55 protein-coding genes (2 of these 55 running past the window's edge) are annotated in these 55618 nt (G+C 68.6%); 28 read left to right on the top strand and 27 right to left on the bottom strand.

Annotation, left to right across the window (positions count from 1 at the left end):
• A protein-coding gene (locus PV764_RS16630; RefSeq protein ID WP_019185468.1) for an aldo/keto reductase crosses the window boundary here: on the bottom strand, nucleotides 1–546 show its 5' portion. It extends 414 nt beyond the left edge of the window; 546 of the gene's 960 nt are visible here — the first part of the coding sequence; the start codon lies at nucleotides 544–546; the stop codon falls past the left edge of the window.
• A 174-nt stretch (nucleotides 547–720) separates the two neighbouring features.
• Between PV764_RS16630 and PV764_RS16625 the strand changes: the two genes are divergently transcribed.
• The 3 genes from PV764_RS16625 (at nucleotide 721) to PV764_RS16615 (ending at nucleotide 2511) form a co-directional block, all read left to right on the top strand.
• On the top strand, nucleotides 721–1581 hold the full coding sequence (locus tag PV764_RS16625; protein ID WP_046273984.1) for a class I SAM-dependent methyltransferase: 861 nt from the start codon (nucleotides 721–723) through the stop codon (nucleotides 1579–1581).
• 56 nt (nucleotides 1582–1637) lie between these two features.
• On the top strand, nucleotides 1638–1898 hold the full coding sequence (locus PV764_RS16620; protein ID WP_019185466.1) for a hypothetical protein: 261 nt from the start codon (nucleotides 1638–1640) through the stop codon (nucleotides 1896–1898).
• Between the two features lie 70 nt (nucleotides 1899–1968).
• Entirely contained in the window at nucleotides 1969–2511 is a 543-nt protein-coding gene (locus PV764_RS16615; protein WP_070426189.1) for a pseudouridine synthase, read from the top strand.
• Between the two features lie 56 nt (nucleotides 2512–2567).
• On the opposite strand, the gene PV764_RS16610 is transcribed toward PV764_RS16615, so the two are convergent.
• Nucleotides 2568–2957, bottom strand: a complete 390-nt coding sequence (locus PV764_RS16610) for a hypothetical protein (protein ID WP_019185464.1) — start codon at nucleotides 2955–2957, stop codon at nucleotides 2568–2570.
• Between the two features lie 180 nt (nucleotides 2958–3137).
• Nucleotides 3138–5642 carry an ATP-dependent helicase HrpB gene (hrpB, locus tag PV764_RS16605; protein WP_421117115.1) on the bottom strand — a complete coding sequence of 835 codons (2505 nt, stop codon included), beginning with the start codon at nucleotides 5640–5642 and terminating at the stop codon, nucleotides 3138–3140.
• A 104-nt stretch (nucleotides 5643–5746) separates the two neighbouring features.
• Between hrpB and PV764_RS16600 the strand changes: the two genes are divergently transcribed.
• A complete protein-coding gene (locus PV764_RS16600; protein WP_284128627.1) occupies nucleotides 5747–6544 on the top strand; it encodes a TatD family hydrolase in 798 nt (265 codons plus the stop codon).
• An 80-nt stretch (nucleotides 6545–6624) separates the two neighbouring features.
• On the opposite strand, the gene PV764_RS16595 is transcribed toward PV764_RS16600, so the two are convergent.
• Genes PV764_RS16595 through PV764_RS16580 form a run of 4 tightly spaced genes read right to left on the bottom strand, consistent with a single transcriptional unit; the run spans nucleotide 6625 to nucleotide 10221 of the window.
• Nucleotides 6625–7521 carry an epimerase gene (locus PV764_RS16595; protein ID WP_421117114.1) on the bottom strand — a complete coding sequence of 299 codons (897 nt, stop codon included), beginning with the start codon at nucleotides 7519–7521 and terminating at the stop codon, nucleotides 6625–6627.
• 5 nt (nucleotides 7522–7526) lie between these two features.
• On the bottom strand, nucleotides 7527–8465 hold the full coding sequence (gene panE, locus PV764_RS16590; RefSeq protein ID WP_019185460.1) for a 2-dehydropantoate 2-reductase: 939 nt from the start codon (nucleotides 8463–8465) through the stop codon (nucleotides 7527–7529).
• Nucleotides 8465–9265, bottom strand: a complete 801-nt coding sequence (locus PV764_RS16585) for an ABC transporter permease (RefSeq protein ID WP_019185458.1) — start codon at nucleotides 9263–9265, stop codon at nucleotides 8465–8467. The genes panE and PV764_RS16585 overlap by 1 nt, the downstream gene beginning before the upstream one ends.
• Nucleotides 9262–10221, bottom strand: coding sequence for an ABC transporter ATP-binding protein (locus tag PV764_RS16580; protein ID WP_026070140.1), 960 nt, complete (start codon nucleotides 10219–10221; stop codon nucleotides 9262–9264). The genes PV764_RS16585 and PV764_RS16580 overlap by 4 nt, the downstream gene beginning before the upstream one ends.
• A gap of 104 nt (nucleotides 10222–10325) precedes the next feature.
• Here PV764_RS16580 and PV764_RS16575 point away from each other — a divergent pair, with 104 nt between their 5' ends.
• The 5 genes from PV764_RS16575 to PV764_RS16555 all read left to right on the top strand — a co-directional run bounded on the left by PV764_RS16575 (nucleotide 10326) and on the right by PV764_RS16555 (nucleotide 15970).
• Nucleotides 10326–11075, top strand: a complete 750-nt coding sequence (locus PV764_RS16575) for a ferredoxin--NADP reductase (RefSeq protein ID WP_083279823.1) — start codon at nucleotides 10326–10328, stop codon at nucleotides 11073–11075.
• Between the two features lie 129 nt (nucleotides 11076–11204).
• Nucleotides 11205–12374, top strand: a complete 1170-nt coding sequence (locus tag PV764_RS16570; protein WP_399620578.1) for a GGDEF domain-containing protein — start codon at nucleotides 11205–11207, stop codon at nucleotides 12372–12374.
• 116 nt (nucleotides 12375–12490) lie between these two features.
• On the top strand, nucleotides 12491–14008 hold the full coding sequence (locus PV764_RS16565) for an alpha/beta hydrolase (RefSeq protein WP_390330373.1): 1518 nt from the start codon (nucleotides 12491–12493) through the stop codon (nucleotides 14006–14008).
• 34 nt (nucleotides 14009–14042) lie between these two features.
• Nucleotides 14043–14789 (top strand): ATP-binding cassette domain-containing protein, encoded by a 747-nt coding sequence (locus PV764_RS16560; RefSeq protein ID WP_046273991.1) that lies wholly within the window; start codon nucleotides 14043–14045, stop codon nucleotides 14787–14789.
• Nucleotides 14786–15970, top strand: a complete 1185-nt coding sequence (locus PV764_RS16555) for an ABC transporter permease (RefSeq protein WP_019185451.1) — start codon at nucleotides 14786–14788, stop codon at nucleotides 15968–15970. Before PV764_RS16560 ends, PV764_RS16555 begins: the two co-directional genes overlap by 4 nt.
• A 193-nt stretch (nucleotides 15971–16163) precedes the next feature.
• Here PV764_RS16555 and PV764_RS16550 read toward each other — a convergent pair whose 3' ends face one another.
• The 3 genes from PV764_RS16550 to PV764_RS16540 all read right to left on the bottom strand — a co-directional run bounded on the left by PV764_RS16550 (nucleotide 16164) and on the right by PV764_RS16540 (nucleotide 18598).
• Complete coding sequence (locus PV764_RS16550) at nucleotides 16164–16592, bottom strand: hypothetical protein (protein WP_421117113.1); 429 nt, start codon at nucleotides 16590–16592, stop codon at nucleotides 16164–16166.
• A 181-nt stretch (nucleotides 16593–16773) separates the two neighbouring features.
• Nucleotides 16774–17775: an energy transducer TonB gene (locus PV764_RS16545; RefSeq protein ID WP_421117112.1), complete on the bottom strand. Its 1002-nt coding sequence runs from the start codon at nucleotides 17773–17775 to the stop codon at nucleotides 16774–16776.
• Nucleotides 17776–17962: 187 nt separating this feature from the next.
• Nucleotides 17963–18598, bottom strand: a complete 636-nt coding sequence (locus PV764_RS16540) for a TIGR00645 family protein (protein ID WP_019185448.1) — start codon at nucleotides 18596–18598, stop codon at nucleotides 17963–17965.
• A 106-nt stretch (nucleotides 18599–18704) separates the two neighbouring features.
• Between PV764_RS16540 and PV764_RS16535 the strand changes: the two genes are divergently transcribed.
• The 4 genes from PV764_RS16535 to PV764_RS16520 all read left to right on the top strand — a co-directional run bounded on the left by PV764_RS16535 (nucleotide 18705) and on the right by PV764_RS16520 (nucleotide 24222).
• On the top strand, nucleotides 18705–19394 hold the full coding sequence (locus PV764_RS16535; protein WP_421117111.1) for a glutathione S-transferase N-terminal domain-containing protein: 690 nt from the start codon (nucleotides 18705–18707) through the stop codon (nucleotides 19392–19394).
• 159 nt (nucleotides 19395–19553) lie between these two features.
• Entirely contained in the window at nucleotides 19554–21782 is a 2229-nt protein-coding gene (locus PV764_RS16530; RefSeq protein WP_019185446.1) for a S9 family peptidase, read from the top strand.
• Nucleotides 21783–21821: 39 nt separating this feature from the next.
• On the top strand, nucleotides 21822–22331 hold the full coding sequence (locus PV764_RS16525) for a cytochrome c oxidase assembly factor Coa1 family protein (protein ID WP_046273032.1): 510 nt from the start codon (nucleotides 21822–21824) through the stop codon (nucleotides 22329–22331).
• A 79-nt stretch (nucleotides 22332–22410) separates the two neighbouring features.
• Nucleotides 22411–24222, top strand: a complete 1812-nt coding sequence (locus PV764_RS16520) for a DUF885 domain-containing protein (protein WP_019185444.1) — start codon at nucleotides 22411–22413, stop codon at nucleotides 24220–24222.
• A gap of 104 nt (nucleotides 24223–24326) precedes the next feature.
• Here PV764_RS16520 and PV764_RS16515 read toward each other — a convergent pair whose 3' ends face one another.
• Entirely contained in the window at nucleotides 24327–24785 is a 459-nt protein-coding gene (locus PV764_RS16515; protein WP_019185443.1) for a hypothetical protein, read from the bottom strand.
• 181 nt (nucleotides 24786–24966) lie between these two features.
• On the opposite strand from PV764_RS16515, the gene PV764_RS16510 reads away from it, so the two are divergent.
• The 4 genes from PV764_RS16510 (at nucleotide 24967) to PV764_RS16495 (ending at nucleotide 27577) form a co-directional block, all read left to right on the top strand.
• Nucleotides 24967–25215 (top strand): hypothetical protein, encoded by a 249-nt coding sequence (locus tag PV764_RS16510; RefSeq protein WP_070472543.1) that lies wholly within the window; start codon nucleotides 24967–24969, stop codon nucleotides 25213–25215.
• 123 nt (nucleotides 25216–25338) lie between these two features.
• A complete protein-coding gene (locus tag PV764_RS16505; protein ID WP_019185441.1) occupies nucleotides 25339–26256 on the top strand; it encodes a bestrophin family protein in 918 nt (305 codons plus the stop codon).
• A 27-nt stretch (nucleotides 26257–26283) separates the two neighbouring features.
• Entirely contained in the window at nucleotides 26284–27273 is a 990-nt protein-coding gene (gene hemB, locus PV764_RS16500) for a porphobilinogen synthase (RefSeq protein ID WP_046273034.1), read from the top strand.
• Nucleotides 27274–27304: 31 nt separating this feature from the next.
• The gene (locus tag PV764_RS16495; protein WP_019185439.1) at nucleotides 27305–27577 is read left to right on the top strand and encodes an SHOCT domain-containing protein; all 273 of its coding nucleotides are present in this window, start codon (nucleotides 27305–27307) and stop codon (nucleotides 27575–27577) included.
• 66 nt (nucleotides 27578–27643) lie between these two features.
• Here the strand turns inward: PV764_RS16495 and PV764_RS16490 are convergent, their stop codons facing one another.
• Entirely contained in the window at nucleotides 27644–28519 is an 876-nt protein-coding gene (locus PV764_RS16490; RefSeq protein ID WP_421117110.1) for a TolB-like protein, read from the bottom strand.
• Nucleotides 28520–28572: 53 nt separating this feature from the next.
• On the opposite strand from PV764_RS16490, the gene aroE reads away from it, so the two are divergent.
• The 3 genes from aroE to dinG all read left to right on the top strand — a co-directional run bounded on the left by aroE (nucleotide 28573) and on the right by dinG (nucleotide 32035).
• Entirely contained in the window at nucleotides 28573–29418 is an 846-nt protein-coding gene (gene aroE, locus PV764_RS16485; RefSeq protein WP_019185437.1) for a shikimate dehydrogenase, read from the top strand.
• 10 nt (nucleotides 29419–29428) lie between these two features.
• Entirely contained in the window at nucleotides 29429–29791 is a 363-nt protein-coding gene (locus PV764_RS16480; RefSeq protein WP_019185436.1) for a hypothetical protein, read from the top strand.
• 141 nt (nucleotides 29792–29932) lie between these two features.
• Nucleotides 29933–32035, top strand: a complete 2103-nt coding sequence (dinG, locus tag PV764_RS16475; protein WP_019185435.1) for an ATP-dependent DNA helicase DinG — start codon at nucleotides 29933–29935, stop codon at nucleotides 32033–32035.
• 121 nt (nucleotides 32036–32156) lie between these two features.
• Here the strand turns inward: dinG and ilvD are convergent, their stop codons facing one another.
• Complete coding sequence (ilvD, locus tag PV764_RS16470; RefSeq protein WP_266083441.1) at nucleotides 32157–33995, bottom strand: dihydroxy-acid dehydratase; 1839 nt, start codon at nucleotides 33993–33995, stop codon at nucleotides 32157–32159.
• 204 nt (nucleotides 33996–34199) lie between these two features.
• Between ilvD and PV764_RS16465 the strand changes: the two genes are divergently transcribed.
• The 3 genes from PV764_RS16465 to PV764_RS16455 all read left to right on the top strand — a co-directional run bounded on the left by PV764_RS16465 (nucleotide 34200) and on the right by PV764_RS16455 (nucleotide 36604).
• The gene (locus PV764_RS16465) at nucleotides 34200–34763 is read left to right on the top strand and encodes a DUF1190 domain-containing protein (RefSeq protein ID WP_019185432.1); all 564 of its coding nucleotides are present in this window, start codon (nucleotides 34200–34202) and stop codon (nucleotides 34761–34763) included.
• A gap of 3 nt (nucleotides 34764–34766) precedes the next feature.
• Nucleotides 34767–35945 carry a glutathionylspermidine synthase family protein gene (locus PV764_RS16460; protein WP_421117109.1) on the top strand — a complete coding sequence of 393 codons (1179 nt, stop codon included), beginning with the start codon at nucleotides 34767–34769 and terminating at the stop codon, nucleotides 35943–35945.
• 323 nt (nucleotides 35946–36268) lie between these two features.
• Complete coding sequence (locus PV764_RS16455; RefSeq protein WP_421117108.1) at nucleotides 36269–36604, top strand: hypothetical protein; 336 nt, start codon at nucleotides 36269–36271, stop codon at nucleotides 36602–36604.
• Between the two features lie 24 nt (nucleotides 36605–36628).
• On the opposite strand, the gene PV764_RS16450 is transcribed toward PV764_RS16455, so the two are convergent.
• The 9 genes from PV764_RS16450 to PV764_RS16410 form a co-directional block, all read right to left on the bottom strand.
• A complete protein-coding gene (locus tag PV764_RS16450; protein WP_421117107.1) occupies nucleotides 36629–37927 on the bottom strand; it encodes a DUF58 domain-containing protein in 1299 nt (432 codons plus the stop codon).
• A 31-nt stretch (nucleotides 37928–37958) separates the two neighbouring features.
• On the bottom strand, nucleotides 37959–38966 hold the full coding sequence (locus tag PV764_RS16445) for an AAA family ATPase (RefSeq protein ID WP_026070135.1): 1008 nt from the start codon (nucleotides 38964–38966) through the stop codon (nucleotides 37959–37961).
• Entirely contained in the window at nucleotides 38963–40141 is a 1179-nt protein-coding gene (locus tag PV764_RS16440; RefSeq protein ID WP_046273064.1) for a DUF4350 domain-containing protein, read from the bottom strand. The genes PV764_RS16445 and PV764_RS16440 overlap by 4 nt, the downstream gene beginning before the upstream one ends.
• On the bottom strand, nucleotides 40138–41823 hold the full coding sequence (locus PV764_RS16435; RefSeq protein ID WP_019185426.1) for a DUF4129 domain-containing protein: 1686 nt from the start codon (nucleotides 41821–41823) through the stop codon (nucleotides 40138–40140). Before PV764_RS16435 ends, PV764_RS16440 begins: the two co-directional genes overlap by 4 nt.
• The gene (locus PV764_RS16430; RefSeq protein WP_019185425.1) at nucleotides 41813–42805 is read right to left on the bottom strand and encodes a stage II sporulation protein M; all 993 of its coding nucleotides are present in this window, start codon (nucleotides 42803–42805) and stop codon (nucleotides 41813–41815) included. The genes PV764_RS16435 and PV764_RS16430 overlap by 11 nt, the downstream gene beginning before the upstream one ends.
• On the bottom strand, nucleotides 42802–43491 hold the full coding sequence (locus PV764_RS16425; RefSeq protein ID WP_019185424.1) for an RDD family protein: 690 nt from the start codon (nucleotides 43489–43491) through the stop codon (nucleotides 42802–42804). Before PV764_RS16425 ends, PV764_RS16430 begins: the two co-directional genes overlap by 4 nt.
• Before the next feature lie 153 nt (nucleotides 43492–43644).
• Nucleotides 43645–44175, bottom strand: coding sequence for a gamma carbonic anhydrase family protein (locus PV764_RS16420; RefSeq protein WP_019185423.1), 531 nt, complete (start codon nucleotides 44173–44175; stop codon nucleotides 43645–43647).
• 371 nt (nucleotides 44176–44546) lie between these two features.
• Nucleotides 44547–46436 (bottom strand): tRNA uridine-5-carboxymethylaminomethyl(34) synthesis enzyme MnmG, encoded by a 1890-nt coding sequence (gene mnmG / locus PV764_RS16415; RefSeq protein ID WP_421117106.1) that lies wholly within the window; start codon nucleotides 46434–46436, stop codon nucleotides 44547–44549.
• 491 nt (nucleotides 46437–46927) lie between these two features.
• Nucleotides 46928–47464, bottom strand: a complete 537-nt coding sequence (locus PV764_RS16410) for a hypothetical protein (protein ID WP_421117105.1) — start codon at nucleotides 47462–47464, stop codon at nucleotides 46928–46930.
• A gap of 147 nt (nucleotides 47465–47611) precedes the next feature.
• Here PV764_RS16410 and PV764_RS16405 point away from each other — a divergent pair, with 147 nt between their 5' ends.
• Both PV764_RS16405 and PV764_RS16400 read left to right on the top strand, forming a co-directional pair.
• A complete protein-coding gene (locus PV764_RS16405; protein WP_284128641.1) occupies nucleotides 47612–48571 on the top strand; it encodes a pyridoxal-phosphate dependent enzyme in 960 nt (319 codons plus the stop codon).
• Nucleotides 48556–49167 (top strand): YdcF family protein, encoded by a 612-nt coding sequence (locus PV764_RS16400; protein ID WP_284128642.1) that lies wholly within the window; start codon nucleotides 48556–48558, stop codon nucleotides 49165–49167. The genes PV764_RS16405 and PV764_RS16400 overlap by 16 nt, the downstream gene beginning before the upstream one ends.
• A gap of 117 nt (nucleotides 49168–49284) precedes the next feature.
• Here the strand turns inward: PV764_RS16400 and bioC are convergent, their stop codons facing one another.
• The 5 genes from bioC to bioB all read right to left on the bottom strand — a co-directional run bounded on the left by bioC (nucleotide 49285) and on the right by bioB (nucleotide 54135).
• The gene (gene bioC, locus PV764_RS16395) at nucleotides 49285–50169 is read right to left on the bottom strand and encodes a malonyl-ACP O-methyltransferase BioC (RefSeq protein ID WP_421117104.1); all 885 of its coding nucleotides are present in this window, start codon (nucleotides 50167–50169) and stop codon (nucleotides 49285–49287) included.
• A 37-nt stretch (nucleotides 50170–50206) separates the two neighbouring features.
• The gene (locus tag PV764_RS16390) at nucleotides 50207–50989 is read right to left on the bottom strand and encodes an SDR family oxidoreductase (RefSeq protein WP_019185229.1); all 783 of its coding nucleotides are present in this window, start codon (nucleotides 50987–50989) and stop codon (nucleotides 50207–50209) included.
• Nucleotides 50990–51048: 59 nt separating this feature from the next.
• On the bottom strand, nucleotides 51049–51810 hold the full coding sequence (gene bioH / locus PV764_RS16385; protein WP_019185230.1) for a pimeloyl-ACP methyl ester esterase BioH: 762 nt from the start codon (nucleotides 51808–51810) through the stop codon (nucleotides 51049–51051).
• Between the two features lie 16 nt (nucleotides 51811–51826).
• Nucleotides 51827–53038 (bottom strand): 8-amino-7-oxononanoate synthase, encoded by a 1212-nt coding sequence (bioF, locus tag PV764_RS16380; protein ID WP_421117103.1) that lies wholly within the window; start codon nucleotides 53036–53038, stop codon nucleotides 51827–51829.
• Nucleotides 53039–53100: 62 nt separating this feature from the next.
• Nucleotides 53101–54135, bottom strand: coding sequence for a biotin synthase BioB (gene bioB / locus PV764_RS16375; RefSeq protein ID WP_019185232.1), 1035 nt, complete (start codon nucleotides 54133–54135; stop codon nucleotides 53101–53103).
• 70 nt (nucleotides 54136–54205) lie between these two features.
• On the opposite strand from bioB, the gene PV764_RS16370 reads away from it, so the two are divergent.
• The 3 genes from PV764_RS16370 to PV764_RS16360 all read left to right on the top strand — a co-directional run.
• Entirely contained in the window at nucleotides 54206–54919 is a 714-nt protein-coding gene (locus PV764_RS16370; RefSeq protein WP_019185233.1) for a ComF family protein, read from the top strand.
• Between the two features lie 71 nt (nucleotides 54920–54990).
• The gene (locus PV764_RS16365) at nucleotides 54991–55551 is read left to right on the top strand and encodes an HdeD family acid-resistance protein (protein ID WP_421117102.1); all 561 of its coding nucleotides are present in this window, start codon (nucleotides 54991–54993) and stop codon (nucleotides 55549–55551) included.
• A gap of 47 nt (nucleotides 55552–55598) precedes the next feature.
• A protein-coding gene (locus PV764_RS16360) for a SecDF P1 head subdomain-containing protein (RefSeq protein WP_421117100.1) crosses the window boundary here: on the top strand, nucleotides 55599–55618 show its beginning. It continues 481 nt past the right edge of the window; the window shows 20 of its 501 coding nt (coding positions 1–20); it begins with the start codon at nucleotides 55599–55601; its stop codon lies beyond the right edge, outside the window.

The following is a 55618-nucleotide window of genomic DNA, read 5'->3' as shown; positions in this document are numbered from 1 at the left end:
CGGCTGCAGCGTCTCGTAGCGGGGCAGCTTGTAATCGGCCGAGACCTTCAAGGCATCGCGCAGGCGCTCGGCGCTGTAGTTGGACGCACCGATCGCGCGCACCTTGCCCTGTTCGATCAGGCGACCGAAAGCAGCCAGCGTGGATTCGAGCGGGGTGGATTCATCATCTTCGTGCGCCTGGTACAGATCGATCACGTCGGTCTGCAGGCGGCGCAGCGAATCCTCCACGGCGGCGGTGATGTTGTCGGCCGACAGGCCCGGGTGTTCGGACCACTTGGCCACCTTGGTCGCCAGCACCACCTTGTCGCGCTTGCCGCTGTGCTTGAACCAGCGGCCCAGGATGGTTTCCGACTCGCCGCCCTGGTTACCGGGCACCCACGCCGAATAGACATCGGCGGTATCGACCAGGTTGAAGCCGGCCTCGACGAAGGCATCGAGCAGGGCGAAGGAGGTCTTCTCGTCCGCACTCCAGCCGAAGACATTGCCGCCGAAGGCGATGGGGGCGACATGGAGGCCGGAACGACCGAGTTCGCGCGTAGCAGTCATGGGTGATGTTCTCCCTGGGAATCGTTTCCACAGGATACGGCCGGGGTGGTGACAGCGTTGCGGCAGCAGGCACAAAACAGTGTTCTGGATTGCTGCGTCGCACTAACGCTTTGTGAACACCTGTGCACGCTTGGCTGCTAGTCTCGCCGCATCCCGTTACCGGAAGCCCCGCCGATGAAAGCCCGTTCGTTGACCTGTGCCTGCCTGTTCACTGTCTCCACCCTGATGCTTGCCGCGCCCGCGATGGCCATCAAGCCCGCCGGCCCGAACGCGCAGGTCGCGATCACCCCGGCCGTGCAGAAGGCCGTGCAGGACAGCCGCCGCGATCCGGCCAACGTCAAGCGCGATGCCTACCGCCATCCAGCGCAGACCCTGTCGTTCTTCGGTGTCGCGCCGGGCCAGACCGTCATCGAGATCACCCCGGGCAACGGCTGGTACTCGGAAATCCTCGCGCCGCTGCTGCACGACAAGGGCCAGTACGTAGCCGCGGTGGTCGACCCGGCGGCCGTGCCGGAGGGGCGTGGCCGTGATTACCAGCAGCGCAGTCGCGAGGGCCTGGAAAAGAAGTTCGCCGCTGGCGCCAGCGTGTTCGGCAAGAGCCGTGTGGTGGCTTATGACCCGAAGGCCCCGGTGTTCGGTCCGGCCAACTCGGCCGATGTCGTGCTGACCTTCCGCAACGTGCACAACTGGCGCAGCAGCGGCCAGGCTGAAGGCATGTTCAAGGGCTTCTTCTCGGTGCTCAAGCCGGGCGGCGTGCTCGGCGTGGTGGAGCACCGCGCCAAGGCCGATGTGCCGGCCGACGACAAGACCGGTTATGTCGGCCAGCAGCAGGTGATCGCGATGGCCAAGGCCGCCGGTTTCGAACTGGCCGGCAGCAGCGAGATCAACACCAACCCGCGCGACACCAAGGATTATCCGAACGGCGTGTGGACGCTGCCGCCGACCAACCAGCATGACGCGGCAGATGAAGCCAAGTACCAGGCGATCGGCGAAAGCGACCGCATGACGCTGCGCTTCGTGAAGCCGGGCAAGTAACACATCGCGCGCGGGCTATGGCCCGCGCGTTCCAGGGAAGGTAGAGGAAAGCACTTTTGAAGAAGCTGCTGTTGATCGCGTTGGCGGTGGTCACGCTGATCAAGATCGTTGATTTCGTGTTCTATGGCCGCAACGGCTATGACCTGATGGGGGCCGCCGGTTTCGGGCTCCTGCTCGCCGGTGCAGCCCTGGACGGGCGTCGCGCGTTCAATGCGCCCGCCACCGGGTCCCGGGCACGGCAAGCCCGCATCGCCACTGTCTGCGGCGTGGTGCTGGTGCTGGTCTACTTCCTGCTCAAAATGAAGATCATCGGATAACGTTCGCCGCGGATCGCGGCGTCGGCGTGGGGATGGGACAATGGACCACCCCACCGCCGCTGTCGCCCCGATGCTGATCGCCTTCAACAAACCGTTCAATGTGCTGTGCCAGTTCACCGACCGCAGCCAGCCGCCGCGCGCGACGCTGGCCGGCTTCGGTCTGCCACCGGCGGTGTATGCCGCCGGGCGGTTGGATTACGACAGCGAAGGCCTGCTGCTGCTCACCGACGATGGCGGCCTGGCCCACCAGTTGACCGATCCGCGGCACAAGGCCGACAAGACCTACTGGGTGCAGGTGGAAGGTACGGTGACCGATGAGCAGGTCCAGGCGTTGCGCCGAGGCGTGCTGCTCAACGATGGCCCCACATTGCCGGCCGGTGTCGAGCGCTTGGAGCCCGCACCCGAACTGTGGCCACGCACGCCGCCGGTCCGCTTCCGCAAGACGGTGCCCGATGCGTGGCTGGCGATCACGCTGCGCGAGGGCCGTAACCGGCAGGTGCGGCGGATGACCGCAGCGGTCGGCCTGCCGACGCTGCGCCTGGTCCGGGTTTCCATGGGCGCGCATGCGATCGGCGATCTGCAACCCGGGCAATGGCGGGAGATCGGACAATAAAAAACCGCCGGCTGAGGCCGGCGGTTTCCATGCGGATCCGGTGAAGCGTCAGCCGATCAGGCGTCGCTGCCGATATCGCTGGTTTCATCCACCACGGTGTCGTTGCGGCGGTTGCGGGCGCTGATGCGCTGCGCCTGGCCGTTCACCACGCCGCCGTTGGCGAGCTTCTTCTTCTGCTGCTTGCGGTACAGCGCGTAGCCCAGCAGGCCGACGCCGACAGCGGCGGCGGCGATGGTCACGGCCGGATTGCGGCGCACCACCTTGGCGGCGACCTTGCTGCCGGTCTTGACTGCGCCCAGCGCCGCGCCGGTCTTGATCCAGTCGGTGGCCTGCGGGCCGAAGTGGCGCAGGTTGCTGCCGGCATGCTTGAGGCCGTCACCAGCGGTGCTGGCGATGTCCAGGGCGCGCTCGAGGGCGCGGTCGGTAATCACGGTCAATCTGCTCATGGGGGGTCCTTTGCCTCGGTTCTGATCCAGTGTCGCGCGATGGCCGTGTACGCGGTGTTATCCGCCGGAGACGGCCAGGTCATGACTGTAGCGTCTCGGTGCAGCCCGGTCAGCGGGGCGTGTGGTGCCGGTCAGGTAGCAGCCATGAATGGGGGCAACGCGATGGCGGCGGAGGCGCGCTCACGTCCCGCGCGGCTTGGCCCGGTGTGTGGCCGTGGCCGTCCACGGATCATCCGGCCACGGATGCTTGGGATAGCGGCCCTTCATTTCCTTCTTCACTTCGGCATAGGTGTTCGCCCAGAAATTGCGCAGGTCCTGGGTGACCTGCAGCGGCCGGCCGCCTGGGGAAAGCAGATGCAGCGTCAGCGGGATGCGGCCATCGGCGATGCGCGGGGTGTCGCTCAGGCCGAACAGTTCCTGCAGCTTGACCGCCAGCACCGGTGCCTGCGGCGTGACGCCATCGGCATCGAGCGCATAATGGATCGGGCGCTCCATCCCGGAAGGCACGGTGATGCGCGCCGGGGCATGGCGATCGATCAGCTGGCGTTGCGCCCACGGCAGCGGTGATTTCAGCGCTTCACCCAAGGTGGATTCGTCGAGCGCGTCCAGGCGGGTCCTGCCGTTGAATGCGGGGGTCAGCCAGGTCGGCAGCGTCGCCAACAGCGCTGCGTCGGAGACATCCGGCAGTTCCAGCTCCGGCATCCATGCCCGCACCGCCAGTACACGTGCCTGCCACTGGCGCAGCCCCTCGGTCCACGGCAACGCATCCAGCCCAAGTTCGGCAACCGCTTCAGTCAGTGCCTGCGCGGCGTGTGCAGGATCCACGCGGCCGGCCGAGCGGCTGTCCAGCACGATGCGGTCGAAGCGGGTTTCCCGTCGCGCGACCAAGGCACGCTTTTCACCATCCCAGCGCACCACGTCTTCCTGTTTGAAGCGATCGGGAAAATCACGGCGCAGGCGGTTCTCGTCCACCGGCGCGGCGCGCAGCAGCAACGCATCGCGTGCCTCGTAGCGCAGCTCCACGGCGACCAGCCACGGTTCGCCACGCAGATCGCTGGGATCGAACAGGCGCGCGCTGCGGCCATTGGCCAGCAGATAGCGCAGCGGATCGGTCGGATGGCGGGCGGCGATCCGGTCCGGAAATGCATGGGCGAGCAGGTCACCGAGTTGATGCGCTTCGACTGAGGAAGGAGGCGCGGCATCACAGCGCAGGCGTCGCCGCCATTGTTTGCTGGCGGCATCGATCGCCGCCAGGCCGCCGCGGTTGGCGTCGGGTGGCACGCGCCCTTGGCGGAACGCCGCCAGCGCACGCCACCGCGCGGCGAGTGCATCACCCCCTTGCCGCAGCGGATCGCGCGCTTCCACCAGCGCGGCCAGATCGCAGGCCAACGCCTGTTCGATACCCGTGCCGGCCGCCATCAGCATTGCGGCCAGCCGCGGATGCGTGCCGAGCGTCAGCATGCGCCGGCCCAGCGGGGTCAGCGTGCCGCTGTCGCTGAGCGCACCCAGGCGCTGCAGCAGTTCACGGGCGGCGGCCAGGGCACCGGCCGGCGGTGTATCGACGAAGCGCAGGTCGTCGCTGCCCCAGGCGGCCAGTTCCAGTGCCAGCGAGGCCAGTTCCACCTGCGCAATCTCTGGCCGGCGCTGTGCCTCCAACCGCTGCGACTGCGGCCACAACCGCCACGCCCAGCCCTCGGCCACACGGCCTGCGCGGCCGGCACGCTGGTCCGCCGAGGCCTGCGCGATGTTCACCACGTCCAGGCGCGCGAAGCCGCTATTGGGGTCGTAGCGCGGCTCGCGTGCGAGACCGGCATCGATCACCACGCGCACGCCGGGCAGGGTCACCGAGGATTCGGCCACGTTGGTCGCCAGTACCACCCGGCGGCGACCGCCCGGGTCAGGCTGCAGGACCTGCGATTGCTGGTCCACCGGCAGCTCGCCGTGCAGCGGCAGCACCTGCACGGCGGGGTCGAGCACGGCCTGCAGCGCGGTCTGCACGCGCGTGATCTCGCGCTGGCCAGGCAGGAACACCAGCACGTCGCCAGGATGCTCGGCCAAGGCCTGCTCCACCGCGCGCCGTGCCTGCGGCTCCAGCGCCTCGTCGCGACGTGCGGGAAAATGCGCGACCGTCACCGGGAAGCTGCGGCCTTCGCTGCTCAGGCGCGGCGCATCCAGGGCCTGCGCCAGCCGCTCGCCATCCAGCGTGGCCGACATCACCACGATGCGCAGGTCCTCGCGCAGCTGCGACTGCACATCCAGCGCCAGTGCCAGGCCGAGATCGGCGGCCAGATGCCGCTCGTGGAATTCATCGAACAGCAGCGCCCCCACGCCCTCCAGCAGCGGGTCGTCCTGCAGCATCCGGGTCAGGATGCCTTCGGTCACCACCTCGATCCGGGTCCGCGCGGAGATCCTGTTCTCGAAACGGATGCGATAGCCGACGGTCTCTCCGACATCTTCGCCGCGTTGCCGCGCCATGAACTGCGCGGCGCTGCGCGCGGCCACGCGACGCGGCTCCAGCATGATGATCTTCCGGCCTTCCAGCCACGGTGCATCCAGCAGCGCCAACGGCACCTGGGTGGTCTTGCCGGCGCCGGGCGGTGCTTCCAGCACCAGCCGGGGGCCGTGCTCCAGCGTGGTCAGGATCTGCGGCAGCAGTGTGGAAATCGGGAACATCGGGGTGGTCATGCGGCAAGGATACGGGGCCCAGGCAGGAGCGGCGAGACGCGCGCGCCGGGGCATTGCGGGGGAGCACGGTAGAATGCCCGGGGTCACCCGTCCTGTAGCCCCACATGCAACTGATCGATATCGGCGCCAACCTCACCCATGACTCTTTCGATCGCGACCGCGACGCCGTGCTGGCGCGTGCGCGCGAGGCCGGGGTGGTGCAGATGGTGATCACCGGGGCCAGCCGCGAGCATTCGCCGATGGCGCTGGAGCTGGCCCGCCAGCACCCGGGGTTCCTGTACGCGACCGCTGGCGTGCATCCGCACCATGCGGTGGAATACACCGACGAGTGCGACGCGGAAATGCGCGCGCTGCACGCGCATGCCGAGGTGGTGGCGGTAGGTGAGTGCGGGCTGGATTACTTCCGCGATTTCTCGCCGCGCCCGGCGCAGCACCGCGCCTTCGAGCGCCAGCTGCAGCTCGCCGCCGAAAACGGCAAGCCGCTGTTCCTGCACCAGCGCGACGCGCATGCCGATTTCATGGCGCAGATGAAGAATTTCGAGGGCAAGCTCGCCCCGGCAGTGGTGCACTGCTTCACCGGCGAGCGCCAGGAACTGTTCGATTACCTGGACCAGGACTGGTACATCGGCATCACCGGCTGGTTGTGCGATGAACGCCGTGGCGGCCACCTGCGCGAGCTGGTCAAGCATATCCCGGCCGACCGCCTGATGATCGAGACCGACGCGCCCTACCTGCTGCCGCGCACGCTCAAGCCACTGCCGAAAGACCGTCGCAACGAGCCGATGTTCCTGTCGCACATCGTCGAAGAGCTGGCGCGCGACCGCGGGGAGGACGTGGAGATCACGGCCGCACACGCGACGGCGGCTACGCGCACGTTCTTCCGGCTCCCGGACGCGGCTTGAGAAGGTAGGTACCGACCGTTGGTCGGTACGCGCGTCGGACCCCGCATTGGTACGCCGCACCCACGACCAACGGTCGTGGGCTAGCGCAGGGCAGGGCGTCCGTCGCCGTGGGCCCACGCATCGTCCAGTCCTTCGCGGTACGTGGTGAAGCGTGGCTGCCACTGCAATGCCGCGCGCGTGGCGCGGCCGTCGATGCGCTTGTTGCTGGCGTAGAAGCGGCGCAGTGAGGCGGCCACCTCGGGTGCGTCCCACGCCTGCACGACGGGCAGCGGCAGTCCACTCAGCGCCGCGGCGTAGGCCACCACGTCCTGTGGCGGCGCCGGTTCGTCATCGCTCAGCAGATGCAGCGCAGCGCCTGCAGGCCGCTGCATCGCCGCGAGCACGCCGCTGGCCAGGTCCGCCACGTGCAGCCGGTTGAAGACCAGCCCCGGCCGCACCACCTGCCTCGCCTTGCCTTGCGCCAACTGCACCAGCGCATTGCGCCCGCGCCCATACAGGCCCGGCAGCCGGAACACCGCCGAGGCAATGCCACGCGCCTGCGCGAACGCCTGCCACTGCTGTTCCGCGCGCAGGCGCTTCAGGGCGGTCGCATCGGTTGCATCGGCGGCAGACGTCTCGTTGACCCAACCGCCATTGCGGTCGGCGTAGACCGCGGTGGAGGAGAGATAGCCGACCCAGCGTAGTGCAGGGCTGTCGCCCAGCGCATCGATGAGCAGGCGCAAGGCCGGGTCGCCGTCTGCATCCGATGGCACGGAGCAGACGATGGCCTCGGCCGTGCGGATCGCCTCGCGCAGGCCCGCGCTGATCGGTTCGCCTGCAACCAGACGGTGGCGGAGCAGCCCATCCGCCGGCGCACTGGCCGGATCGCGTACGGTGCCGCTGCAGGCCACCCCGTTCGAGTGCAGCAGCGCGGCCAGATGCCGCCCGCTATAGCCCAGGCCCAGCACCAGCACGTGGGACGGCAGCGCGGCAGGCATGGCGCTCAGGCGCTGCGCTGCTGCTGGTAGGCCTGCAGGTGCGCATAGGCCACGGCCAGCAGCGGTGCGGCCTGGCCGGCCGCCCGTGCCCGTACCAGCATGTCGCCGACGATATGCTCGGCCTCGACCTGTTGGCCGGCCTCCAGATCGCGCAGCATCGACGCCTTCAACGCCGAGCCGGACTGGGTGGTCGCGGCCAGCGCGATCTCCCGCGCCTTGGCCGGGATCGGCTCGCCGGCCGCCTCGGCCACCGCCAGGCACTCCTCGTACAGGCCCCGCACGATCGCCGCACCGTCATCGGTGGCCACGATCGTGCCGACATCGGCGCGCATCAGGCAGGTCGCCGCCGCCAGCGTGGTCAGGAAGGTGTATTTGATCCACTGCTCCTGCCCGATCGCATCGGTGGCGACGTGGTCCACGCCCGCCTGCACGCAGGCCGCCGCCAGCGCCAGCACGCGCGCGCTGCTGCCGGTGCCGTCGCGCTCGCCGAAGGTCAGCTTGGCCGCCGGCGCCAGATGCACCACCGCGCCGTCGCTGGCCTTGGTCGCGCTGATGAAGCACAGCCCGCCCAGCACGGCGTCGCGGCCGAAGCGTGCGTCGAGATCGGCGTAATGCCGCAGCCCGTTGAGGATCGGCAGCACCGTGGTACGCGGGCCCATCGCCGGGGCGATCGCCTCGATCGAGCTGGCCAGGTCGTAGGCCTTGCAGCTCAGGATCACCAGGTCGAAGGGCTCAGCGCTCGCCAGCGCAGGCAGCGCCTCGGCGGTGACGTGCTTGACCGGGAAGGTCGCATCGCCCAGCGGGCTGCGGATCACCAGCCCTTCGCCCGCCAGCTGGGCCGCACGCGCCGGGCGGACGAGGAAGGTGACGTCCACGCCGGCCTGGGCCAGGCGACCACCGAAGTAACCGCCGGTCCCGCCGGCGCCGAGGATCAGGATACGCATCAGCTCCGCATCCCCACGCCCCGCTTCAGCAGCCACAGCGCCAGCGCTGTCAGCGCCACCACGAAGCCGATCATCAGCGCATAGGCCACCCACAGCGGCACATCGCTGGTGCCCAGCAGGCCGTAGCGGAACGCGTTGACCATGTAGAAGATCGGATTGGCATGCGTGGCCGCTTCGGCCCAGGTCGGCAGCAGCTTCACCGAATAGAACACGCCGCCCAGGTAGGTCAGCGGGGTCAGGATGAAGGTCGGCACGATCGCCACGTCATCGAACTTCTTGGCGTACACCGCGTTGATGAAGCCGGCCAGTGAGAAGATCGTCGCGCCCAGCAGCACCGTGGTCAGCGTCACCAGCGGATGCGGAATGCGCACCGGGGTGAAGAACATGGCGATGATCAACACGATCACGCCGACCATCAGGCCACGCAGCACCGCGCCTGACACATAGCCCCACAGGATCACCCAGTTGGGCATCGGGCTGACCAGCAGCTCTTCCACGTGGCGGCCGAACTTGGCGCCGAAGAACGACGAGCTGATGTTGCCGTAGCTGTTCTGGATCACGCTCATCATCACCAGGCCCGGCACGATGAACTGCATGTAGCTGTAGCCGCCCATCTCGCCCACGCGCGAGCCGATCAGGCCGCCGAAGATCAGGAAGTACAGGGTCATGGTGATCGCCGGCGGCACCAGGGTCTGGCCCCAGATGCGCAGGATGCGCGCCACTTCGCGGCGCACGATGGTCATCAGTGCGATGCGGTTGCGCTGGCCGTCGGTCAGGACCGGGGTCGGGGTGCTGCTCATGCCACGTTCTCCTGGTTGCCGGTGAGGCGCACGAACAGCTCCTCCAGGCGGTTGCTCTTGGTGCGCATCGAACGCACGCGGATACCGGCGGCGTTCAAGGCGTCAAACACACGGTTGAGGTCCATTGCGCGCGGCATGTCCACGTCCAGCGTGTGGCTGTCGGTGGCGATCAGGATCGCGCCTTCGATCTCCGGCAGCTGGGCCGGCAGGCTGCCGTCGATGTCGAACAGGAAGCCCTCCACGTCCAGCTTGGCCAGCAGTTCGCGCATCGGGCCCTGGGTGACGATCTGGCCGTGGTTGATGATGGCCAGGTTCCGGCACAGGTGCTCGGCTTCTTCCAGGTAATGCGTGGTGAGGATGATCGTGGTGCCGGCGGCGTTGATCTCCTTGAGCACCCGCCACATGTCGCGGCGGATCTCGATGTCCACCCCGGCGGTCGGTTCATCCAGGATCAGCAGCCGCGGGCGGGTCATCATCGCGCGGGCGATCATCAGGCGGCGCTTCATGCCCCCGGACAGGGTGCGGCTCATCACCTGCGCCTTGTCCCACAGGTGGGCGCGCTTGAGCTCCTCTTCGGCCATCTTCTCGGCCTCGGCACGGGCCACGCCATAGAAGCCGGCGTAGTTGACCAGGATGTCGAAGGGCTTTTCGAACAGGTTGAAGTTGATTTCCTGGGGGACCAGGCCGATCAGGCGCATGGTGGCGCTGCGGTGGCGCACCAGGTCGCTGCCGAAGACCTCGACCTGGCCTTCGCTGAGGTTCACCAGCGAGCTGATGATGCCGATCAGGGTCGACTTGCCGGCGCCGTTGGGGCCGAGCAGGGCGAAGAAGTCGCCCGGGGCCACGTCCAGCGAGACGCCCTTCAGCGCCTGGGTGCCGTTGTCATAGGTTTTGCGGAGGTCACGCACCCGCAGGGCGGGCACGGCGGTGGGCGCGGAAGTGTTCTGGGAAGCCAAGCTCTTGCCTTCGCGCCTATGGGCTGGCGCTGGATAGGGGCGGGGAGCGGCTATTATAGAAGACCCCGAGGGCTTGCCCCGGCTACACACTGTCCCGAAAAGTCGTGCCTGCTCAATTCCCCCTCAAACTGGTCGACCGGCGCATGCTGGCCCCGACCGTCGGCCATTACCAGTTCCTGCGTGATGACGGCCAGCCGCTGGATTTCCAGCCCGGTCAGTTCATCCAGGTCCATTTCGAGTACGCCGACGGCACCGCCACCAAGCGCAGCTATTCGCTGGCGACCATTCATGATCACGCCCTCGGCGCGGGCGATGCGGTCGATATCGCGGTCAGCTTCGTCCCCGGCGGTGCCGCCACCTCCCTCTTCGAGGGCCTGGACATCGGCGGCCACGTCAGCGCCAGCGGTCCGTTCGGCCGGTTCTGCCTGCAGCCGGGCGACCACAACGCCCGCTACCTGCTGATCGCCACCGGCACCGGGGTCACCCCGTACCGCTCGATGCTGCCGCTGCTGGCCACCGCCATGGCCGAGCGTGGCGTGGAGGTGGTCCTGCTGCAGGGTGCCCGCACACCGGCCGAACTCCTCTACAGCGAGGACTTCTATGCCTTCGCGGCCGCCCACCCGGGTTTCCGCTACGTGCCGTGCCTGTCCCGCGAGCTGCCGGAGAACCCGCATCCGGACGTGCGTCACGGCTACGTGCAGCAGCACCTGGCCGAGTTCGCCCCGAGCGCGGCCACCGACATCGCCTACCTGTGCGGCAACCCGGACATGGTCGATGCGACCTTCGAGGCGCTGAAAGAGGCCGGCCTGCCGACCCCGCAGGTGCGGCGCGAGAAGTACGTCAGCAGCAAGTAACCCCGCTTTCCGGCGCGCCGCTGGCCGGTGCGCGGCAGGCAGGCGCCGCTGCCCGGTCCCGGACCGGGCAGCGCTGCACCGTGGCGGGCGGTAAGATGCGCCGCGCGCCGCTTCCGCCTGGCTGACTCGATGCCCCTGGATTTCCCCACCATTGCCGTGCTCGGCTTCCTGCTGTGCCTGGGCATCGCCATGGGTTTTTCATTGCTGCTGCTGGTGCTGCGCCGGCAGCCGGCGCTGCGGTTGTGGACGGCCAGCCTGTGGATGCTCTCGGTCAGCCTGACCCTGGTCGCGCTGCGGCCGTACCTGCCCCATGTAGCCGGAATCCTGTCCGGCAACGTCGCGGTCGCACTGTCCGGCGTGCTGATGCTGTACGGCGTGGCGCGTCATCTTGGCCGTCGGCTGCCGGCGTGGCAGCCGGTGGCATTGATGGCCACCTATCTTGGCGCGATCGCATTCTTCCTGGTGGTCCATCCCAGCCTGGTCATCCGGCTGCACGTGTTCAGCGTGTTCGCGGTCCTGCTCAACGGCTGGATGACCTGGCTGCTGCTGCGCCACGCACCGCCGGCGCAGCGCACCAGCTGCCGGCTGGCGGCGGTGGTCTTTGCCGCGCAGACCCTGCTGTACCTGGTCCGCCTGCTCCTGCCGGTGGCCCCGGATGCGGGTGACGACCTCCTGCGCGCGGGTGCGCCGGTCTTTGCCACCTACCTGGTCGGGCTGATCCTGGAGCTGGCGCGGTGCTTCGCGCTGGTGCTGCTGTTGGTGGAACGGATGCTGGTGGACCTGCAGCGACTGGCACGCACCGACGTGCTGACCGGCCTGCTCAACCGCGGGGCGGTGCTTGCCGACGGTGCCAGCCTGCTGGAGCTCAACCGCCGCCCCGGGCGACCCCTGGCGTTGCTGCTGCTGGACGTGGATCACTTCAAGCAGATCAACGATCGCTGGGGACACCTGGCCGGCGATGCGGTTCTGCGGCATGTCGCCGACGTACTGAGCACCTGCGTCGCCGATCGCGAGCACCTGCTGGGCCGCTATGGCGGGGAAGAGTTCGTCCTGCTGCTGCCGGGGGCCGATCAGGCCCAGGCGCGGCAGTGCGCCGATCGCCTGCGCCAGGCGCTGCGTGAGTCGCCCGCGCGGCTCGACGGCGTGCCGGTGCCGGTGACGGCGAGCATCGGCCTGGCGATCGATCAGGGCACAGGCGACATGGCGCGCCTGCTCGGTGAAGCCGATGCCGCGCTGTACCGGGCCAAGGCCGACGGCCGCGACCGCACCATGAGCGCGGTGGCCTTGACAGTGCAGTGAGGTGTACGGCGACGCCGCCGCCTTCCCCGGCACGGGGCCAGCCGTGTAAGTTGGGTCACATCGGCCACGCCCACGCGTCGTGGTGGCATGATCTTCAACAAGGGGAAGTACGGAAGATGTCTACACACCACCTGAGGCTGGCCGGTGCGCTGGTCGCCGCCCTGTGTGCCGGCTGCGCGCCGGTACCGGACGATGCATCCGGCGCGGCTGCCGCTCAACGCCTGTACGGCACGCTCGCGTTCCAGCCCTGCACCCTGACCAGCGCGCAGGCCAGCGCGAACGTGGAGGCACAGTGCGCCACGCTGCAGGTGCCGGAAAATCCGGCCGAACCCGACGGTCGCAGAATCGGCTTGAACATCGCCTGGCTGGAGGCCGGCAATGACGGCGCCGGCAAGGCCGACCCGGTGTTCTTCCTCGCCGGTGGCCCCGGCCAGGCCGCGACCGAGGTCGCCGCACCGGTGAACATGGCGCTGCGCGATGTGCGCAAGCAGCGCGACATCTTCCTGATCGATCAGCGCGGCACCGGCAAATCCAATCCGCTCACCTGCCTGGATGCGCAGGGCAAGGAGCTGCCGCTGGACGAGAACGCCGCGCCGAGCGCGGGCCTGATCGAAGACTATGCCCGTCGCTGCGCGCAGTCCTTGACCGGCCGCGCCGACACCCGGTTCTACACCACCACCGAGGCCATCGGCGACCTGGATGCGGTGCGCAAGGCGCTGGGCGTGGACAAGATCAACGTGATCGGCGGCTCCTACGGTACGCGTGTGGCACAGCAGTATGCCGCGCATTATCCGCAGCACACCCGCACCGTCGTGATCGATGGCGTGGTGCCGAACGACCTGGTGGTCGGCGGCGATTTCGCCAACACCTTCGAAGATGCGATCACCCTGCAGTCGGCACAGTGCCGCCAGGATCCGATCTGCGCCCAGCGCTTCCCGGTCGATACCCGCACCCAGCTGCGCAACGTCATGGCCACGCTGGCCAAGGCACCGGTCGAGGTCGAGTACCGCAATCCGGGCACCGGCCAGGCCGAGCGCGATGTATTGACCGCCGATTCGGTGACCGGACTGGCCTTCATGTTCTCGTACATGCCGGAACTGTCCTCGCTGCTGCCGGTGATGCTCGATGAGGCCGCGCAGGGTCGCTATGCGCCGCTGATGTCGTTGAGCAAGATGGCCAGCCGCACGCTGGGCGTGCAGATGAACCGTGGCATGCAATGGTCGGTGCTGTGCGCCGAGGATGCCGACCGCTATCAGGAAAGTGCGCAGGGTGACCGCGTGCTGGGCCCGGAAGTGGCGCGCATGTTCTTCGCGGCGTGCCCGGCGTGGAACGCCGGTTCGCGGCCGAAGGATTTCACCACGCCGTTCGCTTCGTCGCTGCCGGTGCTGCTGCTGTCGGGCCAGTTCGATCCGGTCACGCCGCCGCGCTATGCCGAGCAGGTCGTCAAGCAGCTGCCGAACGGGCGACACCTGCTGGCCAAGGGCCAGGGCCACGGCACGATCAACGCCGGCTGCATGCCGCGCATCCTCGGTCAGTTCATCGACACCGCCGATGCCAAGTCGCTCGATGCCACCTGCCTGGACACCCTCAGCCCGGTGCCGGCGTTCACCTCGTTCAACGGATGGGCCCCATGAACCGTTCCTCCCACCGCACCGGGGAGGTGCGCGCATGATCGTCGCCGAGAACCTGCATAAAGCGTTCAAGACCAAGACCGGCCTGATCCACGCCGTCCAGAACGTCGGCTTCCAGGCCGAAGACGGCCGCATCACCGGCCTGCTCGGGCCGAACGGTGCCGGCAAGACCACCACCATGCGCATGCTGTACACGCTGATGAAGCCCGACCAGGGCCGCGTGCTGGTGGATGGCATCGACGCGGCGGTAGACCCGATCGCCGTGCGCCGCCAGTTGGCGGTGCTCCCCGATGCCCGTGGGGTCTACAAGCGCCTGACCGCGCGCGAGAACATCGCCTACTTCGGCCAGCTGCACGGCCTGAGTGCCGCGCGGATCCGCGAGCGCACCAAGGTGTTGTCCACGGCGCTGGAGATGGAGGACATCCTCGACCGCCAGACTGAAGGGTTCTCGCAGGGCCAGCGCACCAAGACCGCGATCGCCCGCGCCCTGGTGCACGACCCGCGCAACGTGATCCTGGATGAGCCCACCAACGGGCTGGACGTGATGACCACGCGCGCGCTGCGCGGCTTCCTGCGCGGGCTGCGCGACGAGGGGCGCTGCGTGATCTTCTCCAGCCACATCATGCAGGAGGTGGCCGCGCTGTGTGACCACGTGGTGATCATCGCGCAGGGCACGGTGATGGCCGCCGGCAGCGCCGATGAGCTGCGCGCACAGACCGGGGAAAGCAACCTGGAAGATGCCTTCGTCAAGGCGATCGGTACCGAAGAAGGATTGCACGCATGAGTTCGTTCGCCACGCTGTTGACCGTGATGCGCAAGGAACTGCGCGATCTCTCCCGCGACCGCCGCACCCTCGCGCTGACCCTGCTGCTGGGACCGCTGCTGTACCCGGTACTGATCCTGGGCATGAGCAAACTGGCCGAAAGCCGGGTCAAGACGCAGATCGAGCAGCCGCTGGAAATACCGATGATCGGCGGCGAGCATGCCCCCAATCTGGTGCGTTTCCTGGCATCGCAGGGTCTCAATGCGACCGAGGCACCGAAGGACCTCACCGAAGCGATCCGAAGCCAGCGCATTGATGTGGCGCTGCGCATCAGCCCGGACTTCGGCAAGGACTGGGCCGACGGCCGCCCGGCGCTGGTGGAGATCATCAAGGACAGCACCCGCCGCGCTGCCGATATTCCCAGCAGCCGTCTGGAAGCGGCATTGGGTGGCTACAGCCAGCAGGTCGGTGCCCTGCGCCTGCTGGCGCGCGGGATCGATGCACAGGTAGCGCGCCCACTTGATGTCGCCGCGCAGGACCTGGCGACCGCCGAAGCCAAGCGCGGGATGATGCTCTCGGTGCTGTTGCCGATCCTGCTCACCATCACCTCGTTCCTGGGGGGCGCCTATCTGGTGATGGATACCACGGCCGGCGAACGTGAGCGGCAATCGCTGGAGCCGCTGCTCGCCACCCCCGCACCGCGCAGCGCGATCGTCAGCGGCAAGATCGCTGCGGCCTGCGCCGTGGGTGTCGCATCGCTGCTGCTGACCCTGGCGGCCTTCAAGATCAGCGCGCAGCTATCCTCCGGCGGGGTAGGCCGGCAGCTCAACATGGGCTTCCTGCCGATGCTGCAGATGCTGCTGATCATGCTGCCGATGCTGTTCATCGGCACGTCGCTGCTGACCTTCCTGTCGGCGGCGGCCAAGAGCATGAAAGAAGCCCAGAGCCACATGACCTGGCTGATGCTGCTACCGATGCTGCCGGGTTACGCGCTGATGGTGTACCCGATCAAGAGTGAGCTGTGGCAGTTCGCGGTGCCGTTCCTGGCGCAGAACCAGATGCTGCTCAAGATCATCCGCCACGAAACGATCAGCGCGCAGATGTGGGCGGTGTACCTGGGCGCGGGCTTCGGTCTGGCGGCGCTGTTCTGGTATGCCGCGGTGCGTCGCTACCATCAGGAGCGGTTGGCGATTTCGGGTTGATGGATCGGAGGGATGGCAATGGTGCCATCGCTCCGTCAGCTGTTTTCAGTCCGCATTGCGCAGGCATCGCATACAGAAATTCTCGATCCTTTGGATGTATTCCAACGCTGCTCGATAAGCTCCGCAGGACGCCACGCGTCGCGACTGCGGAGAAGAGGAGCGCTGCAGATAGCCAAGCTCGCTGCGCAGCTCATTAGCCTCGCTTCGAACGCCATTCCATCAAACGTTTTTGGAGTGCCGCTGCCAGCAGATCAAAATTTACCCACGTGTCTTCTACGTGATACAGGCTGGGAAGATCATCCGCCAAGATTGCTTCGTAATCTTCAAGGAACTCGCCGTCGTCGGCGTCGTAGTAGTCAAGCGTAAATGCATTGGCCTCTTCATTGAGCAAGTCATCGACGAGATTTCCGTCAGCGTATTCCAGCAGGAACTGGCCGGGGGTCCAAGTACGGTCGGCGAGAAGCTGGATCTCTGCATCCAACCCTCCGTTCATGGCGCTTTCGCCCATTCCGTTGAGCATCAGCCAAGCGAAGAACATACCGATATGGGTGGCACCCGCTTCGGCGCGCAGGTCCCCAGGAAAGTCGCCCTCCGAATGCCAGCTTGCGTCGTCGTATTTCATGTTGATTCCTCGTGTTGAGATGATGGGCAGTTCTGTTCACACTCAACCGGAGCACGAACCGCTTCCTATCAGTCTGGACCAGGCCTGAGTCGGCAGTGGAAAACCGCGACGCAACCTGACGGAATCAACGCAAAAGGCCCGGATCACTCCGGGCCTTTCGTCCTCCCACCTTATGCTGCGATCAACCGCCTTCCGGCGCGAAGGCAAGCGTGCGGCGCGTGGTGACCGGGGCGCCGACCGGCTCGAACTTCCAACGCTTGACGGCGTTGAGCGCTTCGCGGTCGAACACGCGCGCCGGGGTGGCGCGCAGCACGCGGGCGGCGGTCACCGAACCGTCGGTGCCGACGGTGAGCTCGACCAGCACTTCGCCGGAGGTGCCCGAACGCAGCGCGTCGGCCGGGTAACGCGGGGCCGGGGTGCTGACCGGGCGCAGGCTGGGCGCCGCGGCGGCCTGGCGGGTGGCCGCGGCCTGCTGGGCGGCGGCCTGCTGCTGGCGCTGTTCGGCCTCGCGGCGGGCGTTGGCCTGACGCTCGGCATCCTGGCGGTCGGTGTCGCGGCGCGCGGCTTCCTGCTGCGCGGCGATCTGCCGCGCGGCCTCGGCTTCGGTGCTCTGCTGCTGCGCCAGGCGCTGCTGTTCAACCAGCTGCTTGGCGCGGGCCTCGGCGTCTTTCTTGACCTTGTCGGTCTCTTCCTGGGTGCGCTTGAGCGCGGTCTGCATGCTGCCGCTGATGCCTTGTTTCAGGCGCGGCAGTGCGGGGGCGGCCGGGTCGACCTTTTCGATCAGCGCAACCAGGCGCTGGGTTTCGGCGAAATCCTCGCGGCCCAGGTTCTGCTCGGCGGCGATCAGGGTATAGGGCAGCAGATCGGTCAGCGCGCTTTTGACCGAGGCGTCATCCGGGGTCTTGTCGCGCAGCGCCAGGTAGTACTCGATGGCGTTGTCGCCGGCCGGGGCGTACATGCGGTTCTCGCGCAGGGCCTTGCTGGCCAGCTCACGCAGTTCCTCGGTACCCAGCGACTGGACCTTGGCCGAGACCGCCGGTGCGGCCGGCGCAGCAGTGGGGGTGGCGGGTGCCGCAGGCGCGGCCGGTGCGGTGTCGTCCTTGCCCGAGCAGGCGGACAGGGCGACCAGCAGGATCATCGGCGCGAACAGGCGCGCCGGGCCATGAGTCTTGACGTGCGACATCCAACTCCCCTTTGAAGACGACGATGCGTAGGGCCTGATGCGGTCAGGCCGACCGAAGGCCATGGACGTTTCCCGACGTCCATGGCGGACCCGCAGGTGTGCAATCTAGCATCACCCCGCCCGGACCGGGGGCCAGGCGGTCTGGGCAGGGGGCATCCTCACCGATGCCGCCGCTGCCGGGCAAGTGTCAGTGCGACAGCGCCTTGCTCGGCGTGCCGTTCATCAGCTTGTCGGTGTAGGCGATGCCGATCGCCGAGAGGATGAAGGCGCAGTGGATGATGGTCTGCCACATCACCCCGGTCGAGGTCATGGCCGAGCACTTGAAGGCCGCTGCAGCGCCCGGGCCGATGCTGCTGATCGCCGTCTGCACCGCCAGGATGTACTCCGGGCTGTTGCACGACGGCAGCCCATCCAGATTGCCCGCCGCAATGAACGTCTTCAGCAGGTGGATCGAGGAGATACCGATGATCGACAGCGCCAGCTTCACCTTCAGCACGCTCGCGTTGACGTGGCTCAGCCATTCCGGCTGGTCGGGGTGGTTTTCCAGGCGCAGGCGCGACACGAAGGTCTCATAGCCGCCCACGATCACCATCACCAGCAGGTTGGAGATCATCACCACGTCGATCAGGCCCAGCACCAGCAGCATGATCTCCTGCTCGCCCATGGTGTTGGCCTTGTGCAGCAGGTGCCACAACTCCTTGCCGAACAGGAACACATAAACGCATTGGGCCAGGATCAGGCCCAGGTACAGCGGCAGCTGCAGCCAGCGCGAGGCGAAGATCAGGGAGGACAGGGGACTGATGGGAGTCTGGGTCGAGCTCATGCTGGGATGCTGCGTTGCGGGGACGGCGCAGCGTAACGGTCCGGCTTGACCCTGCCAAGCCGAATGACGGACTAGACTCGGTATTCCCAATCCGCGAGCCGTCGCCATGATCGACCTGTACTACTGGCCCACCCCGAATGGCCACAAAGTCACGCTGATGCTGGAGGAGACCGGCCTGCCGTACCAGATCCAGCCGGTGAACATCGGCGCCGGGGACCAGTTCACGCCCGCCTTCCTGGCGATCTCGCCCAACAACAAGATGCCAGCGCTGGTCGACCACCAGCCCACTGACGGCGGCGCCCCGCAGAGCGTGTTCGAGTCCGGCGCGATCCTGCTGTACCTGGCCGAGAAGACCGGCCGCTTCCTGCCCGCCGACAGCCGCGGCCGGGTGGCGGTGCTGGAATGGCTGTTCTGGCAGATGGCCGGGCTTGGCCCGATGAGCGGCCAGATGGGCCATTTCAACGTCTACGCGCCCGAAAAGATTCCCTATGCGATCGAGCGCTACGACAACGAAGTGCGCCGCCTGCACGGCGTGATGGACAAGCGCCTGGCGCAGACCGCCTATCTTGGCGGTGAGGCGTACAGCATCGCCGACATGGCCAGCTACCCCTGGATCGGGGCCTACGACAAGCTGCCGGTCGATTTCAGCGCCTTCCCGAATCTCAAGCGCTGGCATGACGTGATCGCTGCGCGCCCGGCCACCCAGCGGGCCTACGCCCTGCGCGAGAAGGTGAACCCGCAGGCCGGCAAGCCACTCAGCGAAGAAGAGCGCAAGCACCTGTTCGGCCAGCGCTGAGCAGCGGCGTAGTGCCGGCCGCTGGCCGGCTCCCCGGAACACTCGGCGCGGCCGGATGCCCGCCATCTCCGGCACGACCGGAACGGTTTTGGTTAGGATGAAGCGTTCCCCGTGCCGCGCCAGCGGCCGGGGACTGCCCAGACGCTGCCGGAATCCTTCATGCGCCACCTGTTTGCTTCGCTCGCCCTGATGCTCGCCTCGACCTCGATCGCCCACGCTGAAAAACTGACCCTGGATGCCATCACCGGCCCGCTGCCGTTGTCCGGCCCGACCCTGATGAAGCCCAAGGTGGCCCCGGATGGCTCGCAGGTCAGCTTCCTGCGCGGCAAGGATGCGGATCGCAACCAGCTGGACCTGTGGGCGTACGACATCGCCAGTGGGCAGACCCATCTGCTGGTCGATTCCAAGGTGGTGCTGCCGGGCGAAGAGACCCTGAGCGATGCCGAGAAGGCCCGCCGCGAGCGTCAGCGCATCGCCGCGATGACCGGCATCGTCGATTACCAGTGGTCGCCGGATGCACGCACCCTGCTGTTCCCGCTCGGCGGCGAGCTGTACCTGTACGACCTGAGCAAGCAGGGCAAGGCCGCGGTGCGCCAGCTCACCCACGGCGAAGGCTTCGCCACCGATGCCAAGCTCTCGCCGAAGGGCGGCTTCGTCAGCTTCGTGCGCGCCCGCAACCTGTGGGTGATCGACCTGGCCAGCGGCCAGCAGATCCAGCTCACCGGCGATGGCAGCGACACCATCGGCAATGGCGTGGCCGAGTTCGTGGCCGATGAGGAAATGGACCGCCACACCGGCTACTGGTGGGCGCCGGATGACTCGGCGATCGCCTTCGCCCGCATCGATGAGTCCCCGGTGCCGGTGCAGAAACGCTACGAGATGTATGCCGACCGCACCGAGATGATCGAGCAGCGCTACCCGGCCGCCGGCGACCACAACGTCACCGTGAAGCTGGCGGTGATCGCGCCGCGCCGGAACGCCGCGCCGCGCTGGATCGACCTGGGCCGCAACCCCGACATCTATCTGGCCCGCGTCGATTGGCGCGACCCGAAACACCTGACCTTCCAGCGCCAGTCGCGCGACCAGAAGACGCTCGAACTGGTCCAGACCGAGCTGGCCAGCGGCCAGCAGCGCACGCTGGTGACCGAGACCTCGCCGACCTGGGTGCCGCTGCACAACAGCCTGCGCTTCCTCAAGCAGGGCGGTTTTGTGTGGTCGTCCGAGCGCAGTGGCTTCGAGCACCTGTACCGCATCTCCGACGACGGCAAGACCGTCACCCCGCTGACCGCCGGCACCTGGCCGGTGGACGAACTGCTCGCCGTGGACGAAGACGCCGGCAAGGTCTACTTCCGCGCCGGCATGGACAGCCCGCGCGAAAGCCAGCTGTATGCCGTGTCGCTGCAGGGTGGCACGCCGCAGCGCCTCTCACAGGCGCCGGGCATGCACACCGCCAGCTTCGCGCGCAACGCCAGCGTCTACGTGGACAGCTGGTCCAACACGACCACGCCGCCGCAGATCGCACTGCACCGTGCCAACGGCGAGAAGATCGCGACCCTGGTCGAGAACAATCTTGACGACCCGGCGCATCCGTACGCGCGCTATCTCGATGCGCAGCGCCCGGTCGAGTTCGGCACCCTGACCGCCGCCGATGGCAGGACCGAACTGCACTACAGCCTGATCAAACCGACCGGTTTCGATCCGGCCAAGCGCTACCCGGTGGTGGTGTACGTCTACGGCGGCCCGGCCTCGCAGACGGTCACCAACAGCTGGCCCGGCCGTGGCGATCATCTGTTCAACCAGTACCTGGCCCAGCAGGGCTACGTGGTGTTCTCGCTGGACAACCGTGGCACCCCGCGTCGCGGCCGTGATTTCGGTGGCGCGCTGTATGGCGTGCAGGGCACGGTGGAAGTGGCCGATCAGCTGCGCGGCGTGGCCTGGCTGAAGCAGCAGGCCTGGGTCGACCCGGCACGCATCGGCGTGCAGGGCTGGTCCAACGGCGGTTACATGACCCTGATGCTGCTGGCCAAGGCCTCCGACAGCTACGCCTGCGGCGTGGCCGGTGCACCGGTGACCGACTGGGGCCTGTATGACACCCACTACACCGAGCGCTACATGAACCTGCCGGGCAACAACCCGAAGGGCTACGAAGAAGCGCGCGTGCTGGCGCACATCGACGGCCTGCGCTCGCGCCTGCTGCTGATCCACGGCATGGCCGATGACAACGTGCTGTTCACCAATTCCACGGTGTTGATGAGCGCCCTGCAGAAGCGCGGCCAGCCGTTCGAACTGATGACCTACCCCGGCGCCAAGCACGGCCTGTCGGGCAGCAATGCGCTGCACCGCTACCGCCTGGCCGAAGATTTCCTGGGGCGTTGCCTGGCGCCCTGATGCCGCGTTTCCGCCACCGGCCTGACAAGGAGTTTGCCGATGACATTGCCGCCCGCGCTTCCTGGTTCGACCGTGCCCACCGGCTGGTGGCGTCGCCACTGGCGCTGGGCGATGCCGCTGGCGGTGGTGGTCGGTATGGCGGCGGCAGCGGGCGCGGTAGGGTTCGCGCTGTCCCAGTGGGCGTACTGGAGCAAGTCCAGCACGCCCTACCAGGAAGCCATGCGCCGTGCGCGCTGCAACATCGAACTGGTGGCGGCCCTGGGTGAGCCGCTGCGCGATGGCTACCTGCCGGCCGGCTCGATGCATTCCAACGGGCAGAGCCAGTTCGTGATCGCGGTGTCCGGCCCGCAGGGCAACGGCCGCATCTTCCTCAATGCCAAGCGCGCCGGCGAGCACTGGGACTACCCGATGCTGTACGTGGTGACCGACGGCAAGGAGGCGATCGATCTGGCCGCCCTGGACGACCTCGAAGCCGCGGACAGTTGCGCGCTCGAAGAGTGCCGGGCGAAGGGGGACTGCCCGCCGGCACCGGAGGCCTTGCAGATCTGAGCGGCGCATGACCTCCGGCCAATTGCCCCGGACCCGCCAAGTGCGTAGGGTCGCAGGCATCCTGCCCTGGAGTTCCTGCATGAAGCCGCTTGTCCTCGCCGTTGCGCTTGCGCTGTCCGTTCCCGCCGCGCTGTCGGCTCCCCCGGCCCTGGCCGCGCCGGCAGCCGCCAAGCCCGCCGCTTCGCCGGCCTGGGTGACCCGCAGCAATCAGCTCGCGCAGATCCTGCTGGATGCGCAGGGCCCGTTCCAGCCGGAAGAAACCGGCTTCTTCGGCGTGCCGGGCTACGACGACAAGGTGGCCGACTTCGGCCCGGACAACGGCGCCCGCTACCGCGCGGCGATGGCCAAGGCGCGCAGTGAGCTGCAGGCCAAGCTCGCCACCGAGCGCGATCCCAATGTCCGCCAGGACCTGGCGATCATGATCGCCGCCGCCGACCAGAACATCGAAGGCAGCGAACTCAACGAGAAGTACCTGCTGCCGTGGAGCGATACCCCGCAGACCGTGTTCAGCGGCCTCAATCTGCTGCTGTCCGACCAGGTACCCGCCGAGCGCCGCGCCAGGGCGCTGGATCGTCTAAAGGCCTACGCCGGGCTTGCCCCGGGCACGCAGCCGGTGACCACGCTGTCGCGCCAGCGCTACGAAGAGCGCCTGGGCGACAAGGGCCTGCTGCAGCCGACGAAGATCGAAGTCGAGCAGTCGCTGGCCAATGTGGATACCTACATCAGCGGCATCGAGCAGTTGTTCGGCAAGTACAAGGTGGCCGGTGCCGAGCAGGCGCTGCAGACCATCGCCAGCCAGCTGCGCGAGTACCGCGACTGGACCCGCCGTGACGTGCTGCCCAAGGCCCGCACCGACGCGCGCCTGCCCGAGCCGCTGTATGCCTACCAGCTCAAGCGCGTGGGCATCGACATCGCCCCGGCGCTGCTGATGCAGCGGGCCCAGCTGGAATTCATGGAGACCCGCTCGGCGATGCGCCAGCTGGCACCGCTGGTGGTGCAGGCCAAGGGCCTGAAGGTCACCGACCCCACCGATCCGGTCGCGGTGGTGCGTGCGCTCAAGGGCGACAAGATTGCCGATGACCAGCTGGAGCACCACTACCGTGGCGTGATCGATGCGATCGACCCGATCATCCGCCGCGAGAAGATCGTCGACGTGCCGCAGCGCCCGATGCAGATGCGCCTGGGCTCGGCCGCCGAAAGCGCCGCCTCGCCGGCCCCCCACTTCCTGCCGGCGCCGCTGGTCGGCAACACCGGCCAGCAGGGCACCTTCGTGCTGCCGCTGGGCAACCCGGCGGCCGGCGACAAGGCCGCGCAGTACGACGATTTCAACTTCGGCTCAGCCGCCTGGACGCTGAGCGCGCATGAAGGCCGCCCGGGCCACGAGCTGCAGTTCACCGCGATGGTCGAGCGCGGCATCTCGCTGGCGCGCACCATGTTCGCCTTCAACTCGGTCAACGTGGAAGGCTGGGCGTTGTATGCCGAAGCGGAGATGGTGCCGTACGAGCCGCTGGACGGGCAGCTGATCGCGCTGCAGTTCCGCCTGCTGCGTGCCGCGCGCGCAATGCTGGACCCGATGCTCAACCTGGGCCAGATCGACCGTGCCAACGCCGAGCGCGTGCTGATCGACGAAGTCGGCCTGTCCAAGGCGATGGCCACCCAGGAACTGGACCGCTACATGGTGCGCATGCCCGGCCAGGCCGGCAGCTACTTCTACGGTTACACCCGCATCCTTGAGCTGCGCATGCAGACCGAGCTGGCGCTGGGCGATCGCTTCGACCGGCTGGCGTTCAACAACTTCCTGCTGGACCAGGGCCTGCTGCCGCCGGACCAGCTGGCCAAGGCAGTGAACGAGGTGTTCGTGCCGAAGTACAAAGGCGCGGCCAAGCGCTGACTCGGTTCCGGTAGGTGCGGGGCGTTTCCCGCTAGGCACCGACCGTTGGTCGGTGCGCTGGCCCGGCCGCCACGACCCACGGTCGTGGCCTACCGCGGCGCCGGTTAGCGCTGCGGCGTGATCGTCTGCGTGGGCAGGCGCGGCGCCGGCGGCGGGTTGGGTACCCAGATGGCCACGCCGGCCGCGCGCTTCTGCGTGGTCGGAATGCCGATGCCGACGCCACCGCCCACGTGCGAGCCATAGCTGCCCGCACCGACGGACATGCCCACCGGCGAACCGCTGGAGCCGACGCCCATCAGGATCACGCCATTGGCACCGAGGGCGGCCGCTTCACGCTTGAGCCGCATCACGGCCGCATCGGTCTGGCCCTGCGTGCCGAAGCCGACCGCACTGGCCGATTCGAGCTGGGCGATTTCCTGTGAGCCGGCCGGCGGCGTGGAGTAGATCTGGACCGTGGCCGGATCGACCGGCGCACGTGCCTGGCCGAGCATGACCTTGGAGGTGCTGGCACAGCCAGCGCTGAGCAGCGCCAGGCCCAGCAATGCGGCGCATCGGATGTTCATGGCGTTACCCCTGTGTGTGATGGCTGGGATGATCGGCGCTGGCGACTGAATCGGTGCCAACCCCTGCCAGTGCACCCTAGCACCGCCGCGGTGAGGCCCCCGCCAACGGCGTCTCGCTGCCGCTTGCGCCTGCGCCCGGAACCGCTATGGTGGGCCACGCATTCACCTCAAGGAGCCGGGCATGGGATTGATCAGTCTGTTGTGGGGCATCGTGGCGCTGCTCTGGATGATTGTGGCCCTGATCCCGCTGCTGGGCTGGGGCAACTGGTTCCTGATCCCGTTCGCCGCCGTGGGCGCGGTCATCGCCGCCATCGGCATCCTGTTCACCCACGTCAGCAAGCGCGGCCGGGCCTGGACCGGGCTGGTGCTCAACGGCATCGTGGTGGTGGTCGGCATCGTCCGGCTCGGGCTGGGCGGCGGCATCATCTGAGCCATGCGGGTGCGACCGACCGTCGCAGCTCACGGCCGCCCGGCACCATCGGCGTAGAATGACCGGCTGCCGCATCCGGCTCCGCCGGCGGTCCACGCCCGTCCGGGCGCTCTCCCTGCACCGATGATCATTCGTCCTCGTCCCCACGGTTGGCAACTGCTCTACATCCTGCGCGGCTCCATCGTTCCGGCGGTGGCCCCGAAAGTCGTGGCGATCCTGCTGCTGTCCATTGCCGTTGCCGCCCTGGCCGAGCTGTGGCACCCGCCGGGCATCGAGCGCGTCTCGGTGGCGCCGTTCACGCTGCTGGGCCTGGTGCTGTCGATCTTCCTCAGCTTCCGCAACAACGCCTGCTTCGAGCGTTGGTGGGAAGGCCGCAAGCTGTGGGGCCAGCTGATCTATGAATCGCGCAGCCTGGCGCGGCTGTGCCAGGCCGTGCTGGTCGACGATGCGGCGCTGCGTGACCGGGTGTGCCGGCTGTGCATCGGTTTCGCGCATGCCCTGGCCGCCCGCCTGCGCGGCCGCGACGTGGCGTTGGCGGCGCTGCCGTGGGTGGCCGAGGCCGACCGCGTGCGTTTCGGCCAGCGCCGCAATGTGCCGGATCAACTGCTGGCGATGATCGCCTCCGATCTGGCCCAGGCGCTGCGCGCCGGTCAGCTCGATCCCTACCTGTACACCCAGTTCGAAACACGCCTGCATGCGCTCTCCAGCATCCAGGCCGGTTGCGAGCGCATCCTGACCACCCCGCTGCCGTTCGCCTACACGCTGCTGCTGCACCGCTGCGCGTGGCTGTTCTGCGTGCTGCTGCCGTTCGGCCTGGCCAGCTCGCTGGGCTGGGCCACGCCGGTGGTCTCGGCCGTGTTGGCGTATGCGTTCTTCGGCCTGGACCAGCTCGGCGAGGAGATGGAAGAGCCGTTCGGGCTGGAATCCAACGACCTGCCGCTGGACGCGATGGTGCGCACCATCGAAATCGATCTGCTCGACAGCCTGGGCGTCCAGCCGCTGCCCGAGCCCCTGCAACCGCGGCAGTACCTGCTGCAGTAATTCCTGCCTTCCGTTCCGGAGCACCTCATGGCACACCCCGACTACCGCCCCCGCCGCATGCGTCACGACGAGTTCTCGCGCCGCCTCATGCGCGAAAACACCCTGACCACCGACGACCTGATCTATCCGGTGTTTGTGCACGAGCTGGCCGGCCGCGCGCCGATCGCCTCGATGCCCGGCGTGGAACGGCTCTCGATCGACGAGCTGCTGAAGGTGGCCGAAGAGGCGCTGGAACTGGGCATTCCGGTGATCGACCTGTTCCCGGTGATCGATCCGGCCGGCAAGAGTCTGGACGCGGCGGCGGCGTGGGACGGGAACGGGCTGGCGCAGCGCGCCGTGCGTGCACTCAAGTCGCGCTTCCCCGAGCTGGGCGTGATGACCGATGTCGCGCTGGATCCGTACACCACGCATGGTCAGGACGGCATCATCGATGACGCCGGCTACGTGCTCAACGACATCACGGTCGAGGCGCTGGTCAAGCAGTCGCTCTCGCATGCCGACGCCGGTGTGGACATCATTTCGCCCTCGGACATGATGGACGGCCGCATCGGTGCGATCCGCCGCGCGCTGGATGCTGCGGGCCACGTCAACGTGCGCATCATGGCCTACTCGGCCAAGTACGCCTCGGCGTTCTACGGTCCGTTCCGCGATGCGGTGGGCAGCTCGGCCGGCCTCGGCAAGGCGGACAAGAAGACCTACCAGATGGACCCGGCCAACGGCGATGAGGCCATGCGCGAGATCGCGCTGGACCTGGAAGAAGGTGCGGACATGGTCATGGTCAAGCCGGGCATGCCCTACCTGGACCTGGTGCGCCGGGTGAAGCAGCAGTTCGGCGTGCCGACCTTCGCGTATCAGGTCAGTGGCGAGTACGCGATGATGAAGGCGGCCTTCGCCAATGGCTGGCTGGATGAACGAGCCTGTGTGATGGAATCGCTGATCGGCTTCAAGCGTGCCGGAGCCGATGGCGTGCTGACCTATTTCGCCCCGCAGGTGGCGCGTTGGCTGCGCGAGCGCTGACAATACGCGCCCACCCCGATACAGGACGAGGATGATGCAGACGATGGGATGGCTACAGTGGGTGACCTGGACGGCCGGCGTGCTGGCCTTCGCAGCGGTCATCGGGCTGGTGATCCGTGGCGTGCGCCGCGCCGCGCGGCAGGCGCCGGAGCAGCCCTCCGCCGCTGCCCGCATCGCCCGTGAGGCGCAGCTGTCGCCGGCATTGCAGGCGCAGCTGGCGGCCTTGAACCAGCGCAAGGATCACGGCGAGATCAGCGAAGCGCAGTACGAGCAGCTGCGCGCGGAGCTGCTGCAGGGCCATTGACGCTGGGCGGCGCCGCCTCCACGGGTAGAGCCACGCCACGCGTGGCTGCCTTGCGGCCCCGCAGCGTCAACCGCAGCCCATATCCCGCGGCGCTGCCGGCGCCTTGATCCGGTACAGATCCAGCCCGCCGGCACGCGGTGCGCGTGCCATGCCAGCCAGCACCATCTCCGTGGGCTTGGACGCGTCCACCACCGGCGCGCCGGTCTGGCCGTCGGCGGTGTTGAACGACAACGTCAACGGCACCGCCGCCTGGCGGTGATCGCAGCTCGCCAGCAGGACCTGCGAATGTCCGTCGCTCGCGCGGGTGAAGGCCAGTGCACCCTCGTTATCCAGCCAGGCCGCCCCGAGTTCGTCGGCGGCCGTGTTGAGCGGGGCGAGCAGGGCCTGCGCGGTGCCGAATCCCTCGCCCTGCACGGGCGCCAGGTACAGATCGAAGCCGCCCTGGGTGTGTTTGCCGTTGCGCGAGAACAGCAGCATGCGGCCGTCCGGGCGCAGCGCGGGGGCCCGTTCGTCCGCCCGCGTGTTGAGCGCCCCCGGCAGGGTCTGCGCGGGCCCGACGCTGCCATCGGCGGCCACCGGGGCGCGGTACAGGTCGAATCCACCCTGGCCGCCGCTGCGGTTGGAGGCGAAGTACAGCCAGCGCCCATCGTGGCTGAAGTAGGGGTCGCGCTCGTCGCTGGCGCTGTTGAGCGCGAGCGGGGCAGGGTCCTGCCAGCGGCCGTCGCGCAGCACCGCCTGCCACAGGTCCCAGCCGCCCTGGCCACCGGCGCGGTCGCTGGCCCACACGATGCGCTGGCCGTCCGGCGCGATCGTGGCCTGGGCTTCGTTGGCCTTGGTCGAGACCACGCCCATGCCCTCGATGCCGAATTCGGAAAGCGCCATCGCGGCGGGCGTGCAGAGTAAACTGGCGCTCAGCGCGAGCAGAGACAATGGAATGCGCATCATCGCGTCCGTTGGGGTTTGCGTTCCATTCTAGGCCCGGAGCAGGACAACCCATGACCGACCGTTACGCCGTATTCGGCCAGCCCATCGCGCATTCGCAGTCGCCGCACATCCACGCCACGTTCGGCCGGCAGGAAGGCCTGGCGCTGGACTACCGTGCGATCGAAGCGTCGCCGGCCGAGTTCCTCGCAGCGCTGGAGGCCTTCGCCGCCGAGGGCGGCGTGGGCGCCAACATCACCGCGCCGCACAAGGAAGCCGCCTTCGCACTGTGCACCACGCTGACCTCGCGCGCGCGCCGCGCCGGTGCGGTCAACACGCTGCTGCGCAAGGGCGACCGCTGGCATGGCGACACCACCGATGGCATCGGCCTGGTCCGTGACCTTACCGACCGCCACGGCCTGGACCTGCGTGGCCGCCGCACCCTGCTGATCGGCGCCGGCGGCTCGGCCCGCAGCGTGGCCCCGGCGCTGCTGGATGCCGGCATCCTGGAGCTGGTGGTGGTCAACCGCACTCCGGAGCGCGCCGACGCGCTGATCGATGCGATGGGCGAGCCGGGCCGCGCGATCACCCGCTACTGGGAAGACATCCGCGAGCTGGGCGATTTCGAGTTGATCGTCAACGCCACCTCGGCCGGCCGCGACCGCACCGCGGAATTCAAGCTGCCGCTCTCGCTCGTCAACAGCATGACCACCGCCGTGGACCTCAACTACGGCGAGGCCGCGATCGCCTTCACCGCGTGGGCGCGCTCGGCCGGCTGCCGCAACATCGTCGATGGCCTGGGCATGCTGGTCGAACAGGCCGCCGAGAGCTTCCTGCAGTGGCACGCGGTGCGCCCGCAGACCGATGCGGTCTACACCGAGCTGCGGAACCGGCTGGCGCCGCTGGCCGGCGAGGACTGAGCCGGTGGACATGGACCTGCTGGTCTCGATGCTGACCATGGTGGGCGTGCGCCTGCCGGTGCTGATCGCGCTGGCGGTCGCGGTGGTCTGGGTGGTGGACACCCCGCGCGGGGCGATCCGCAGCGTTGCCCTGGGCGCGCTGGGCCTGCTGGCGCTGACCACGCTGGCCGGCCTGGTGCTCAACCTGGTGCCGATGTGGATGGTGCAGCAGGGCAACTACGAAAACCTGCAGCTGATGTCCAAGCTGTTGGGCGCTGGCCACTTCGCGCTCAACCTGTTCGAGGCGCTCGCGCTGGTCCTGCTGGTCTGGGCGATGACCCGCGCGCTGCGCAGCCGCGCCGTTCCGCCCGCTGCGCCGCTGCCGCCGCGCTGAGCGGATGCAGCAGGCTGTCGCGGTCCACAGTGTTGGCGTGGGTCGCGTCACGGAGATGAACCGGCGCGGAAAATGGCGCCGGTCACGACCGCCGGGTCGTGAGAAAATGGGGACCGTGATCCAGTCAGGCAGTCCTCCGGCGTGACCGAAAAAGTTGAAGCCCCCCGCGCCCTGAACGACGAACTCAAGGCCGGCATCCGCGACGCCTACGCCAAGCTGCAGGCCAATACGCCCGGCTTCAGTACCCGGCGTTCACAGAGCCAGATGATCGGCGTGGTGTCGCGTGCGCTCTCGCACAGCGGCGGCGTGGGCGTGGTTGAAGCCCCGACCGGCGTCGGCAAGTCGCTGGGCTACCTGACCGCCGGCGTGCCGATCGCGCTGGCGACCAAGAAGAAGCTGGTGATCAGCACCGGCACCGTGGCGCTGCAGTCGCAGCTGGTCGAGCGCGACATCCCCAATTTCCTCAAGGCCACCGGTATCGAAGCCACGGTGGCGCTGGCCAAGGGCCGCACCCGCTACCTGTGCACCCGCAATGCCGCCGAGGCGCATGGCGATGGCGCGCAGGAAGGCATGTTCGAAGACGAGCAGCCGCTGTTCGATCGCCCGTTGGCGCCGATCGAGATGGACCTGGCGCAGTCGCTGAGCAAGGCCTTCCTCGAAGGCCGCTGGAACGGCGACCTGGACAACGCGCCGGAAACGATCAGCAACACCCTGCGCTCGCGCATCACCACGCCGGCCTCGGGCTGCGCCGGGCGCAAGTGCGCCTACGCCGCGCAGTGCGCCGTGCTGCGTTCGCGCAACACCGTGCGCGAGGCGCAGATCGTGGTGACCAATCACGCGCTGCTGCTGTCGGCGCTGTCGATCGGTGAGAGCGACAACGGCCAGCCGCTGATCGCCCCGCCCTCGGACATGCTGCTGGTGCTCGACGAAGGCCACCATATCGGCAACGTCGCCATCGACCAGGGTGCGGCCAGCCTCGCGCTGGACGAGATGGCCAAGCGCACCGGCCGCCTGCAGATCCTGATCGCCGCCGCCTACCGCGCGGTGGACAAGGACAAGCTGGGCAACCTGCTGCCCAACGAGGCGATCGAGGTCGCCGCCAAGGTCAGCAAGCAGCTCAAGGCCTTCCGCGATGTGATCGACCGCAGCTGGCGGCCGGACCCGTCCGCACAGGAGCCGATGTGGCGCGCCCCGAATGGCCGCCTGCCGGAGATCTGGATGCCGGACATCGAGGCCATCGCCGACGACACCCGCGCACTGTTCAACTGGGCGCATGCCGCGTTGACGCAGGTCGCCAAGGGCAAGCCCGAGGATGCCGCGCGCGAACGCCTGCAGCGCAACCTCGGCATGGCGCTGGAGATGATCGAGCAGCAGCACAACCTGTGGACCGGCTGGCGCCGCGAAGACAAGGACGGCCAGCCGCCCACCGCGCGCTGGATCACCCTCTCGCGCGATGGCGACCTGGTCCTGCACGGCTCGCCGGTGTCGGCCGCCAACGTGCTGCGCAAGCTGCTCTGGGATGAAGTGGATTCGGTGGTGATGACCTCGGCCACGCTGACCGGCGGCGGCGACTTCCAGGCCTTGGCGATCGACAACGGCATTCCGGCCGAGGCCGAGATGGTCTCGCTCGCCTCCCCGTTCGACCTGCCCAACCAGGCCCAGCTGATCGTGCCGGCGTTCCCGGTCACCCCGGATGACAAGGAAGGCCACCCGAAGGAAATCGCCAAGTACCTGGTCAAGGAGCTGGACTGGGGCAAGGGCAGCATCGTGCTGTTCACCTCGCGCTGGAAGATGGAAAAGGTGGCCGAGCTGATGCCGGCCGCGCAGCGCAAACAGGTGCTGGTGCAGGGCGAGACCGCCAAGCAGAAGATGATCGACGAGCACCTGCGGCGTACCTCGGCCGGTGAGGGTTCGGTGTTGTTCGGGCTGAATTCCTTCGGCGAAGGCCTGGATCTGCCCGGCGAAGCCTGCACCACCGTGGTGATCACCCAGGTGCCGTTCGCGGTCCCGACCGACCCGCAGACCTCCACGCTGAGCGAGTGGTTCGAAAGCCGCGGCCTGAACGCCTTCAACCTGATCGCGATCCCGCACGCCCTGCGCACGCTGACCCAGTTCTCCGGCCGGTTGATCCGCACCTCCACCGATACCGGTCGCGTGATCATCCTCGACTCGCGGCTGCTGACCCGCCGCTACGGCAAACGCATCATCGATTCACTGCCGCCGTTCAAGCGGGTGATCGGGTAGGGGGCATCAGACAGCCACGGGGTCGTGGCGTTCACAAGGGTAGAGCCACGCCATGCGTGGCTGCTCTCCGGTCAGAACGCGCCGCCGCTTCAAATTGCGCGCATCCACGTATGGCGTGAACCTACTCCTCCAGCTTCGCCAGATCCCGCACCGCGCCCTTGTCGGCACTCGTCGCCAGCAACGCATAGGCTTTCAACGCGCCGGTGACCTTGCGCGGGCGCGCCTCGCGCGGTTTCCAGCCCAGTGCATCCTGTTCGGCACGGCGTGCCGCCAGCGTGGCGTCATCCAGCAGCAGATCGATGCGCCGCGCCGGGATGTCGATGCGGATGCGGTCGCCGTTGCGCACCAGGCCGATGGTGCCGCCCGAGGCCGCTTCCGGCGAGGCATGGCCGATCGACAGCCCGGAGGTGCCGCCGGAGAAACGACCGTCGGTGAGCAGGGCGCATTGCTTGCCCAGCCCCTTGGATTTCAGATAGCTGGTCGGGTACAGCATCTCCTGCATGCCCGGGCCGCCGCGCGGGCCTTCGTAGCGAATCACGACCACGTCGCCGGCGACGACGTCATCGGCGAGGATGCCCTGCACGGCGGCGTCCTGGCTCTCGAACACCCGCGCGTTGCCTTCGAACACATGGATGGATTCATCCACGCCGGCAGTCTTCACCACGCAGCCATCCACGGCCAGGTTGCCACGCAGCACGGCCAGTCCACCTTCTGCGGAGTACGCATGGGCGACATCGCGGATGCAGCCTTCGGCGCGGTCCACGTCCAGCGTCGGCCAGCGCGTGGCCTGGCTGAACGCGATCTGGGTCGGGATGCCTGCCGGCCCGGCGCGGAAGAAATCGTGCACCTTCTCATCGGTGCTCACCGCGACATCCCAGCGTGCGATCGCCTCGGCCAGGGTGCGGCTGTGCACGGTCGGCACGTCGGTGTGCAGCAGGCCGCCCCGCGCAAGCTCACCGAGGATGCCGAACACGCCGCCGGCGCGATGCACGTCCTCCATGTGGTACTTCGGCGTGTTCGGAGCGACCTTGCACAGCTGCGGCACACGGCGCGAGAGCGCGTCGATGGCATGCAGGTCGAAGTCCACTTCGGCCTCCTGCGCCGCCGCCAGCAGGTGCAGGATGGTGTTGGTCGAGCCGCCCATCGCAATATCCAGCGTCATCGCGTTCTCGAACGCCTGGCGGGTGGCGATGCCGCGGGGCAGCGCACCGATCTCTTCGCCGCCATACCAGCGGTGGCACAGTTCCACGATCAGGCGGCCGGCACGGCGGAACAGCTGCTCGCGGTCGGCGTGCGTGGCCAGGGTGGAGCCGTTGCCCGGCAGCGACAGGCCCAGTGCCTCGGTCAGGCAGTTCATCGAGTTGGCGGTGAACATGCCCGAGCACGAGCCGCAGGTGGGGCAGGCGCTGCGCTCGTATTCGGCGACCTTCTCATCGCTGGCGCTTTCATCGGCGGCGATCACCATGGCATCGACCAGGTCCAGCTTGTGCTCTGACAGGCGCGTCTTGCCCGCTTCCATCGGCCCGCCGGAGACGAACACCACCGGGATGTTCAGGCGCAGCGCGGCCATCAGCATGCCGGGGGTGATCTTGTCGCAGTTGGAGATGCACACCAGCGCATCGGCGCAGTGTGCGTTGGCCATGTACTCCACCGAGTCGGCGATGATCTCGCGGCTGGGCAGCGAATACAGCATGCCGTCATGGCCCATGGCGATGCCGTCGTCCACCGCGATGGTGTTGAATTCCTTCGCTACGCCGCCGACCTGCTCGATCTCGCGCGCCACGAGCTGGCCCAGGTCCTTGAGGTGCACGTGGCCGGGCACGAACTGGGTGAACGAGTTGGCGACGGCGATGATCGGCTTGTGGAAGTCGCCATCGGTCATCCCGGTGGCGCGCCACAGGGCGCGTGCGCCAGCCATGTTGCGGCCGGCGGTGGAGGTGCGGGAGCGGTATTCAGGCATGGTGGCTGGCAGGATCTGGCGGGCCGTGGGGGCGCGTTTCGCCTCGATTCTGCCGAAAAATTCCGGTTGCGTTTGCAACCACCTTCGCCGCTGCCGCGCGATCGAATCCTGAAACGCTGTTCATGTTTTCGACTTTGCCGGTTTTGGTTGTTCGCGCCGATCAGGCATGATTGGGGAGATAACCGCATTAGGGGGCATGACGCCATGAAACGTTCCAGGACCACTGCGCTGCTGCTGATGAGCGCTGCGCCGCTGCTGTTCACCGCCTGCCAGAAGAACGAGGCCGTGCAGGTGCAGGAAGGGCTCTACACCTCGGTGCAGGCCTGTACCGAAGCCACCGGCGATCCGTCCAGCTGTCGCAATGCCTTTGCCGAAGCGCAGAAGCAGTCGGCCGATGCCGCCCCCAAGTACGCCACGCGCGAAGCCTGTGAGGCCGAGTACAACGCCGAGCAGTGCGTGGAACAGAAGACCTCCACCGGCCACTCGTTCATCGGCCCGATGATGATGGGCTTCTTCATGTCGCAGATGCTCAGCAACCGCGGCGGCGCGGGCCTGGCCCAGCAGCCGGCGGCGGCGCCGGCCTACCAGGACAAGGCCAAGGGCTGGGCCCGTCCGGGCCCGTCCACTGGTGGGCTGAACACCGCCAGCGGCATCGGCGCCGGCAAGGCCGGCCTGGCCCCGGTCAACGCCACCCCGAACCGGGCGGTCACTGCCAGCCGCGGTGGCTTCGGCAACTCCAGCAGCAACCGCAGCAGCGTCGGCGGCTGATCGATGCAGTGCGTGCGTATCGCCGAGCGCAGCCAGTGGCGCGCCCGGGCCGAAGAGTCGGGGTTCCGTTTCCACACCATCGATGGCCTGCCGTACTGGGATGAAACCGCGTATTACGCCTTCACCCTGCGTCAGATCGAGCAGGACATCGAAGATCCCAGCGCCGAGCTGCATGCCATGGCGATGGACCTGGTGGACGAGGTGGTGGGCAGCCAGCAGCTGATGGACCAGCTGGCGATCCCGCCGCAGTTCCGCGACTGGATCGCCGACAGCTGGCGCCGCCGCGAGCCGCACCTGTATGGGCGGCTGGATTTCGCCTACGACGGCAGCGGCCCGGCCAAGCTGTACGAGCTCAATTACGACACGCCCACCTCGCTGTTCGAAGCCTCGTTCTTCCAGTGGCAATGGCTGGAGGACCAGCGCAACCAGAACCGGTTGCCGCCGCACGCCGACCAGTTCAACGCGATCCATGAAGCCCTGGTCGAACGGTTCGGTGAACTGGCCGCGCAGCTGCCACCGCCGCTGTATTTCAGCGCGGTGGGTGCGTCGGAAGAAGACCAGGGCACGGTCGCCTATCTGCGCGACTGTGCTGCCCAGGCCGGCCTGCGCGGCGAAGCGATCGCGATCGAAGATATCGGCCTGTCCGAAGACGGGCGCTTCACCGCGCTCGACGACACCGTGATCGGCAGCCTGTTCAAGCTGTACCCGCTGGAAGACCTGATGACCGAGTCGTTCGGCCAGGCGCTGCCCGCTTCAGGGGTGCAACTGCTGGAACCGGCATGGAAGGCGATCCTCAGCAACAAGGGCGTGCTGCCGCTGCTGTGGCAGCGCCACCGGGGCCACCCGAACCTGCTCGCCGCCGAGTTCGACGATGGCAGCGAGCTGCCCCGCGGCTGGGTGCGCAAGCCGCTGTTCTCGCGCGAGGGCGCCAACGTGGCCATGCACCTGGCCGATGGCAGCTGGCAGGAAAGCGAAGGCCCGTACACCGGCCCGGCGATCCGCCAGGCGGCGCATCCGCTCACCGCGTTCGATGGCGGGTATCCGCTGATCGGCAGCTGGGTGGTGGGCGACCAGGCCTGTGGCATGGGCATCCGCGAAGACAACAGCCGGATCACCCGCGACAGCGCCCGCTTCGTACCGCACGCGATCATCGACGAAGCGCCGACGCGTATCTATCTTTGATGGCTGTTCAACGTCGGCCCGGTTCACGCGGGCGCACCACGCCTGTGCCTGGCCGTCACTTCGATGACGGCCGCAGCCTGCAGGCGTTTGCCGATCGCGTGGCTGTACGCTGCCACCGCTGCGATACGCCAGGCTGGGTGCTGGCGAGCTGGGCACCGTATCGCTGGACCGCACGCTTCCGCTGCACCGGTTGTAGCGCGGCATTGGATAGCGTCGACAACCCCTGGGTGGGCCCGGTCCGCCTGGATGGGCGTCGGCCCTGTGGCCACTGCGGACACCGATGGCTGTCCGTACACCAGAACCGACCATCTGCGACCATCGGGGTGCCGGGCACGTTGCCTGCGGAGTGCGCGCAATGCGGGCGCAGCAGCGAGGTCAGCGTCACGGTACGCCCACTGCGCGCTGGGGACCCGGTCGATCCGCATTTCGGCCTACCCCTGCGCCTGGTCGAGCCGACCCGCGCCGGTCTGCTATGGGCGTACAACACAGCGCATCTGCAGGCCCTTCTGGATTACGTCAACGCGTCACTGCGCGAAAGCCGTGGCGTGCATCGTTCAATGTTCTCCCGCCTGCCGGGGTGGATGAAGCTTGCCCGCAATCGTGCGGTCGTGCAGAAGGCGATAGCGCGCCTGATCGTCAGCGCCCGCATCGGTGGGTAGGTACCGACCGTTGGTCGGTACGCGTTACAACAACCCGTCGCGCTTGACCGCCAGGTAACGCTCCACCAGCGCGCCGGGCAGCGCTTCGGCGGTGACATCCAGCACCATCACCCGGTGGCTGCGCAGCGCATCATGCGCATCGCTGCGCTGCTGCAGGTAACGGGCGATCGCGCCGGCCTGGGTGGCGTCGTGCAGGGTCTCCACCGGCTGGGCCAGCGCATCATCCAGCTCGCGCTCGCGCAGGCTGGCCACGCATACCAGATGCTGGCGCTGCAGCAGGCGTACCGCCGCGAGCAGGTCCTCGATGTCCTCATCGCGCACGTTGGTGACCAGCATCACCAGCGACCGCCGGCGCTGGCGCAGCGAGAGCTCGGTGGCGGCGGCGAGATAGTCGGTGGCGACCGGCTGCGCCTGCAGGTCGTAGCTGGCGCGCAGCAGGGTATCGATCGTGCCCATGCCGCGCTTCGGCGCGACCCAACGGCTCTCGCCCCCGGCCGCGAACAGGCCCACACCGTCGCCCTGGCGCAGCGCCAGGTAGGACACCACCAGCGCCGCATTGAGCACATGGTCGAAGTGCGACAGGCCGCCTTCGCTGGCCATCATGCGCCGGCCGGTGTCGATCATCAGCACCAGCTGCTGGTTCTTCTCGTCCTGGTACTCACGCGACACCAGCTTGCGCGCACGTGCGGTGGCCTTCCAGTCGATCTGGCGCAGGCTGTCGCCGACGCGGTACTCGCGCATCTGGTGGAAGTCGGTGCCTTCGCCGCGGCGGCGCTTGAGGTGCGCACCGACCAGGCGCGAGGCCTGTTCGGCACTGAACAAGGCGAAGCGCGTCAGCGGGGCGAAGTTCGGGTACACGCGCACCGCCAGCGAAGGCGACAGCTGGCGCCGTTGATGCCACAGCCGCCAGGCGCTGTGCATGCGCAGGTGCACGCCCTCGAAGACGAAACGGCCACGCGCGGTCGGGGTCAGCCGGTACGCCACGCTGCTGGTCACCATCGGCTTGAGGGCCAGCCTGCGCGGCAGACCCTGCAGGCTCCACCCACCGGGAACCAGATCAAACACCTCCACGCGCTGGTGGCGGCTCGACTCCAGACGCAGCGTGGCCTCACGCTCGACGTTCAACGCCAGCGACTCGGGCAGTTCGCGATGCACGCTGGGCGAGGGCTGGGCACGCAGGCGCAGCAGGTCCACCAGCGCAATCAGCGCCACGCCGCCGCCGATCGCCCACCAGACTGCGTGCGGCCAGGCACCGAGTACCACCGGCACGCCGAGCAGGCCCCAGCCGGCCAGCAGCGCCAGCAGCAGTAGGCCCGGCCTCATGCCGGTCGCTCGCGATGGAGGACGCGCTCCCTCATTTGCGCGGTGCGTCCACCTTGGCCAGCAGCGCGGTCAAGGCATCGTCGGCGCTTTGTCCTTCGATCTGCAGTTCCGGTGCCAAGGCGATGCGGTGGCGCAGCGCCGGTCTGGCGATGTCGCGCACGTCGTCGGGGGTGACGAAATCACGGCCGGACAGCACCGCCTGCGCACGCGCCGCACGCACCAGCGCGATGCTGCCGCGCGGGCCGGCACCGAGCGCGATGCCCGGCCACTGCCGCGTGGCGGCGACGATCCGCACCGCGTAGTCGATCACCTCCGGATCGACCGTGATCGCCGCGGTCGCCTGCTGCAGCGCGACTACCTCGGCCCCGCTCAGCACGCGCGGCACCTGCGAGAGATCGAAGTCGGCCGCGCTGCGGCCGGTGGTGATCGCATCGACCATGCGCTTCTCGTCTTCCAGCGCCGGGTAGTCGATCAGCACCTTGAGCAGGAAGCGGTCCAGCTGCGCTTCCGGCAGCGGATAGGTGCCTTCCTGCTCGACCGGGTTCTGGGTGGCGAGGGTCAAGAACGGCGGGGTCAGCGCGAACGCCTTGCCTTCGATGGTGACCTGGCCTTCCTGCATCACTTCCAGCAGGGCCGACTGGGTCTTGGCCGGCGCACGGTTGATTTCATCGGCGAGCAGCAGGTTGGTGAACACCGGGCCGCGGCGGATCTTGAAGCTCTCCGTCTTCGGGTCGTACACCGCATGGCCGCTGACATCGCTGGGCATCAGGTCCGGGGTGAACTGCACGCGGCCGTAGTCCAGCTCCAGGGCCTGGGCGAGGGCGCGCACCAGCAGGGTCTTGCCCAGCCCGGGGACGCCTTCGATCAGCACGTGGCCGCCGGCCAGCAGCGCGATCAGGATCTGGTCGAGTACCTCGGGCTGGCCGATGAAGGCACGGCCCACGGCCTCGCGCACGGCATCGACGCGCTCGGACAATGGCGACGGTGAAGGCGTCACGGCAGGAGGGGACAGCGGCGGCGGAAGCGTCGGCTCGGTCATAGCAGGTTTCTCATCTGGATCAGCAGGCGGATGCGGTCGCGCAGGCCGGCGACGTCGTGGGAAGCGGGTGGGGTCAACGCGGTCTGCACGCGCTCGTGCGACCACTGCAGCAAGGTGGCGACGGCCTGCACCCGGGCCTCGCCGGTCAGCGCGGCCGCACTCGGCGAACGCCGCCGCAGGCGGGCCAGGAACGCGCGCCGGACCGCGTCGTACAGCAGCGGCGCCTTGCCGAAGCGCAGCAGGTGTTCGCCGCTGGCGCGGATGTGTTCGAGCAGGGAACGGCGTTCGGCCGGCGGCGAAGGCAGTTCGCTGCCCAGGCGCTGCGCGCGCTGCCAGAGCCAGCCGAGCAGGGCCAGCAGCAACGGCGCCCACACCGGCCAGCCGTGGTAGAACACGCGGTTCCACAACGACGGCGGGCGCGAGGCGTAGACCAGCCACATCGTGCCCTTGCCGTAGTTGGGTGCAAGCACGTAGCGGGTCAGGTCGCGATGGGCCTTGTCGTGCAGGCCGTCGATGGCGGCGTTGGCAGCGTTCTGCGCAACGGTCGGATTGGGCCGGCCCTTGCCGTCCATGAAGGCCATGTCCGCCAGCACATCGATGCGGCCCTGGCCGTGGCGCAGGCGGGCGAACACCAGATCGCCCGAGTCGCCCCACTGGCGCTCGACCGCCACGCCCTTGGGCGGTTGGACCGCGAAGCGGCGCCCGTTGCAGAACTCGACGTGCTGCGGATCATCGCGCACGTGGAACGGCTGGCAGTCGTTTCCGTAGTCCTCGCTGTCCACGCCGAGCGCGTCCAGCAGCGGACCATTGCGCACGGCCTCCTTGCCCACCGGTGGCGTGCGCACGATCAGATGGCCGCCACGCGCCACCCAGGCCATCAGCGCGGTGGCGGCAGGCGCGGGCACTTCCGCGCTGTCCTGCAGCAGCACCAGCGTGTCGCCCGGCTGCAACGGCATCCGGGCCAGGTCCAGGCGCGGTTGCGACTGCACGGTAAGCCCGTCCGCGCGCAGTGCCTGACCGAGCACATACAACGGGTTGTAGCTGGCTTCACCCTGCGGCGGCAGGTGCTCGAGCTGGGTCACCCGCTCGTGCGTGCGCAGGAACAGGATCGCCAGCGGCACCCCGATCACCAGCAGCACAAGGCCGAGCAGCAGCCAGCGCAGACGGGTGCTCATGCGCGCCACCCGAACTGGCGCTGCAGGGTGGTGGCCAGCGCTTCGAAATCATCATCGGCCGGCAGCCGGCCGGCATACGCAGCGTACTGCCAGACCCGCACGATGCGTTCGAACAGGCGGCGGTCGGCCTCGACCGGCATCCGTCGCGAGGCCCGCAGGCACTGCGCTTCGGTGGCGCCCGGCGGCAGGCTGATCTGCGCGCGCTCGCTCATGGACTCCACGCTGGCGCGATACAACAGCGCCAGCGCCTGCCGTGGGCGGCCCTCCTGCCACAGTGCACGCGCACGCGCGGCGGGATCGGGCGGTGCCACGTCCGGTACCCGGATCGGCTCTTCCACGACCGCCACAGCCTTGGCCCGGCGGCGCTGGCCGGAGCCACGCAGCCACGGCAGCCAGCGCGGCGCGGTGATCAGCAGCAGCACCACCAGGACGCCGACCACGGCCCACAGCGCCCACTCGGCGATCTGGGCCGGCAGCAATGGGCCCTTGTTGCCACGTTGCCGGGATGCCTTGGCGGCGGCCTCGCGTTTTGCCTTCTCGGCTTCGGCCGCCTCGCTATCCGTGCGCTTCCACTCAGTGACCTCGCGGGTCGGGCTCTGCAGCGGGTCTTCATACGCGCGCTGCACCGCCTGACGGAAGCCGGCGGTGTCCACCGCCTCGTTGCCGAAGACGCCGACCGCAGTGTTGTCCGGGTCATTGTCGAACGTCCGGGTGGGAGCGTCCGGCGCCTCGTCTTCGGCGTCTTCATCCTCAGGCGCATCGGACCCCGCGTCGGCCGCGGGCGCCAGACCGTCCTCCAGCGACGGCGCGGCAGCCGGTGCAGCCACCGCCCCCTTGCTGTTGGACGACGGCGGTGTCTGCTGGGCGTGCAGCGCCGCGCCCGGCCAGATCAGCACCAGGGCCAGCACCAGCAGCGGCGCGGCCTGCTGCAGCCGGGCGTGCAGGCGGCGGAAGGCGATCTCCAGATCCCACGCTTCCATCTGCGTGCGCCGGTCCAGGTACAGGCCGAAGCCGGCGCCGACGTAGAACGGACCGATCAACGTCGCAGCGGCCCAGAACAGCAGGTTCACGCCCAGCTGCATCCACGCCGGCATGTCCTGCTTGGCCAGCTCCCACGCCGCGCGCCAGGACTCGGACAACAGGTCCACCGGGATGAACAGGAACACCGCCGCGATGCCGCCGACCACCAGCACGATCTCGAAGATCATGCACACCAGCGTCAGCAGCAGCGCGTGGCCGACCGCGCCGCCGGCGATCGCACGCCGACGCTGGCGGCGATGCGCAGCGTCCGTGCCCTCGAGCAGATTCACCGGCAGCAGCACCGGGCGCAGCGGGCTCAGGCGCCGCCAGCCGAGGTAGCCCCAGAAGCCCTGCCAGCCCCACGTGCGCTGCGCGCGCAGTGTCTGCGTGGTCGTCGAGGCATCGCCGAACACCCCGCGCGAGATCACGTACAACGCGATGCGTTCGAACAATGGCTTGAGCCACCACATCGCCAACCAGGCCCAGCCGAAGCTGTCCGTCCACCAGGCCAGCGCGTTGAGCAGCACGAACACCGGCAGCGACACGCTCACCCACGGCGCCCAGATCGCCGCGGCGTGCCGTCGCACCAGGGCCATCCCCAGCTCCATGGCCTCCCAGCCCGAGCGCGCGCGCAGCACGATGTTGAGCCGATCAATCTGCATCGGCCGCTCCGCGCCCGCCGCGCCACAACCACACGAACACCGCGGTCCACAGCACCGCGGCCACGCTGTATTTGCCCCACGCCGGGATCGCGGCGATCGAGGACCAGAACGCTTCGATGAAGGCGGCCACCAGCAGCATCGCGGCAACGCCCACGCACAGCTTGGCCCCGATCACACCGCCCTCGACCAGCGCATCGATGCGCCGCCGGCGACCGGGCGCCAGCAGTTTCATGCCCAGCTGCAGCCCAGCGCCGCCGGCGATCACGATCGCGGTCAGCTCGAATGCACCATGGCCGACCACGAAGCGCCAGAACGGATCGCCGTGGCCGATATGCTGCAGATGCCCGGCCACCGATCCGATGCCGACGCCGTTGAACAGCATCACGAACACGGTGCCGACACCGGCGATCAGCCCGAAGGCGAACGTGCGCAGGCCGATGCTGATGTTGTTCATGATGTAGTAGCCGAACATCGTCCAGTTGGTGCCGCTGTCGCGGCCCAGGTTCGGCGAGGCCGGATCGTACATGCGCTCGAACTCGGCGATGCGCGCGTTGTCCAGCAGCAGGTGGATCAGCTCGGGGCGCCACAGGATCAGCGCGAAACTGCCCACCAGCGGCACCACGAACAACGCCGCAGCGACCCACATGCTGCGGGCCTGGCTGCGCACCAGCTGCGGGAAATCGGCGAACAGGAAGGCGAGTGCGCGCTGCCACTGCGGGCGCGGGGTGCGGTACAGCAGGGTATGGCCCTGCTGCATCAGCTGCTGCAGCCGCGCCACCAGCTGCGGGCTGTAACCGCGCCGGCGCGCCAGCGCGAGCTGCTGGCACAGGCGGCGGTAACGCTGCGGGAAGTCGCCATCGTCCAGGCCCTCGTGTGCTGGCTGCCGGCGCGCCTGCCGCGGGTGCTCACCGCGCTGGGCCAGCCAGTGCTCCAGCGCCTGCCATTCGGCCTGGTAGCGGGCGACGAACTGTTCCTGCCTCATCGCCGCCCCAACAGCCAGTTGGCCATCGCATACAGGCGCAGCACGCCGACCTGGCCGTGGCTTCCGGTGAGCGGCGCGGCGATATCGGCCAGTTCCTGCTGGCGTGGCGCCGACAGCCGCGGCGCACGCTCGGCGAAAGCGACCACGGCGGCCTGTTCGGCCGGCTGCAGCGGTTGCGGTGGTACCAGCACACTGCCGACCGGCACCGTGCCGCCCAGCGGCGCGGCGCCCTGATGGATCACCACGGTGCCGGCGACCAGATCGCCGAGGCGGCGGCCATGCGCATCGAACAGGCTCGACAGCAGCCCCAGCGCATAGCCGAACGGCAGCATGTCCACGGTGCGCAGCAGGTTGCGGGTGATCGCGCTCATCCAGCCGATCGGCCCACCATCGCGCGCGACCACGCGCAGGCCCATCGCGCGCTTGCCCAGGGTGCGGCCCCAGCACGCCTCCTGGACGATCGTGTAGGCCCACATCAGCAGGAACATCAGGCCGAGGTAGAGCCCTTGGCCGAACCCGCCGAGGAAGGCCAGCGGAATACTCAGCATCATCAGTGCGCCGACCCGGATCACGAAGTCGATCGCCCACGCCAGCGCACGCGGCAACGGACCAGCGACGGGCAGGTGCAGGGGCACGCCTTCGGGGGTGATGACCTCCCGGTAGGTATCCAGCATGGGCGCGCTCATGGGCGGCGCGTCACGGTGGGCCGTAGGGAAGGCCACAGGGGATGCCGGATTCCTCTCCGGGCTGCCAGCGGGGGCATGCGGGTCTCGACTGCTTCCTGGTCGGCTGAGGACTTTACCGCGCACCGATCCCGATGCCCAGCGGCGCGGCCACCATCACCCCCGGTACTGGTCCTTCAGGCGCACGTAGTGATCGGCCGAGTAATGCAGCGATTCGATCTCTTTGTCGCTGAGCGTGCGCGCCAGCCGTGCGGGGTTGCCCAGCCACAGCTCGCCCTCGCCGACCACCTTGCCCGGGCCGAGCACCGCGCCGGCGCCCAGGAACCCGTGCGTGTTCACCTGCGCACCATCGAGGATGCAGGCGCCCATGCCGATCAGACAGTAATCGCCGATCGTGCAGGCATGGATGATGGTGCCGTGGCCGACCGTGACGCCCTCGCCGATGATGGTGGGGTAGCCGCCCTTGTTGAAGGGGCTGTGGTGGCTGACGTGGATGATGGTGCCGTCCTGGATGTTGCTGCGCGCACCGATCCGCACGTGGTTCACATCCCCGCGGATCACCGTGCCCGGCCAGACCGAGACGTCATCGCCCAGCACCACATCGCCGATGATGGTGCAGGCCGGATCGATGTAGACGCGTTCGCCGAGCACCGGCAGCTTGTCGAGGAAGGGGCGGATCGGGGACATGCATGAACTCCGGCAACGCAGGGACTGGGACGCCGCCTGCCGCGTTGTCCCGGCCCCCGATGATAACGCGGGTGTGCCCGCCAACCGCCGCTGGCGCGCAGACCATCGACTGCGCGACTGCGCGACTGCGCGACCGCCGACCGCACGACCGCACGACTGCACGACTGCGCGACTGCGCGACTGCGCGACGGCGCGACGGCGCGACTGCGCGACTGCGCGACGGCGCAACCGCACGCCATCGACGGTAGAGCCGACCGTTGGTCGGCTGCCCGGAATCCCCCGGCGGTGGCTGTGCAGCCGACCAACGGTCGGCTCTACCCGGGGTTGTTGCGCAGCCGACCAACGGTCGGCTCTACCGGTGGGGTGCGGCGTTACGCGGCGCGGATGCGGCGCGCGCGTTCCAGATGGACCAGCAGCAGCGAGATTGCCGCCGGGGTCATGCCGGGGATGCGTTGGGCCTGGCCGATGGTCTGCGGCCGCACGCGCTCGAGCTTCTGCTGCACTTCGGCCGAGAGACCGCGCACGCTGGTGTAATCGAAATCGGCGGCGATGGCGGTGTTTTCATGACGCTGCTGGCGTTCGATCTCGTCGCGCTGGCGGTCGAGGTAGCCGGCGTACTTCACGCCGATCTCGACCTGTTCGGCCACCTTGGCGTCGGCCACGGCGGGGCCGAGCGACGGCACCTGCATCAGCTTGGCGTAGTCCAGTTCCGGGCGCTTGATCAGGTCCAGCACGTTGGTTTCGCGGCTGACCGCCACTCCCAGCGTGGCTTCCACCTCGCGGCCGAGCGCATTGCCCGGCGTGGCCCACAGGGCGCGCAGCCGCGCGGTCTCCTGCGCCACCGCGTCCTGCTTGGTCTGGAATGCGCTCCAGCGGCGGTCATCGACCAGCCCCAGTTCGCGGCCGAGGCCGGTCAGGCGCACGTCGGCATTGTCCTCGCGCAGCTGCAGGCGGTACTCGGCGCGGCTGGTGAACATGCGGTACGGCTCATTGGTGCCGTGGGTGATCAGGTCGTCGACCAGTACGCCCAGATAGGCCTCGTCGCGGCGCGGGCACCAGCCGGCGTCGTCACGGGTGAAGCGGGCGGCGTTGAGGCCGGCCAGCAGGCCCTGTGCGGCGGCTTCTTCATAGCCGGTGGTGCCGTTGATCTGGCCGGCGAAGAACAGGCCGCTGACGGTCTTGGTCTCCAGCGTGTTCTTCAGCCCGCGCGGGTCGAAGAAGTCGTATTCGATCGCATAGCCGGGGCGGGTGATGTGCGCGTTCTCGAAGCCACGCATGCTGCGCACCAGCTCCAGCTGCACATCGAATGGCAGCGAGGTGGAGATGCCGTTGGGATAGATCTCGACCACGTCCAGCCCCTCGGGCTCGACGAAGATCTGGTGGCTGGCTTTTTCGGCGAAGCGCACCACCTTGTCCTCGATGGAGGGGCAGTAGCGCGGGCCGATGCCTTCGATCTGGCCGCTGTACAGCGGCGAGCGGTGCAGCGCGTTGCGGATGATCTCGTGGGTGCGCTCGCTGGTGTGGGTGATCCAGCAGCTGACCTGCGCCGGATGCTCGTCCACGCTGCCCAGGAAGGACATCACCGGGCGCGGGTCGTCGCCGGGCTGTTCTTCCATCAGGCGGTAATCCAGCGAGCGGCCGTCGATGCGCGGCGGCGTGCCGGTCTTCAGGCGGTCGATCACGAACGGGCGCTCGCGAAGGCGCGCGGCCAGCGTGGTCGCCGGCGGGTCGCCCATGCGTCCGGCCGCGTACTGGGTCTCACCGACGTGGATCTTGCCGGCCAGGAAGGTGCCGGCGGTCAGCACCACGGCGGTCGCGCTGAAGCGCAGGCCGGTCTGGGTGATCGCGCCACGCACCGCATCGCCCTCGATGACCAGGTCATCGACCGCCGCCTGGAACACGGTCAGGTTGGGCTGGGCCTCGACGATCCGGCGGATCGCCATGCGGTAGAGATTGCGGTCGGCCTGGCAGCGCGTGGCGCGCACGGCCGGGCCCTTGGAGGCGTTGAGCGTGCGCCACTGGATGCCGGCGCGGTCGGCGGCATGCGCCATTGCGCCGCCCAGGGCGTCGATCTCCTTGACCAGGTGGCCCTTGCCGATGCCGCCGATGGCCGGGTTGCAGCTCATCGCACCGATGGTTTCGACGTTGTGGGTCAGCAGCAGGGTGCGCGCACCGCTGCGTGCGGCCGCCAGCGCGGCTTCGGTGCCGGCGTGGCCGCCGCCGATGACGATCACGTCGTAGCGGTAGAAGGAGTCAGTCATGGCGGAGGAGCTCGGGACGGGGCCGGGCGGCCCGGATCAGCCCTGGAGGCAGGGCGCGGGTGGCGATTTTAGCGCCATTCGTCGGGGGCCATGAAATCCACCCTCAAGTTGGCACGTTTTCTGCAGATAACCCAATAGCACCCAGGATGGCATGCGCCTTGTGCGCAACGGACCGGAATTGGAACAGGGGCCGGTCCAAGCGCATCGTGGGGAAGCAGAGGGGCCGGCAGTCGGGGGACTGTCGGCCCTGTTTTTTTGCCGGTTCCAGCGCGAACGCGCCGCCTAAATACAGAAGGCCCCGCCAGTAGCGGGGCCTTCTGCGTTTAAGGTGCCGACATCCGACAGGGCCGGAACAGGGGGGATCCAGATGTTCCTGGCGGATATCGACATAGAGCCGAATGTGACGCCACTTGTCGCTTTTGACACTTTGTGACCGTGGCTGTCACCGCCCGGCTAGAGTGAACTGCCGGGCGCGTGAAAATCAAGCCATCTCAGGGCTCAACTGTGCGTTGGTTCGCATTGTTGAGATTCCGCCACGGGGAACCGTTCATCCTCGGCGAAGACGGACGCGGCGCCTGGGCCGGGCGTGCCTGCGGCGGCGACGGACGCTGCTGTTGCTGCCGTTGCTGCTGCGGCGGCCTACGCGGCCCACCGAGCGAATCCATGTTCCGCCACGGCGAGCCGCCGTTGTTCGGCCGCGGGCGATCCGGCGGACGGGTCGGGTTGCCGTTGCCGTTGCCGTTTCCGTTGCCATGGCCGGGGCGCGGCGGTGGGCGGTGATTGTGCGGCGGGCGATAGTTCGGATACGGGCGATACACCGGATAGCCGTAGCCACCGCCATAGCCGTAATACCCGCCACCGTAGTAGCCGCTGCCGTACCCATAGGGATATCCGGCCGGGTAGCGATACTCGACCGACGGTGCGCCGTGGTAGTAGCCGCTGCCGCCGCCACCGCCGACATAGTCGTACGTCGCGCAGCCGGACAGGGCCAATAACAGGCCACCGGCAAGAACAAGGCGCATTTTCATGATGGGTCCCCCCAACGGGCTGTAGGGCCAGCTTCGGCCCAGGGCATTGAATCAGCCCTTAACTCGGCCCGATCCGAATGAATGGTTGCCATGCTGACACGTTCATCAAGTCGGATGTGGGCAGGGGGCATACGTTAATCTTGCGTCATGAGCGATTCACCCTTGCCCTGTGTTGACGACGTGCTGGCGGCGGCGGCGCGCATTGCCGCGCACGCCTGCGTGACCCCGGTGTTGCGCTCGCGCACCCTGGATGCGCTGACCGGCGCCACCGTGGTCTTCAAGGCCGAACACCTGCAGCGCAGCGGCGCCTTCAAATTCCGCGGTGCCTGCAATGCTGTGTGGGCGCTGACCGAGGCGCAGGCCCGGCGCGGGGTGGTCACCCACTCCTCGGGCAACCATGGCGCCGCCCTGGCGCTGGCCGCGCGTACCCGTGGGATTGCCTGTCACGTGGTCGTGCCCGAGGGCGCGGTAGCGGCGAAACTGGCCAACATCGGCCGCCACGGGGCCACGTTGTGGCGCTGCGATGCCTCGATCGCCGCGCGCGAAGCCATGTGCGCCCAAGTCCAGGCCGAAACCGGGGCGACCCTGGTCCATCCCTATACCGACCCGTGCGTCATTGCCGGCCAGGGTACGGCCGCGCTGGAACTGCTGCATGCCAGCGAAGGGCTGGAGATGATGGTGGTGCCGGTGGGCGGCGGTGGCCTGGCCGCGGGTACGCGGCTGGCACTGCAGGCCGCCGCCCCGCTGGCCGAGCTGGTCCTGGCCGAGCCGCTGGGCGCGGACGATACCGCGCGCTCGCTGGCCGCTGGCGAGCGCCGCATCGATTTCACCCCCCACACCGTCTGCGATGGCCTGCGCGGGACGCTCGGCGCGCCCAACTTCGCGCTGCTGCAGGGCGCGGCCCAGGTCATCACCGTCGCCGATGAGGCGACTGTCGCGGCGATGCGGCTGATCTGGCAGGTGCTCAAGCAGGTGGTGGAACCATCCTCGGCGATCGCCCTGGCGGCGATCCTCGCCGAACCGGCACGCTTTGCCGGCAAACGGGTGGGCGTGGTGCTTTCCGGGGGCAATGTGGATCTGGATGCGCTGCCGTGGGGCGCGGTATGAGCCGACGCACCGGGGTGGGCGTGTTCGGGTGGCTGTGGCGGCTGTGCATCGTGCTGGCCGTGTGGCTGCTCGGGGTCACGGCGTGGATCGTCTGGATCGGCGAGCGCGACCAGGCGCAGAGGGCCGACGCGATCATCGTGCTCGGCGCGGCAGCCTATGACGCCAAGCCTTCGCCGGTGTTCGAAGAGCGCATCCGCCACGGGCTGGATCTCTACCAGCAGGGCTATGCCCCGCTGCTGATCTTCACCGGTGGCTATGGCGGCACCGGCGCGCGTTTTTCCGAGTCGCAGGTGGCGCGTCGCTACGCGCTCAAGCAGGGCGTGCCCGATGACGCGATCCTGATCGAGACCGCCTCACGCACCACCCGGCAGAACCTGATCGAGGCGCGGCGCTTGATGGAGCAGCGCAAGCTGCACCGCGTGATCATCGTCAGCGACCCGCTGCACATGGCGCGCGCGCTGCGGCTGTGCCGCGAACTGGGCATCGATGCGCTGGCCTCGTCCACGCCGAGCACGCGCTTCCGCAGCTTCCACACCAGCTGGCGGTTCCTGGCGCAGGAAATCTATTTCTTCCACCGCGACCTGTTCCCGTCGTAGCGCCGACCGTTGGTCGGCTGGCCCGGGCCGCCGTGCGGCCAGCCGACCAACGGTCGGCTCTACGGGATCACCGTGATCACCGCGGCCGGCGCGATCACCTCGATCAGCGCGATCGGCTCAGGGCGTTCTGCGGCGGATCGGAATCGCCGACACCGGCACCGTGGCGACATCGTGACCGCGCTCGCGGATCGGCGCGCCACCTTCTGGTGCCCAGGCGTGTGCGTAGATCACTTCCCAGCTGCTGGGCAGCTTGCCGTCGTCGCGCCGCAGCGGCTCGTAGGCGTCACGCGCGGCATCGAAACGCCCGCGCCCGGTCAGTGTGTGGCGGCGGTCCTGGCGCGCGTTGGTGGCGCCGATCGCCTGCAGCTCGCGCATCAGCGCGGTCAGGTCGTCGTAGGTCAGGGTGAACAGGTCGCGGTCCAGCACCGGATCGCGGAAGCCGGACATCATCAGCGCATCGCCGAACTGCGCGATCGGGGCGAAACGACTGACATGCGGCACCTCGTCGGCGGCGGCGAACGCATCGCGCAGTTCGATCAGCGTCTCCGGCCCGAACGTGGAGACCAGCAGCAGGCCGCCCGGCTTGAGCGCACGGCGGAACCCGGCGAACACTGCCGGTAGATCCTCCACCCACTGCAGGCACAGGTTGCTGAAGATCACATCCACGCTCTGGTCCAGCACCGGCAACGCCTGCGCATCGCCGCACACGCGCGAGAACGGCTTCCACCAGCCCGCCTGCTTCTTCGCTTCGCGCAGCATCGGCTGGGCCAGATCCAGCGCGATCACCTGCGCCTTCGGCCAGCGCTTCTTCATCAACGCGCTGGCGTGGCCGGTGCCGCTGCCGACATCGAGCACCACCTGGGGCTGGCGGTTTTCCAGGTAGTCCAGCGATTCGAGCAGGCGCTTCTCCACCTCGCGCTGCAGCGCGGCGGCGGCGTCGTAACTGCGGGCGGCGCGCGAGAAGGCGCGGCGGACGTGATGCGGATCGAAGCTGGACGTCATGGGGTACTCACGGCTCAAAACGGTGGTGCGGGTGGAATCAGAAGGTGCCCGGGTAGGCGCCGCCATCGATCAGCAGGTTCTGCCCGGTGATGTAGCCGGCCTGCGCGCTGCACAGGAAGGCGCAGGCGGCGCCGAACTCGTCAGCGGTGCCGAAACGGCCCGCGGGAATGTGGGTGCGTTTGCGTTCGGCCAGCTGGCCGGCGTCGATGCCCTGCTGCTGCGCCAGGTAGGCGAAGTTGCCGCGCAGGCGGTCGGTATCGAACTGGCCCGGCAGCAGATTGTTGAGGGTGACATTGTGCGCGACGGTTTTGCGGGCCAGTCCGGCCACGAACCCGGTCAGTCCTGCGCGTGCGCCGTTGGAGAGCCCGAGGATGTCGATCGGGGCCTTCACCGACGAGGAGGTGATGTTGACCACGCGGCCGAAGCCGCGCTCGATCATGCCGTCCACGGTGGCGCGGATCAGCTCGATCGGGGCCAGCATGTTGGCATCCAGCGCGGCGATCCAGTCTTCGCGGCTGAACTGGCGGAAATCGCCCGCCGGCGGGCCACCCGCGTTGTTGACCAGGATGTCGACCTGCGGACAGGCGGCCAACGCAGCGTCGCGGCCTTGGGTGGTGGCGATGTCGGCGACGACCCCGATCACCCGGCGCGCACCCGGCAGGGCCTGCAGCTCGAGCACGGCGCGGTCCAGGGCCGCTTCACCGCGCGCGGCGATGACCACGTTGACGCCTTCGCGTGCCAGTGCGCGCGCGCAGCCCAGCCCGAGGCCTTTGCTGGCGGCGCAGACCAGGGCCCAGCGGCCGGCGATTCCAAGATCCATGGGTCAGTCCTGTGGGGAAAGGCAGGCGTACATGATCGGCGATGCGTGGCCGGAACAGGTCAAGACAGTGCGGCAACGAAGTGTTGCAGCTGCGTGGCGACCTCGTCGGTATGGCCCAGGAACGGCGCGTGCCCGCCCTGGGCGACCACGTGGGCCTGCGCGCCCGGCACCCGTGCCGCGGCGGCCTGCATGGCCCGCGCCGAGACCAGGCGGTCGCGCTGGCCGGCCAGCCACAGGCTCGGTTTGCCCAAGGTGGCCAGGGCGCCGCGCAGGTCGGTGTTCTCCAGCAGGCGCAGGCCTTCCTGCAATGCGCGCGGGGCCGGTTCACCGCGGGCGACCAGCATTTCGCGCAGCGTGCGCAGTTCCTGCCGCGCGTGCTCCGAGCCCATCGCATCCAGCGCCAGGAAGCGCTCCAGCGTGCCGCGGTAGTCCTGCGCGAGATCCTGGCCGAACTGCTCGAACACCGCCGGCTCCACCGCGTGCGGCCAGTCATCGCCGCGCACGAAACGCGGCGTGGCCGCGATCATCGCCAGGCCGCGTACCTGCGGCAGCGTCGCGGCGGCATGCAGGGCGAACAGGCCACCGAGCGACCAGCCGCACCAGACCGCCGGTGGCGTGGCGGCGGCGATGGCATTGACCACGTAGGGCAGGCGCAGCGGCGTGGTGTCGTCACGGCTGGCGCCGTGGCCGGGCAGATCCACCAGGTGCAGCTGGACGTGCGCGGACAGGCGCTCCACCAGCGGCGCGAACACACCGCCATGCAGGGCCCAGCCGTGGATGAGGACCAGTGCCGGGCCCTGGCCGATGACCTCGATATGCATGCTCAACGCTGCGGCATCACGCGGTCAGGGCATTCAGTGCGTGCTGCTGGACCGCAGTGTCGCGTGCATGGGCGATCGCATCGACCAGCGCGTGGACCTGTGCCGGCGCATGCAGCGCGGACAAGGTCACGCGCAGGCGCGCCTTGCCCTCGGGGACGGTCGGCGGGCGGATCGCGCTGACCAGGAAACCGGCTGCTTCCAGCGCGGCCGACATCGCCATCACGGTGGACTCGGCGCCGCACAGCAGGGGTTGAATCGGGGTATCGGATGGCATCAGTTCCAGACCGTGCTGGCGGGCGCCGGTGCGGAAAAGGCCGATCAGTTCGGCGAGCTTCTCGCGGCGCCAGTCATCGCGGCGCGCCAGCTTCACCGCGGCCAATGCGGCGGCGGCCTGGGCCGGCGGCACGGCGGTGGTGTAGATGTAGGGGCGTGCCGTTTCGGCCAGGTGCTGGATCATCGCCTCATCGCCGAGCACGACCGCACCACTGCCGCCCAGTGCCTTGCCGAGTGTCGCCAGCTGCAGCGGCACATCGTTGACGCCCAGGCCGGCCTCGGCCACGCAGCCGCGGCCGTGTTCACCGACCACGCCGATGCCATGCGCGTCATCGACGTACAGCAGCGCTTCCTGCATGCGCGCCACCAGCGACAACGACCGCAGCGGCGCCATGTCGCCGTCCATGCTGAAGACGCCGTCGGTGGCCAGCATCGCCGCGCCGCTCGGCGCGTGCTTGAGCTGGCGCAGTGCGCCTTCGGTATCCAGATGCGGGTAGCGGCGCAGGCGGCAACCGGCCAGGCGCGAGGCATCAAGCAGACTGGCGTGGTTGAGCCGGTCCTGCACGCAGACATCGTCCTCCTCGCTGAGCAGTGCCTGTTGCACGGCGAGATTGGCGGCGAAGCCACTGCCGAACAGCAGGGCCCGCGGATAGCCGAGCCAGTCGGCCATCTCCCGTTCGAGCGCGTCATGCAGCGCGTGGTGGCCGCAGATCAGGTGCGAGGCGGTCGCGCCGGCGCCTTCGCGCGCGGCGGCATCCTGCAGTGCGCTGACCACGCCGAACTGCTGGGACAGACCCAGGTAGTCATTGCTGCAGAAGTTGGTCAGCCAGTGGCCATCCACTTCCAGCTGCACGCCATCGCGCCGGCTCACCACGCGGCGCACCCGCAGGCGCCCCTGCGCGTCGCGGAGCTTGCGCTGGGCCTGGATGCGGTCGTGCAGGTCAGGACGGGCCATGGTCGTCAGGGGGTCCGGGTGGGCCGTTAGCGTACCCGGTTGCCGGGCCCGCTGCTCGGGGCTCAGGCCGCCTGCCCGCAGCTGCCGCCGGCGGTGATGTCGGCATGGACCGTACCCGGGTGGTCGTGCCCGGTGGCATCCACCGTGACCGCCATCGGGCGCAGCCCCAGCCGTTCGAACAGGGACAGGTCGCGTTCGGTGTCCGGGTTGCCGGTGGTCAGCAGCTTTTCGCCATGGAAGATGGAGTTGGCTCCGGCCAGGAAGCACAGCGCCTGCAGCTCATCGCTCATCGCCTCGCGCCCGGCCGAGAGCCGCACCATCGAGCGAGGCATGATGATGCGCGCCACTGCGATCATCCGCACGAACTCGAACGGGTCCAGCGCGGCAGTGCCGTGCAGCGGGGTACCGGCCACCTGCACCAGGCGGTTGATCGGCACCGAATCCGGGTGGGCGGGCAGGGTGGCCAGCGCCAGCAGCAGGCCGGCGCGATGCTCGCGCGTCTCGCCCATGCCGACGATGCCGCCGCAGCAGGTCTTCAGCCCGGCATCGCGGACATGCGCCAGCGTGTCCAGACGGTCCTGGTACTGGCGCGTGTGGATGATCGAATCGTAATAATCCGGCGCGGTGTCCAGGTTGTGGTTGTAGTAATCCAGCCCGGCCTCACGCAGCGCGGTGGCCTGCTCGCCGCTGAGCATGCCCAGCGTGGCGCAGGTCTCCAGGCCGAGCGCCTTCACCTCGCGGATCATCGCCGCCACCTTGGGGATGTCGCGGTCCTTGGGCGAGCGCCACGCCGCGCCCATGCAGAACCGCGAAGCGCCGGCCGCCTTGGCCTGGCGCGCCTTGGCGACCACCTCGTCGGTGGCCATCAGCTTCTGTGCGTCCACGCCGGTGCTGTAGCGCTGCGCCTGCGGGCAGTACGCGCAGTCTTCCGGGCAGCCGCCGGTCTTGACCGAGAGCAGGGTCGAGATCTGGACGTCCGCCGGGTCGAACTGCTCGCGGTGCACGCTGGCCGCGCGATGCAGCAGGACCGGGAAGGGCAGCGCGAACAGGGCCAGTACCTCTTCGCGGTGCCAGTCGTGGCGGATGACAGAAGCCATGGGAGTGTCCTGACAGATAGTGGAACGAAAGGGCGGCAGTCTGGTGAGGCTGTCACCATCTGTCAACCATATGATCTTATCTAAAGTTTACGGTGCGCTGGGCTGGCTGGGCTGGCAGATCCTGCCGTTGCGCTGCCTGGTCTGCGATTGTCCCGGCGAGGACGGCATGGACCTGTGCCGCGCCTGCCATCGGGCGCTGCCGTGGAACGACCGTGCCTGCCGGCGTTGCGCCCTGCCGCTGGCGGTGGACGACCCCGGGGACGCCGACGGCGATCACTGCGAGCGATGTGTGGACGACTGTCCCCGCCAGGCGGCGGCCAGTGCCGCGTTCCTGTACGCGCCGCCGATCGACAGGCTGCTCATCCGATTCAAATTCCACCAGGATCTGGCCGCGGGACGGTTGCTCTCGCAGCTCATGCTGCAGCGCGTGCCGTCGTTTCTGGCCGGGCCGCTGCAACCGATGCCACTGCACCGCCGCCGCTTGCGCCAGCGGGGTTACAACCAGGCGCTGGAACTGAGCAAGCCACTGGCACGCGGGCTGTGCTGCCCGCTTTGGAACGGGCTGCAGCGCACCCGCCAGACCGCCGCGCAATCGACGCTGGATGCGGACGCCCGGCGCAGCAACCTGCGCGATGCTTTCGCCGTGCGTGGGCATCCGCCCGCCGGGCTGACCATCGTCGATGATGTGATGACCACCGGGGCGACCACGGATGCCGCGTTGCGCGCGCTGCAGTATGCCGGCGCCGGGCCGATGCAGGTCTGGGTCTGTGCGCGGGTGCCGTGACCCCCGTTGCCGCGCCCTGCACGGCGCGAGGTCGTACCATCGGCCCGTCATCATCCCCGCAAGGACGTCACATGAACCTGCCGCCGGATTCGCGCACTTCACCCCTTCTCACTGCCATCGGCCGCAGCTGGTGGGTGCTGATGCTGTACGGCGTGGTTGCCGTGGTCTTCGGGCTGATCGCGATCACGCGGCCCCTGTCGGCCGCTACCGCGCTGGCCTGGGCGATTGGCGTGATGGCCCTCGTGGAAGGCCTGATCAGTCTGTTCGCGCTGTTCGGCCGCAGTGGCGTGCCGCGCGGCTGGCTGCTGGTCTATGCGCTGGCCTCGCTGGTGTTCGGCGTGCTGGCTGTGCTCAACCCACTGGCCACGGCCAGCGTGCTGATCCTGCTGCTGGCCGCCTGGCTGATCGTCGCCGGCATCTACCGCATCGTGTTCGCGGTCCGGGTGCGCAAGGAAATCCAGGGCGAGTGGCTGCTGATCCTCAGCGGCGTGCTGGCCATCGTGCTCGGCGCGATGATGGTGGCCAACCCGATGGCAGGTATTGCCGTCACCACGCTGTGGATAGGGATCGGCAGCCTGCTCTATGGCGTACTGCAGATCGTGGTGGCCTGGCGCATCCGCCGCCTGCGCTGAGCACGCGCAGCGGCGATACTCGTGTCCCCGAACAAGGAGAAACACGCATGCGCAGCTGTCTGCTGAT

The sequence above is a fragment of the Stenotrophomonas sp. AS1 genome (assembly GCF_048957655.1).
Classification (GTDB): domain Bacteria; phylum Pseudomonadota; class Gammaproteobacteria; order Xanthomonadales; family Xanthomonadaceae; genus Stenotrophomonas; species Stenotrophomonas bentonitica_A.
The sequence above is the reverse complement of the archived record's forward strand: the minus strand, read 5'-3'. Positions and strand labels throughout refer to the sequence as shown.

Coding starts and splice junctions, on each gene's coding strand:
- PV764_RS16625 (WP_046273984.1), top strand. CDS start 721: ATGAAAGCCCGTTCGTTGACCTGTGCCTGCCTGTTCACTGTCTCCACC.
- PV764_RS16430 (WP_019185425.1), bottom strand. CDS start 42,805: ATGAGGCAGGAACAGTTCGTCGCCCGCTACCAGGCCGAATGGCAGGCG.
- PV764_RS16370 (WP_019185233.1), top strand. CDS start 54,206: ATGATCTTATCTAAAGTTTACGGTGCGCTGGGCTGGCTGGGCTGGCAG.
- bioC (WP_421117104.1), bottom strand. CDS start 50,169: ATGACGTCCAGCTTCGATCCGCATCACGTCCGCCGCGCCTTCTCGCGC.
- PV764_RS16390 (WP_019185229.1), bottom strand. CDS start 50,989: ATGGATCTTGGAATCGCCGGCCGCTGGGCCCTGGTCTGCGCCGCCAGC.
- PV764_RS16490 (WP_421117110.1), bottom strand. CDS start 28,519: ATGCGCATTCCATTGTCTCTGCTCGCGCTGAGCGCCAGTTTACTCTGC.
- bioB (WP_019185232.1), bottom strand. CDS start 54,135: ATGGCTTCTGTCATCCGCCACGACTGGCACCGCGAAGAGGTACTGGCC.
- PV764_RS16445 (WP_026070135.1), bottom strand. CDS start 38,966: ATGACCGAGCCGACGCTTCCGCCGCCGCTGTCCCCTCCTGCCGTGACG.
- PV764_RS16565 (WP_390330373.1), top strand. CDS start 12,491: ATGTCTACACACCACCTGAGGCTGGCCGGTGCGCTGGTCGCCGCCCTG.
- hrpB (WP_421117115.1), bottom strand. CDS start 5,642: ATGACCACCCCGATGTTCCCGATTTCCACACTGCTGCCGCAGATCCTG.
- PV764_RS16450 (WP_421117107.1), bottom strand. CDS start 37,927: ATGAGGCCGGGCCTACTGCTGCTGGCGCTGCTGGCCGGCTGGGGCCTG.
- aroE (WP_019185437.1), top strand. CDS start 28,573: ATGACCGACCGTTACGCCGTATTCGGCCAGCCCATCGCGCATTCGCAG.
- PV764_RS16610 (WP_019185464.1), bottom strand. CDS start 2,957: ATGAGCAGATTGACCGTGATTACCGACCGCGCCCTCGAGCGCGCCCTG.
- PV764_RS16585 (WP_019185458.1), bottom strand. CDS start 9,265: ATGAGCAGCACCCCGACCCCGGTCCTGACCGACGGCCAGCGCAACCGC.
- bioH (WP_019185230.1), bottom strand. CDS start 51,810: ATGCATATCGAGGTCATCGGCCAGGGCCCGGCACTGGTCCTCATCCAC.
- PV764_RS16410 (WP_421117105.1), bottom strand. CDS start 47,464: ATGAAAATGCGCCTTGTTCTTGCCGGTGGCCTGTTATTGGCCCTGTCC.
- PV764_RS16520 (WP_019185444.1), top strand. CDS start 22,411: ATGAAGCCGCTTGTCCTCGCCGTTGCGCTTGCGCTGTCCGTTCCCGCC.
- PV764_RS16435 (WP_019185426.1), bottom strand. CDS start 41,823: ATGCAGATTGATCGGCTCAACATCGTGCTGCGCGCGCGCTCGGGCTGG.
- PV764_RS16420 (WP_019185423.1), bottom strand. CDS start 44,175: ATGTCCCCGATCCGCCCCTTCCTCGACAAGCTGCCGGTGCTCGGCGAA.
- PV764_RS16615 (WP_070426189.1), top strand. CDS start 1,969: ATGCTGATCGCCTTCAACAAACCGTTCAATGTGCTGTGCCAGTTCACC.
- PV764_RS16510 (WP_070472543.1), top strand. CDS start 24,967: ATGGGATTGATCAGTCTGTTGTGGGGCATCGTGGCGCTGCTCTGGATG.
- PV764_RS16530 (WP_019185446.1), top strand. CDS start 19,554: ATGCGCCACCTGTTTGCTTCGCTCGCCCTGATGCTCGCCTCGACCTCG.
- bioF (WP_421117103.1), bottom strand. CDS start 53,038: ATGGCCCGTCCTGACCTGCACGACCGCATCCAGGCCCAGCGCAAGCTC.
- PV764_RS16515 (WP_019185443.1), bottom strand. CDS start 24,785: ATGAACATCCGATGCGCCGCATTGCTGGGCCTGGCGCTGCTCAGCGCT.
- PV764_RS16505 (WP_019185441.1), top strand. CDS start 25,339: ATGATCATTCGTCCTCGTCCCCACGGTTGGCAACTGCTCTACATCCTG.
- PV764_RS16600 (WP_284128627.1), top strand. CDS start 5,747: ATGCAACTGATCGATATCGGCGCCAACCTCACCCATGACTCTTTCGAT.
- PV764_RS16550 (WP_421117113.1), bottom strand. CDS start 16,592: ATGAAATACGACGACGCAAGCTGGCATTCGGAGGGCGACTTTCCTGGG.
- PV764_RS16440 (WP_046273064.1), bottom strand. CDS start 40,141: ATGAGCACCCGTCTGCGCTGGCTGCTGCTCGGCCTTGTGCTGCTGGTG.
- PV764_RS16555 (WP_019185451.1), top strand. CDS start 14,786: ATGAGTTCGTTCGCCACGCTGTTGACCGTGATGCGCAAGGAACTGCGC.
- PV764_RS16425 (WP_019185424.1), bottom strand. CDS start 43,491: ATGAGCGCGCCCATGCTGGATACCTACCGGGAGGTCATCACCCCCGAA.
- panE (WP_019185460.1), bottom strand. CDS start 8,465: ATGCGTATCCTGATCCTCGGCGCCGGCGGGACCGGCGGTTACTTCGGT.
- PV764_RS16405 (WP_284128641.1), top strand. CDS start 47,612: ATGAGCGATTCACCCTTGCCCTGTGTTGACGACGTGCTGGCGGCGGCG.
- hemB (WP_046273034.1), top strand. CDS start 26,284: ATGGCACACCCCGACTACCGCCCCCGCCGCATGCGTCACGACGAGTTC.
- PV764_RS16460 (WP_421117109.1), top strand. CDS start 34,767: ATGCAGTGCGTGCGTATCGCCGAGCGCAGCCAGTGGCGCGCCCGGGCC.
- ilvD (WP_266083441.1), bottom strand. CDS start 33,995: ATGCCTGAATACCGCTCCCGCACCTCCACCGCCGGCCGCAACATGGCT.
- PV764_RS16525 (WP_046273032.1), top strand. CDS start 21,822: ATGACATTGCCGCCCGCGCTTCCTGGTTCGACCGTGCCCACCGGCTGG.
- PV764_RS16540 (WP_019185448.1), bottom strand. CDS start 18,598: ATGAGCTCGACCCAGACTCCCATCAGTCCCCTGTCCTCCCTGATCTTC.
- PV764_RS16495 (WP_019185439.1), top strand. CDS start 27,305: ATGATGCAGACGATGGGATGGCTACAGTGGGTGACCTGGACGGCCGGC.
- PV764_RS16465 (WP_019185432.1), top strand. CDS start 34,200: ATGAAACGTTCCAGGACCACTGCGCTGCTGCTGATGAGCGCTGCGCCG.
- PV764_RS16570 (WP_399620578.1), top strand. CDS start 11,205: ATGCCCCTGGATTTCCCCACCATTGCCGTGCTCGGCTTCCTGCTGTGC.
- PV764_RS16595 (WP_421117114.1), bottom strand. CDS start 7,521: ATGCCTGCCGCGCTGCCGTCCCACGTGCTGGTGCTGGGCCTGGGCTAT.
- mnmG (WP_421117106.1), bottom strand. CDS start 46,436: ATGACTGACTCCTTCTACCGCTACGACGTGATCGTCATCGGCGGCGGC.
- PV764_RS16560 (WP_046273991.1), top strand. CDS start 14,043: ATGATCGTCGCCGAGAACCTGCATAAAGCGTTCAAGACCAAGACCGGC.
- PV764_RS16545 (WP_421117112.1), bottom strand. CDS start 17,775: ATGTCGCACGTCAAGACTCATGGCCCGGCGCGCCTGTTCGCGCCGATG.
- PV764_RS16535 (WP_421117111.1), top strand. CDS start 18,705: ATGATCGACCTGTACTACTGGCCCACCCCGAATGGCCACAAAGTCACG.
- PV764_RS16365 (WP_421117102.1), top strand. CDS start 54,991: ATGAACCTGCCGCCGGATTCGCGCACTTCACCCCTTCTCACTGCCATC.
- PV764_RS16480 (WP_019185436.1), top strand. CDS start 29,429: ATGGACCTGCTGGTCTCGATGCTGACCATGGTGGGCGTGCGCCTGCCG.